Origin of the sequence: Mucilaginibacter endophyticus (genome assembly GCF_003351025.1) — a bacterium.
GTDB lineage: Bacteria > Bacteroidota > Bacteroidia > Sphingobacteriales > Sphingobacteriaceae > Mucilaginibacter > Mucilaginibacter endophyticus.
The window spans coordinates 173,015-230,685 of sequence record NZ_QPCG01000007.1; the positions used below are offsets into that span (position 1 = coordinate 173,015).

Genomic DNA, 57,671 nt, shown 5'->3' on the forward strand with positions numbered 1-57,671 from the left:
AAGAGGATAGGTATGGTGGTTAACCCCTCATCGCAGATTGGTGATAAGGCAAGCGTTGACAGCCTGAAAGCGCTTGGTGTAAACATTGTAAAGATCTTTGGCCCCGAGCATGGCTTCAGGGGGGATGCCAGCAACGGCGCAAAGGTTGATGACAGCGTTGATCCTAAAACCGGCATTCAGGTAGTATCGCTATACGGTAAAACCGGTAAACCCAGCCCAAAAGATTTAAGTGAAGTTGACCTGATGATCTATGACCTGCAGGATGTAGGTGCAAGGTATTATACGTACCTGGCAACCCTGCACCGCGTTATGGAAGCTTGTGCCGAAAACGATAAGGAACTGCTGATACTTGACAGGCCAAATCCCAACGGTTACATGGTTGATGGCCCGGTGCTTGACATGAAACTGAAATCGGGCATAGGGTTTCATCCGGTGCCAATCGCCCACGGGATGACGGTAGGTGAGTATGCGCAAATGATTAACGGCGAGGGCTGGCTTGCCAATGGTGTTAAATGCCGTTTGAAAATTATTACGGTAGCCAATTATAAGCATAGTATGCCTTATACGCTTCCGGTTCATCCCTCACCTAATTTAAATACCCAGCAATCTATCTTATTATATCCTTCGTTGTGCCTGTTTGAAGGTACAATCATCAGTCAGGGCAGGGGTACTTATTTTCCGTTTACGGTTTTAGGTAACCCTGATTTAAAGGGACAGTATGAGTTTTCATTTACTCCGGTAGGTATCAAAGGTATGAGCGAAACACCGTTGTTTGAAAACCAGGAATGTTTTGGCCTTGATCTCAGGAATTACGATACCCAAAAACTGGTCAAAAGCAAACAAATTAACCTGAGCTGGCTCATTGAAATGTATAAAGCCTATCCTTATAAAGACCGCTTTTTTGATTTTAAACAAAGTAAACAGATCGGAAACTTTGATAAGCTGGCTGGCACAACCGATCTGAAAGAACAGATCGTAGCCGGTAAAACCGAAGACGAGATCAGGAAAAGCTGGGAACCTAAACTAAACCAGTTTAAGAAAATGCGCAGGCAATACCTGCTCTATCCCTGATAATATTGAAACTTAACAAAAACTATATAAAAATCGCACCCCAAAGTTTTCAAATCAAACACTACTAAGACAAAACAATTCATGAAAAAAAAGCTACTTAACCTGCTTCTGGTTCTGTTGTTTTTTTGCGTGCAGGCCTTTGCCCAGCAAAAAACAATAATCGGAAAAGTAACTTCAGCGGATGACGGAAAACCGCTTCCGGGAGTTTCAATTAAAATTAAGGGAACACCCAACGGGGTAATTACCGATGGTAACGGATCATACTCTATTCAGGCCTCGGGCGGACAGGTGCTGGTATTCAGCTTTATTAGCTTTGCCACACAGGAAGTAACCGTAAAGGATGCGGCAACTATCAATGTTAAACTTGGAGCCGATACCAAATCGCTTAACGAGGTGGTGGTAGTAGGTTACGGTACACAAAAACGGGCCAACCTGACCGGTGCCGTTGCTACGGTAGATACCAAGGTTTTACAATCGCGCCCCATAACCGATGTGGCCCGTGGCCTGCAGGGCGTTGTGCCGGGCTTAACCATTACAACCGCTACCGGCGATTTGGGTACCGACCCCAAGATCAGGCTGCGTGGCCTGGTAGGTTCCATAAACACCGGCGCGGCAGGGGCGGCTCCGCTGATATTGGTAGACAACGTAGAGATCCCAAGTCTTCAATTAATTAATCCTGATGATATCGAATCTATATCGGTACTAAAGGATGCGGCATCATCATCCATTTATGGTGCCCGTGGTGCTTTCGGTGTTATTTTAGTTACTACAAAAACCGGTAAGCGGAACGGTACCAACAGGATCACTTACTCCAATAACTTCGCCTGGTCATCGCCTACAAAGCAGCTGGAATTGGCTTCGGCGGCGGATAACTCACAAGCTTCATTAACGGCGTTGCAACGTTTTAATCCTAACACCTCGTCATATAGCATTATTGGTTACTCTGTAGATCAGGCATCCATTCAGAAAATGCGCGACTGGGAAACCCAATATGGTAATCAGAATTTAAGCCCGGAAATGGTTCAGGGACGTGATTTTGATATCATTGGCGGTAAATTATACTTTTATCGCTCATGGGATGCCGGTAAAATGTACCTGAAAGATTGGACACCACAGCAATCGCACAATGTAGGTATCAGCGGCGGCAGCGAAAAGATCAATTACAACCTTGGGCTTGGCTATCTTGGGCAAACCGGTGTGTTAAAAGTAAACCCCGATCAATTTGACCGTTATAATTTTTCACTTGGGGTAGGTGCAAGTCCAACCAAATGGCTTGATGCACGTGCCAAAGTAATTTTGTCGAGCACAGATACTAAAACGCCGTTTATTTTTTCGGCAAGTCAGTATGGCCCGTACTATTACCTGTACCGCTGGCCGGCAAACTATCCGTATGGCACCTACAATGGCTTGCCTTTCAGGAGCGCCGTAACCGAGGTGCAGCAGGCCAAAAGAGACGACGATAAAAACAACCTGTCGAGGGTTTCAATTGGTGGTACGTTAAAGATTTTACCAGGCTTTACCGTTGATGCGGATTATACCTATACCGGCACCAACGAACACCTGCATCAAACTGGTGGTAATACCAATGCCTATGATTTCTGGTCGTTTAACGGTACGGCGTTAAACTATACAGGTTATCAAAGTGCCTCATACAACAAAGCCCGGTATTACTCTTACTGGAATACCGTAAACACCGGTAAATTATTCGGTACTTATAACAAAAGCATTGGCGATCATTCGTTCAAAGCAATTTTAGGTTCGGATATCGAGCTTAACCAGTATACAAGCCAGTCATCAGAAAGAAGAAATCTGCTCGATCCTAACTTTGGAGAGGTAAACCTTGCCACCGGCGATCAGTTTGCCACATCATCCGATGGGCATTACTCAACGCTTGGTTTTTTCGGGCGTATCAATTATGCTTATAAGGATAAATTCCTGTTTGAAGTTAACGGAAGAAAAGATGGTTCATCGCGTTTTCCGGTAAATCAGCTATACGGTTTCTTCCCTTCAGCATCGGCGGGCTACGTATTAAGCAAAGAAAACTACATGGATTGGAGTAAAGGTTTTCTTTCATTCCTGAAAGTGAGGGCATCATATGGTTCAATAGGTAGCCAGGTGATAGGCAGTAATAATTTCAGGTCGCTACTCACCGCCCAAAACTCTGGCTGGATATTACCGTCGGGCAATGCAACGACATTGACTACACCAACCGCGCTTTCGCCCAGCTTAACCTGGGAAACTATCCGCACCGCCGATCTGGGTTTGGATGCGCGTTTTTTGAACGATGAACTGGGCTTAACATTTGATGTTTATAACAGGACTACCAGCAACATGATCGGGCCAGGTGTAACGCTGCCGAGCTCATTCGGTGCCGCTTCTCCGGTACGTAATTATGGTGAGTTGCAGGGCAAAGGCTGGGAGTTGGCTATCGATTATAATCATACATTTAGCGGAGGCTTCCACTTCAGTGCTACCGCAACACTGTCAGATGCCCAGGAAACCATTACCAAATTTGCCAACACAACCCTTGCATTGCCTGCACCAATTGCCGGTTTAAATACATCATATTATAAAGGCATGAAGCTGGGTGAGATCTGGGGCTTTGAAACCGACAGGTTGTTTACCCAGAATGATTTTTCGGGTAAAGATGCTGCCGGGCATTATATCTACGCGCAGGGCATTCCGTCACAGAGCAAACTTGAAAGCGGCTCATTTTATTTTGGCCCCGGTGATGTTAAATACAAAGACCTAAACGGTGACGGTGTTATCTACTACGGCAGTAACACAGTTGACGATCATGGCGATAAAAAGATCATCGGTAACTCAACCCCACGCTATCAATACGGTTTAAGGTTATCGGCAGATTGGAAAGGTTTTGACCTGAATGTATATTTTCAGGGAGTAGGCAAACGCCAGCTATGGGCCAGCGGTCCGGTGGTGTTCCCGGGCTTCAGGGCAGCTGAGGGATGGTATTCGTACCAGATGAATTATTGGATACCAAGCAATCCTAACGCGTTCTATCCAACACCAACTGATTATGGTGCCGCCGTTGATAAGTGGGATTATCAGCCTCAAACCCGCTATTTGTTAAATATGGCTTACCTGCGCCTCAAAAATTTAAACCTGGGTTATTCATTTAATAAAGCCGTTACCAGGCGCTTAGGCATTGAAAGGTTACGCGTATTCTTCAGCGGTGAAAACATCCTAACCTTCGATCATTTGGGTAATATCCCAATCGATCCGGAAGTCGACTTTTCTCAAACCCAGATAGATAATGACCGCGCCGGTTTCGGTCGTGTTTATCCTTACAGAAAAACCTATTCAATGGGATTACAGGTAACATTTTAAAAATTCAGAAAGCAGATTATGAAAACGATAAAATATTTAATGTTAGGCTTGATCCTTGGTTCATTAGGATGCAAAAAGGCCGATGACTTTTTAACCAAACCACCGCTTGACCAATTTACCGATGATACCTATTGGACAAGCGAGGGCAATGTGCGTACGTTTGCTTTTGGCTTTTATCCAACCTATTTTGTTGGTTATGCCTCAGGTTTTGACCTTAGCTGGGGAGGATATTTCTCTGGCGAAAGCTTGAACGACGATTTCGCGCCAACAACGCCTACTACTTTTACCAAAAATGTACCTGCTACGGGTGGCGGATGGTCATTCTCAAATATCCGTAGGGCTAATTTGTTTATTAACCGTATCCAAACCGTTAAAATGCCCGATGAGGCCATTAAACACTGGACTGGTGTGGCCCGTTTTTTCCGCGCGCTGGAATATGCAAATAAAGTGAAGGCTTTTGGCGATTACCCGTGGTATGGTAAAGTATTGCTGGAGACAGACACAAAAGAACTTTATCGTCCGCGCGATCCGCGTACAACGGTAATGGACAGCGTACTGGCCGATTTTAATTACGCGGCAGCCAATGTGCGTACTATCGATGCGGGAACTGGTCCGCAGGGATTAATAGTGAACAGGTATGTGGTGCTGGCCTTTATGTCGCGTGTGTTTTTGTTTGAAGGCGCATGGGAAAAATACCAGGCCAATAATCAGGCAAAAGCGACTGAGTATTTTACAGCGGCAAAATGGGCTGCCAACGAGGTGATCACTAAAGGAGGCTATTCTGTTGGCCCGGATTACCGTAAATTGTTTAACTCACTTGATTTGACCGGTAACCCGGAGATTATCCTGTACAGGAAATATCAAACCGGTTTACTAACGCATAGTCTGGAAAGCTACGTAAATAAAGAGCCGCAAACAGGCGCTTCAAAAAACGCTTTAGATGCTTACCTGTGTAAAGATGGCTTACCTATTGGTGTATCGCCACTTTATAAAGGCGATAAAACTGTGAGTGATTTGATGACCGATAGGGATCCAAGGATCAGCGCTACGTTTGTGCCAACTGTGAGATTAAACGGGGTAGTATCTAACTATTCATCATCGGGCTATGCTGTATTGAAGTTTTTTAATGAAGATATTAAAGATCTTACCGATGGTAACAGCAATTTAAATGATACCCAGGCCCCGGTGATCCGTTATGGCGAAGTGCTAATAAACTATGCTGAAGCCTGTGCCGAATTGGGTACATTAACCCAGGCCGATCTGGATCTCTCTATCAATAAATTACGTAAACGCGCCGGTATTGGCATGCCTGCTTTACAGGTAATTGGCGATCAGCCTGCCGTGAATGGCGCTGTTTATGATGATCCAAAACGTGATCCAGCTGTACCGTCGTTGCTGTGGGAAGTACGCCGTGAACGCCGTATCGAACTAATGATGGAAGGGTTCAGGAATGATGACCTTAAGAAATGGAAAAAGTATGCCTATCTTGATACTCAGGGCAATCCTGATATTAACTTAGGTGCCTGGATAAAAAGGGCCGACTATCCTAAAACCTTATCTGTGGCTATCCAAAATAACGCCGACGAGGGCTATGTAGTTCCGGCTACCAAGGCCGAAACACAAAGGATTTTTAATGACCCGAAGGTTTATTTAAGTCCACTGCCATTAGATCAGATCAAGCTTTATAACGATCAGGGTGTTGATTTGAAACAAAACCCGGGTTGGCAATAAACATAATCTAAACTCAAGCCCTTCCTGCTTAACAGGGAGGGTTTTGTATAATTACTGAACCTATGAAATATCAAAAAATAGCTATCCTTTTACTGGCATTGTTGTTTGCAGCGGGCATTAGCCGGGCACAATCCTTCAAGTTTGCCCTGGTATCTGATACGCATGTTAATATTGGCAACCCAACCGCGGCCGAAGACCTGCGTAGGACCGTGAAGGATATCAATAACAATAATGATTTGAAATTCGTAGTCATTACCGGCGATATAACTGAATTTGGCGCCGATGATGAACTCAAACTGGCTAAACAAATTCTGGATAGCCTGAACAAAAAATGGTATATCATTCCCGGTAATCACGATGCCAACTGGTCGGAGAGCGGGAGTAATACTTTCCGTCGTGTTTTTGGTTCCGAAACTTTCGCGTTTAATTACGGTGGTTACCTTTTTGCAGGCACCAGCTCGGGCCCAAACATGCGCATGGGGCCAGGCCAGGTGCCAAGGGAAAATATTGTATGGCTCGACTCGATTTTAAACCATACCACCCGACAAACGCCGCTCATTTACCTGAACCATTATCCGCAGGATTCTGCACAGAATAATTGGTACACGGTAATCAACAAGCTCAAAACCAAAAATATCCAGATGGTATTGTGCGGGCACGGGCACAACAATCATACTTATACTTTTGATGGTATTCCCGGCGTAATGGGGCGATCAAATCTGAGGGCTAAGGACAGTGTTGGCGGTTATAATATTGTAACCATTGCTGACGGAAAGGCCACTTTTGAAGAACGTAAGCCCGGTATAGAAACCAAACCGCAATGGGCTTCGGTTGATCTGTTTGATCATCATTTTGAAAAAGATACCGCGCATTACTATCGCCCTTCATATGAAGTTAATAAGGGTACTAAAGTTAAAGTTTTGTGGACCTACCAGGATCAGAGTGACGTAGGGGCAGGGATGGCTATCGCCAACAATAACATCATCCTTACGGATACCAAAGGCCTGATATACGCCCTGAACAGAGCCACCGGAAAACGTGTTTGGGCATACGCTACCGGCGGCAAAATATACTCAACTCCATGTGTGTCCAATAATTACGTGGTGGCAGGTTCATCCGATAAATATATTTATTGCCTCAATGCAACTACCGGTAAATTGGTTTGGAAAAACGCTGCCGAAAAAGCTGTTATCGCGTCGCCGGTAATTAAAAATAATGTGGTCTACATCGGCGCTTCCGACGGTCATTTCCGGGCATTTAATTTAGTTACCGGTAAGTTGGTATGGGATTTTGACCAGGTAAAGGGTTTTGTTGTAACCAAGCCACTCATTTATCAGGATAAAATATACTTTGGCTGCTGGGCAAATGATTTTTATGCGCTTGATCTTGCAACCGGCAAACTGGTTTGGAAATGGAGCAATGGCTCATCAAACCGCATGTTTTCGCCGGCTGCGTGCTATCCGGTAGCTGCTAATAACCGGGTGTTTATTGTAGCGCCCGATCAGTACATGACTTCCTTAGATGCCGCCACCGGCAAAGTTTTGTGGCGCGAAAAAATGCGTGGCAAAAGGGTAAGGGAATCAATGGGGATTTCGGCAGATAGCGCTTTAGTTTACGTGAAAATTATGGATGGCCAGTTGCTTGGGATATCCACAAAAGCCGATAGCATGCAAATTGCCTGGACTGCCAGTTTACAATTGCCCTATGAGCTTTGCCCGTCGGCTATTGTAGAAGATGCAGGCGTGATTTACGTGCCAACACATTCGGGTATCGCTTATGCGGTAGATCGTAACAGCGGCGATGTATTGTGGAAATACAAAGTATCCAATTGTTTGGTGAACCCGATATTGCCGTATAAAAATACCGTATATGTAAGCACAACAGATGGGAAGGTTGACGCTTTGCAAGGTGCAAAATAGCCTGCTCTCATTTTATGAGTCTGTTAATCCTTAATATCCTCACCCGGTTATATTGTTGCAGTAAAACAGGGTAGAAGTTATAAAAGATGTTGCTTATGGTGATGAGCAAAAATTGAAAGTAGTTGCCCTTTATCAGGGTTATGACACTGGTAAGCAGAAAGAAAATAAAACATATAAGGTGATAGCGCTCATACATCATCACGGTTTTAAGATAACTTGCAGGCGTGGCGCTTTGACGAATAACACGGTATCGCGGATCGCTTGTTCGTGCCAGGCGGTTCGCAAAATCGCCATGCTGAACAAACTTGCGGATAAACCTGATACCGAAGCGCTCGTAAAATTTAGTGTTGCTGCTTAACTGTAAATGATTAGCTACTTTTTGAGGTAGAAAGACCGGGGTAATACTGATTATTAAAGCCAGGTAAAACCAGGTATATAAACCTGCAGAAACCCAATAATTCACCACCGCTGCAAAGCCGAGGATTGTCCAGAAGAAATTGATGAGTTGGTTCATGGGATCGCAAGCGTGTATCTAACTAATATCGGAGTTTGAAGCTTTAATGTAAAATTAAAGGTGCACCTGATGAATTGAGGCAAACGTTATTACGGAAATAAAAGAAATGCAAGAGTTTGCCTTTCTTGAAAGTGACGATAAGTATATACCCTTTGACCTTAATTCCCCGTATGGGATACCTGTTTGTAGAATACGAAAATAATAACCCTTTGTCTCGTAGAGGCTGCCCTGTCAAACTAAGCCTTTCCATCAGGGTAGCACCTACGGCGCAAAAGATAATAAAAATGTTTTGCTACAAATAGGTAGCACCTAACGGTGCATTTCTTTGGACAAAAATACTACCCTTTTGGCTTTAATTCCCCGTAGGGGATACCTGTTTGTAGAAAAAGAAAATTAGAATCCTTTGCCTCGTAGAGGCTACCCTCTCAAACTAGGCTTTTTCGTAAGGGTAGCACCTGCTGCGCAAAAAAGCATTTTAAATGCTTGCTATAAATAGATAGCACCTAACGGTTCATTTCTTTGGATAAACGGTGTATTCCTTTGGATGAAATGTAATTTTAAAAATCGAGTTTAATGATAACAACAAAGCCGCTTCTCTTCATGGAACGGCTTTGTTATTGTTTTATGCTATCGAATGAAAAAGCTATCGACCGCTTTCCGGACGATCTTTCCCGATTTTCTTTTTAGTCAGGTTTTGCATCATCGCTTCAGCTACTTCTGTAAAAACTATCAGCTTTTCTTCACTGATGCCGGTGTTTGCAAGCTCATTGATCTCCATAACTTTTTGTTCGATGTAAGGAATAATCTTTAACGCGTTTGGCGATAGCGAAATAAGATGTTGCCGCCTGTCGGCCGGATTGGTTTTCACCAAAACTATCTTGCTTTCCTCCATCGAAAAAATGATGTGGGCAACCCGCGATTTATCAATATGCAATAACTCAGCTAATTGATTTTGGGTGATCGGTTTTTGTTGTTTGGCCAACATGAGTAATACCTCAAAATGATGATTTGCATCGATTGATGACAGTTCACGGGAGAGGTTTCTGGTATACAGGTGATTGATCAGCCTTAAATTTTGCGATAGCAGTTCTGTGTTCTTCATGATTTGCTATTGATTGTTTTCTTTAATCGATGCCTTGTATTCATTATGTGCGGCATGAGCTTCAGCGATATCATATTCCAGCTCGGGGTCGATATTCTGCGCTTCTACCTTCCTGGCTTTTTCCATCAATTCTTCATGGTGGGCCTGTAAATACTCAAGCTGTTTTTTCCCGTAGGATAATCGCGTGAACAGTACAAAAAGCACCGGAACGATGAATATCGAAATAGTGGACGACGCTATCATCCCCCCCAAAACGGTTACGCCGATGGTATTGCGCGATTCGGCACCGGCACCTGTTGCCAGAACTAACGGCAGTACGCCAAGAATAAATGCCAGCGAGGTCATGATAATGGGCCGCAACCTGAGCCTTACAGCTTCGAGCGTTGATTTGATAAGCTCTTCGCCACGGTCAACCCTGATCTTGGCAAATTCCACTATGAGGATGGCATTTTTGGCTGATAGACCTATTAGCGTAATTAAGCCTATCTGCGCGTATACATTATTGGTGATAGTCGGCACAATGGTAAGTGCCAGAATAGCCCCAAAGGCACTGATAGGTACGGCCAGCATCACCGAAAAAGGTACCGACCAGCTTTCGTACAACGCTGCCAAAAACAGGAATACGAATATGATGGAGAAAAGGAAGATATAAACTGTGGTTGATCCGGCTTTCAGTTCCTCATAACTCAATCCCGAAAACTCATAGGTATAACCGCGTGGCAACGTTTTGGCGGCCAACTCTTTTAAAGCTTCAATAGCCTGTCCGCTGCTATAGCCCGGCGGAATAGAACCATCAACCTCGGCCGAGCGGAAGATATTAAAGTGGCTGATCAGCGGAGCAGCTACAATGGGCTTATAGCTAATCACGGCACTCAACGGAAGCATTTGACCCGCAGAATTTCGCACATAATATTTATTCATGTTGGATATCAGCGCACGGTAAGCGGTATCTGCCTGCACAACTACGTGATAGGTACGGTTATACAAGGTGAAGTTGTTGACAAACAGACTACCCATGTAAGCCTGCATGGTCGAGAAAACATCCGAGATATTGATGCCCAGCTTTTCGCATTTCTCCCTATCCACATTTAACTGATAACTTGGCGTATGTGCCGAGAAATAGCTGTAGGCACCTGCCGTTGCCGGGGTAGCTTTCGCCGCGGCCACAAACTTTTTAACCACTTTTTCAAAGGTGTAAATATCATCGGTGGAGTTACCCTGCTCAATCTGCATACTAAAACCGGCCGCCTGGCCAATACCCCTGATGGGTGGCGGCTGCGCAACAACTACGTTCGCGTTTTTGATCCCGGCTTTGGCTATCTTCTTTTTAATGACATCCATCAGTCCAGGTACACGGGTATCCGGCGTAGTACGGTCATCCCAGGGGGTGAGCATACAAAACATGGAACCATTGTTGGAGTTTGCGCCGCCATTAAGGATGTTGAAACCTGAAATAGCGGTGTAATGCATAATACCCGGTGTTGAAGCCACAATTTTCATGAGCTTGTTCATTACATTAACCGATTGGATGGTTGATGAAGCCTCCGGCAATTGGTAGGTAACATAAAGTCGTCCGCCATCCTCTGCAGGTACAAATCCTGATGGTTTTACTTTGAACAACAGGTAAGTGCCCGCACAAATACAAACCAGTAATACAACTATATACCTTGCTCCCTTAATGCTGCGATGTACACCGTTGGTGTATTTGAAAGTTAACTTTTCAAACGTCTGGTTAAAGCTCCTGAAAAACCTGTCGAGCCAGTTTGATTTATCGGTTACAGGCTTGGTGGGTTTTAATAATAGCGTACAAAGTGCAGGAGTTAAGGATAGGGCAATAAATGCGGAAAGCATTACTGATATGGCAATAGTAATAGCAAACTGCTGATATAAACGCCCAACAATACCGGGAATAAAGCCAACTGGTACAAACACCGATGCCAGAATCAACGCGATGGCGACTACCGGTGCCGAAATCTCCTTCATGGCATGATAGGTAGCTTCCTTAGGCGACATATGCTTTTCATCAATGTAATGCTGCACGGCTTCCACCACAATAATGGCATCGTCTACCACAATACCGATAGCCAGTACAAAACCAAACATGGTTAGCGTGTTTATGGTAAAGCCTAAAGGAATGAAGAAGATGAAGGTTGCTAAAATAGATACCGGGATGGCCAAAATGGGGATAATTGTCGACCGCCAGTTTTGGAGGAAAAGGAACACTACGATAGCCACTAAAATAAGTGCTTTGATGAGCGTACCTACCACTTCATCCATCGATACCTTGATAATGGTAACCGATTCAAATGGCACTACAAAATCAACATCTTTGGGGAATGATTTTTTTAATTTGGCTAAAGCGGCATAAACGTTCTCGGCAGTTTGCAGGGCATTACTTCCCGGTGATTGATAGATCTGGATGGTAGAAGCCCGGTTACCATCGACAAAGGCATTGCTGGAAAAAGTAAACTTGCCCAGCTCAACCCTTGCCACATCTTTGAGGTGTACCAACTGACTGGTGCCCGGAATGCTTTTTACTACTATGTTTTCATAGTCTTTCACCTTATTAAGCATGCCGTTAACCAAAATTCCGGTTTCAAAGGTTTGCGAAGCATCCTGCGGAGGTGCACCCACCGAGCCGGCCGCGACGTATACGTTTTGTGCATTCAGGGCGGCGGTTATTTCGGCAGGGGTTAAACCGTAGGATGCCATTTTATCCGGGTTCATCCAGATCCTCATACTGAAGTTATCGGTACGCGCGCTTACATCACCAACACCAGGAACACGCAGTATGGCATCCTGTATAAAGGTGCTCGTGTAGTTGTCCAGGAAGGTAATATTATGGCTATGTTTCGGCGAGTAAATAGCCACCAACATTAACTGATCGGGGTTACTGGCGCGTACCGTTAACCCCAATTTACTTACTACCGATGGCAATAGGGGGGCGGCAATGCCCACTCGGTTTTGAACGTTAAGCGCCGCAATATGTACGTTAGTGCCTATTTTGAAAGTCACCCTGATGCCCATGCTGCCACTATTGGTGCTGGTGCTGGTCATGTATTCCATGCCAGGTGTACCGTTTACCTGTTCCTCGATAGGGGTGGCAATATTTTGCTCCACCGTTTGGGCATCGGCACCGGTGTACGACCCGTTAACCGATACGCTTGGCGGCGATATGTTGGGGTACTGGTCAACCGCGAGGTTAAACAGGCATATCACCCCGGCAATCATCAGCACCAGCGATATCACTATGGCGGTTACGGGCCTTTTTATAAATGTATTTGAAATCATCCTTAATTAGCTTTATGTAATGCACGGGATTTTTCAATCTCATATTCCAACTCGGGGTCGATACTCTGAGCCTCTACTTTTTTAGCTTTTTCTTTCAGGTCTTCTTTATGGGCCTGCAGGTATTCCAGTTTTTCTTTGCCATAAGAGAAGCGGGTAATGAGCACAAACAATACAGGTACTATAAAAATTGCCAGTGTTGAAGCCGCAATCATACCGCCTAAAACCGTATAACCAATTGTGCGGCGGGCTACAGCACCCGCGCCGGTTGCCAGTACAAGTGGCAATACGCCCAATACAAACGCCAGAGAAGTCATGATGATAGGCCGTAAACGCAGGCTCACCGCCTCCAGTGTTGATTTGATGAGCTCTTCGCCCATGTCAACCCTAACCTTGGCAAACTCCACAATCAGGATGGCGTTTTTTGCCGCAAGCCCTATGAGTGTTATCAAACCTATTTGCGCGTATACGTTATTGGTTAAACTGGGTACCAGTACCAAAGCAAGGATGGCCCCCATGGCGCCAATAGGCACAGCTAAGAGTACTGAAAAGGGTACCGACCAACTTTCGTACAGCGCTGCCAGGAACAGGAACACAAAGGTGATAGAAAACAGGAAGATGTAAATGGTAGTTGAACCCGCCTTGATCTCTTCGTAACTCAATCCCGAAAATTCATAATCATAACCTTCAGGTAAAACGCGTTTAGCCAGTTCCTGCATGGCCTGGATAGCCTCGCCGCTACTATGACCTTCTGCCGCCGATCCATCAACCTCCGCGGTACGGAAGATATTGAAGTGGGAGATAAGCGGCGGCGCGTCAACCGGTTTATAGCTCATGAGCGTACCTAATGGTACCATTTCGCCACCCTGGTTACGCACGTAATACTTATCCATATTGGCCACCACTTTGCGGAACGCCGTATCGGCCTGTACCACTACGTGGAAAGTGCGGTTATAGGTAGTGAAATCGTTGATGTAGAGGCTACCCATATATGCCTGGATGGTGGTGAATACATCGGCTACGTTAACACCTAACTTTTCGCATTTTTCCCTGTCTACCGTTAAGCTATAGTTAGGTGTGTGCGAAGTATAGAAAGTGAAAGCCTTGGATATAACCGGATTTTTGTTAGCCTCGGTCACAAAATTGTCGACCACTTTTTGAAAGGCCTGCAAATTATCGGTAGTGCTACGTTGTTCTATCTGCAGACTGAAACCCACCGTTGTACCAATGCCCGGCAGTGGCGATGGTTGGATCACCTCCACATTTGCATCCTTTATCCCGGCCTCAGAAATTCTTCTTTGCAGTTCGCCAATAATGCCAGGCACCTGTTCGGTTTCTTTACCGCGTTCATCCCATGGGGCAAGCTGGCAATAAATGGTACCATTGTTAGAGTTGCTGGCATTGGTTACCACGTTCAATCCGGATAGTGCCGCGTAATGCGCCACGCCCGGTGTTGAACCAATAACTTTCATCAATTTGGACATTACCTCGACCGATCGTGCTGTAGATGAGGCAGGGGGCAACTGATAAGTCACGTACAAATTGCCATCGTCTTCAGAAGGGATAAAGCCTGATGGCTTGGCCTGGAATAAAAAGTAAGTACCTACGCAGATACAGATCAATATGATGATAACAAAACGCGAGGCTTTGATACTTTTTCGTACGCCCTCGGTATAGCTGGCGGTTACCCGCTCAAACCAGCTGTTGAATTTGAAGAAAAATTTGTTGATGCCTTTTGCTTCCCCATCAATATGGGTTGGTTTAAGCAGTAGGGTACACAAAGCCGGGGTTAATGATAGGGCGATAAAGGCCGATATCATTACCGATATAGCAATGGTGATGGCAAACTGCTGGTATAATCGGCCTACAATACCAGGGATAAAGCCTACCGGTACAAACACTGCCGCCAATATCAACGCAATGGCAATTACCGGAGCGGAAATATCTTTCATGGCCTGATAGGTAGCTTCCTTTGCCGACATACCATCATGATCGATATAGTGCTGTACCGCTTCAACCACAATAATGGCATCATCAACCACAATACCAATAGCCAGTACAAACCCAAACATGGTTAGCGTATTGATGGTAAAGCCCAGCGGTATAAAAAAGCAAAACGTACCGAAAATGGAAACGGGGATGGCCAGAACGGGGATCAATGTCGATCTCCAGTTTTGAAGGAACAGGAATACTACCACGGCCACCAATCCTAATGTTTTCAGTAAGGTGCCTACCACATCTTCCATCGAAACTTTTACCACTGTAACCGATTCAAACGGTACCCGGTACTCAACATCCGAGGGGAAGTTGGTTTTTAACTTAGCAAGGGCTGCGTATACTCCGTTAGCTGTTTCAAGCGCATTACTACCAGGGGCCTGGTAAATTTGAAGGTAGGAAGCTTTGTGCCCGTCTACAAACGAATTGCTGGAGAAGGTAAATTTACCCAATTCAACCCGCGCCACATCTTTAAGGTAAACCAGCTGGCCGGTTGCGGGTATGGTTTTTACAATGATCTTTTCAAATTCGGATACTTTGCTTAACCTGCCGTTTACCAGGATGCCCAGCTCATAGGTTTGACTGGAAGCCTGCGGCGGTACACCTGCGGTTCCAGCAGCTACCTGCACGTTTTGGGCGTTAAGGGCTGTAATAACGTCCTGAGGGGTTAGGCTGTAGGCCGCCATTTTATCCGGGTTCATCCAGATCCGCATACTGAAATCATCAGTAAAGCGGTTGATGCTACCCACACCCGGGACACGCAGAAGCGCGTCCTGGATAAATATGTTAGTATAGTTATCTAAAAATGTAATGTTATGTGTGCCTTTTGGGGCATAAATAGCCACCATCATGAGCATACTTGGGTTTACCGCGCGTACAGTAAGGCCAAGTCTGCTTACCACAGCAGGTAGCAACGGGGTAGCAATACTAACCCTGTTTTGAACATCAAGAGCGGCAACGTCAATGTCGGTACCCATTTTAAAGGTTACGTTCATGCTCATTTGCCCATTGTTGGTATTGTTGCTCTGCATGTATTCCATGCCGGGCGTTCCGTTCACCTGCTCTTCAATGGGCGTGGCTACAGTTTGTTCAACCGTTTGCGCGTCGGCGCCGGTAAATTGCCCGTTAACCTGTACAACAGGTGGCGTAATATCGGGGTACTGGTCTATCGGTAGCATGAGGATGCTTACGGTACCGGTAATGATCAGCACTATGGATATCACTATGGCTGTTACAGGCCTTTTTATAAATGTATTAGCGATCATAGGATGTCTTCATCTAAAAATTATCTGTGTTTTAGTGTTTGTACACTAACGCGAGCCTTTGCCTCCGGCAGATGGCCCAACTTTATTGGCAGTGGTTATTTTTGAACCGTCATGCAGTAGCTGCACCCCGTCCACAATTACCCGGTCGCCATTGTTGATACCACTTTTGATGATCATGTTAGCTCCAATGGTTTCGCCAACCTGTACCTTTTTCTGTAGTGCAACCAGTTTCTTTATTTTGTTTTTGACCGAATCGGCACCTGCTTTAGGATTGTTCATGAGGCTATCTTGTGCTGTGTACACAAAGTATTCGCCCATTTGCTCAACAACCGCTTTGCCCGGTACTACAATCTGCGGACCCGCCTCCTGGTTATGTACACGCACAACGCAGCTCATACCAACCCTTAACATCCCTTTCGGGTTCGGGAATACCAACCTTACGGTGATTGCACCGGTTTGCGAATTAACAGCACGGTCAATTACCGAGATCTTTCCGTTTATGGGATAAAGCGAGTTATCTGCCAATAAAATAGTAAATAGCGAATCGGTTGGCTCATGTTTGGCTTGCTGCAATCTTTCAAATTTGGGCAGCTGCTTTTCGTTGACCACAAAATCTACGGCCATCGGGTCATTGGTTGATATGGTGTTCAGCACAGTAGTTCCCGGAGTTACTACATTACCCAATTTAACCTGGCTCAAACCGATGGTGCCATCGAATGGAGCGTATACTTCGGCGTAATTCAAATTGGTTCTGGCTGTTTTCACTGCCTGGTTTGCCGATTGAACCTGGCTTTTAGCATTTTCAAGCGTGATTACCGCATGGTCATACAATTGCTTGGCTACCGCATTGTATTTATTCAGGTACTCGTAACGGTCGGCATCTTGCTGGGCCTGTAATAGGGTGCCCTCAGTAACTTTACGGTTGGCAACGGCTGCATCATAACTGTCCTGGTAAATTCGTTTGTCAATCTCGTACAGCTTTTGTCCTTTTTTAACCTGCGAGCCCTCTGTGAAAAATATACCGGTTACAGCACCCTGCACCTGGGGTAATAAAGTTACCTGGCTTAAGGCCGCTGTTGTTGAGGGGTATTGGTCATAATATAATACCGGTTTGGCCTTTACCTTGTACAGGTTTACCGGCACCTCGGTATTTTGTGGTGGTTGTTTCTTTTTGCAGGCTGCAAAAACTACAATACTTATAAAAATGGCATTTAAAAATACGCGCTTCATGGTTTGGTTTTTTGGCATTAATAAGTGATATCTCCCATTGCTTTTTCCAGGTCAATTTTGCTCGATAGCAGCTGGAAAAGTGAGTTAGTGTAATTGATTTCGGCAGTGATCAGGTTTGATTCGGCTGTGATCACGTTGAGGTAGGCTACTACGCCCTGTTTATATTGCAGGTTAACCACAAAGTATACACGTCGTGCCATGGCCACATTTTTTCGCTGAACGTTGAAGCCAAACAGGTTGCTTTTATAACCGGCCAGTCTAGAGGTATATTCTTTATACAACTGTGATTTAAGGTCAACCTCATCCCAATGCACTATCTGTTCCTGCAATTGCGATTTGTGAACATTGTGCAGTCGCGCAAAACCGGTAAATATGGGTATGCTCAATGACACGCCCACTATTGAACTTGGGTACGACCTTGAGAAAAGGTTGGAAAAATTATTGTTGGCATATTGCAGGCTGTAGTTAAAAAAGCCTGAAATAGTAGGCAGATAAGCGTACTTGTAATAACTGGTAAGTTGCGATTGCAGATCTTTCCGGGTTTGGATCTGCTTATATTCTATCCGCTTTTCGTATTCCAGTTGCCGGGTAGTGTCAATCTGGATATCGGCCATCATTTGAACGGTATCAATGCTTACGTTGAAATTCTTCTCGGGTTCGTAACCCATAAGTTGCTTCAACGCAGCATACTGCGGAATGATATTTTCATTAGCCTGTTTTAACTGGGCAACTGAGTTGTTAAGCGTAATGGTAGCCTGCAGGTAATCAGTTTCATCAACAATGCCACCTTTATATTGATGGTAGGCATCACGTAAATTTTTGCCAAGCCTCGCGGTATCTTCTTTCAGCACGTTAATTTGTTGCAGTGTGAGCAACACATTGTAAAAAGATTTACTTACAGCAGATACTAAAAATATTTTGGTGCTATCGGTAACTTGCTGTGCCTGTTTTACCAATAGGGGAGCGCTTTTTGCGGCGTATAATAACCCCGGACTTAAAATAGCCTGCGACACCGCCAGCTCCGGAATGAAAGTATTAGAGTAACTGCTGCGTACAGTACCGGTACCACTGCCGGTTGTTGTGCTCCCCGTGCTTGTACCCACACCGGTAGAGATATTGGAATTTGATTGCTGGATATAATGGATCAGATTGCCGTTGGCGTTTACCTGTGGCAACCAGGCAGCCAGGTTAATGGAGTTGGTTGTACGGGTAATATCCGTATTAATTAATGCCTTGTTTAAGGCAGGCTGATGTACCAGCGCATAATCAATGCATTGCTTCAGGGTTAGGTATTCGCCGCCGTTTTTACCATTGTCGGTAGCGTTAGGGATAACAGGAAAGCCTACCGTTGCGGTATCCGGAACGTTTTCAGGGGCAGGAGTTTGCTTCTTCTTTATGTTTTGCGCCGAGGCGGCTAATGATAAAGAAAGTAAGCCTGCAAATAAAAACGGCTTTAAGCCATAAATATTTATTGGTATGCGCGTCATGGCAAAACAGGTTGTTAGGACGAATGGCTTTTAAACCACTCTGATTAAGTTTTAAGATGAAGATGGAATTTGAATGATGCGGAATTTGATTGCCTTGCAAATGACAATGAAATCAGCATAACAGCTATTGTACCGTGATGCCTGTTAGCACCTGGTCAGCAAATTCAAAAAGATGTAAGAAAAACTCAGATCCTGAGCGTACGCAGGTTGAGATAAGAAGATGGGGTATGAGAATACACCGAAGCTAAAACGCTATCCGGTCTTCTGTTTATAGTAAACATCAAACTGCCGGTGAGCAGGAAAGCGAAAAACAGTACAAGCAACTTCGATGGAGCTTTAAGGTCTTTACGTCCTTCATCAACAGAATGGAAACTTCTTTGAAACTGAACCCTTGGCAAATTAGCGTTGGTGTTTTTATGCAGAAAATCGATGGTCGACGCTGAGTGAACACCGCTCGCGTAATTTTGCCGCGGGAGGTAAGCAAGGTGAACCCAACCCACAAACTGGTATATCACTAAAAGTGACAGTACTACATATTGCTTTATGGTTTGATTATACCTTTTCACAGCGTTGTTTAACTAAGGCAAAAATAGTTCATCATGCTAAAATGTTTTGTAATGATTTGGATACATGCTTTTTGAACCAAAGAATCGATTGTTTTTATGGTGTTTGGCAGCAAATAATCACAGTTAAATGACAAATACTACCGTTGTAGTTACCTACAATCTGAATAATTCACTGTTTAAGGTCCAAATCTCTATATCGTATGCAAATTATTCATCCGGATATGTATCTTAGCGTTTGGTAAAACGTTTTATTAAATGAAAAAAATATACTTATCTTCATTTTTAGGGTTGGCGTTATCTGTCGGGCTTTCTTTTTCGGCAGAAGCACAACTTAATCATCATGCTCCCGACCAACCTTATTATCACGCGGCTGCTCCTAAAATCAATGATCTGATTGATACACGCCTCGATGTAAAATTCGATTATCAAAAATCTTACTTAAACGGAAAGGAGTGGGTTACCCTGAAGCCACATTTTTATCCTACCGATTCCGTAAGGCTTGACGCTAAAGGGATGGATATCAAAACCATTGGTATTGTTGAAAATGGCAAAGTTGTTCCGCTTCGTTATCGTTATGAGGATAGTCTTTCCTTAGCTATTCAACTAAACAGGACCTACACCGAAAAAGAACATTATACCTTGTTTATTGATTACACCGCCAAGCCAAATGAATTGCATGATAAACCCGGTTTTAAACTGGATGGAAAAGGTTTGTATTTTGTAAACCCATTAGGTAAAGAGCCTGGAAAACCAACCCAGATCTGGACACAAGGTGAGGCTGAAAGTTCATCATGCTGGTTCCCGACCATTGATAAGCCCGATCAAAAAACAACCGAGCAGGTGAGCATGACGGTACCTGCAAAATATACCACGCTATCAAACGGTTTGCTAATCAGTCAAAAAAACAATGCTGATGGCACACGTACCGATACCTGGAAACAATCTTTACCGCATTGCCCGTATTTGTTTATGATGGCGATAGGCGATTTTAAGATCTATAAGGATAAATGGCGTAATAAAGAGGTTTCTTATTACCTGGAACCTGATTATGCGCCTTATGCTAAACAACTGTTTGGCCAAACTCCTGAAATGATTGAATTCTATTCAAAAGCTTTGGGCGTTGATTTTCCATGGGAAAAATATAGCCAGGTTGTTGTTCGCGATTATCCGCTGGGAGCCATGGAAAACAGCTCGGCTACTTTACATGGTGAGTATGTTCAGAAATCACCATGGGACCTGATCGATGATCCTAACGGTTCGGGCGGAACAACAATTGCACACGAGCTTTTCCACCAATGGTTTGGCGATCTGGTTACCTGCGAAAGCTGGAGCAATGAAACGCTTAACGAATCGTTCGCTGTGTTTGGCGAAAAATACTGGAACGAAAAGAAATATGGTAAAGATGATGGCGATGCTAAACGATATGATGAACTGCAGGCCTATCTGAATAACGCAACCGCATACAAGCAGCCGTTAACGCCATTTATATATACCGATAACGAAGGTATTAACGGGGCTAATATTTATGATAAAGGCGGTTTGGTGCTCATTATGCTGCGTAACTACCTCGGAGATGATGCCTTTTTTAAAGGCTTGGGACTTTACCTGAAAACCCGTGGCTTTAAAAATGGTGAAGTGCATGATCTTCGCCAGGCAATGGAAGAAATATCCGGGAAAGACCTGAACTGGTTCTTTAATCAATGGTATTATGGCGCCGGTCACCCGGTATTGGATATCACTTACCAATGGAACGAGGCCGATCATCAGCAAAAAGTATTCATCAGCCAAAAACAGGAAGGACAGATATTTCATGTTCCTGTAGCTGTTGATTTATACGCAGGCGGAAAAGTAACCAGGCAACAGGTTTGGCTCGCGCAAAAAAACGACACGTTAATATTTAAAAGCGCTGTAAAACCTGATTTAATTAACGTTGATGGTGATAAAGTGCTCCTTACTAAAAAGACCGATCATAAAAGCCTGACTGAGTTTGATTATCAATATCACCACGCGCCGCTTTATCTGGATAGGTTAGAGGCATTGAGCGCGGCTATTGGCAGTCAAACATCCACAGAAGGTAAGGATATTATTATCGCCGCTTTAAAAGATAAATATTATGGCATCCGGATAAAAGCTATCCGTGCGCTGAAGATGGACAGTACCGAGGTGGCAAACACAGCCTTGCCAATCCTTGCTGATTTAGCACAGCATGATATTAATTACCCTGTAAGGGCGGCTGCAATTGGCGTTTTGGAAAAGACCAAATCAAAAGATTATCTTGATATCTATAAAAAGTCGCTTTCAAGTCCATCTTATACGGTTAAAGGTGCTGCGCTTGCAGCTCTAAATAGCGTATCATCAGATGATGCTTTCCAAACCGCCAAAAGCCTGGAAGCTGATGGGAAAGGGAAATTAGGGCAGGCTATTGTTAACGTTTATGCCGCCAATGGTTCTGATAAAGAATGGGCTTACGTGATCAATGCTTTTGAAAAAGGATCGGTACAGCTAAAGTTTGATCTTGCACGTGGTCCGCTGCCGCAAATGATTGGTAAGCTGGATGATAAGCAATCGGTTTTGCAGGGCATCAATGCCATTAAGGGCATTGCTATAAGTTTCAAAAAGTATGGTATTGCACCAAAGCTTGTTGCGTCATTGCAACAAATTGAAGAAGCAAGGAAAAAACTTAACGATACTGCATCTGCAAGTGCCGCCGAGAATGCTATCAGCGAAATCAATCAGGCAAAAGGATAATGCCCAAATTGATTTGATATTAAAAGAGGGATTTCCAAAAGGGAATCCCTTTTTTAATGCGCATGCTGCATTTTTAAGATCAACGGATTCGGGTAATTGTCGCTTTGGTCTTCAGCTACATTGTCCAGGCATTTAAAATCTTTTTCAATAAGCAGGTACATTGAGCTGGTGTTATTTTCGTAACCAACCCGGTCGGTGCTTGTCCATTCAAGTGCCATGGTAACCGGCATGTACATGGTTATGGTATCATCGTCAAAATCTGCAGTTAAGGCGTTATTTGAAGAACGTTGCAGCGCATATTTAAATGTTCTGGCGCCAAATTGGGTAACTTCTTCCAGGTAGCCATTGGTGTCAAATCTTTCAACATCGGTTTTGGTGAGGCGGTAACGCAACGAGTTTCCTTTTATTCTGATCTTCATAATTGTTTAATTTTTTACGTTTACTACATCTCCTATAATAATAATGGCAGGGTAGGTGAGTTGATTATCTGCCGCGATAGCCTCAAGATCGCTTACTTTGCCTTTTGCTGATTTTTGTTGTGGCAATGAGGCATGTTGTATAATAGCCGCCGGTGTATCGCCTTTGCCTGCCTTTACATAGGCCGATGCTATTTCGGCCAGTTTTTTCATCCCCATATATATAACAACTGTGGCGTTGCTGTGCATGGCACAGGTAAGATCGGCAGATAGGTTGCCATCTTTTTTGGTGCCTGTAACCATCCAAACGCTTTCGCTTACCTGCCGGTGCGTGAGCGGAATGTCTTGTAATCCCGAAGCCTGCATGCTGGTTACGCCTGGTATATAATGTGTAGTAATGCCATGCTGCCGCGCATAAATGATCTCTTCAAACCCGCGACCGAATATAAAAGGGTCGCCTCCTTTTAATCTTACTACATTGCCCTTAGTAAAAGCATAGTGCTTTATTAGTTCATGAATGGTTTCTTGTGGTGTATAGTCGCCATAAGGTTGTTTGCCAACGTATACTTTTTCGCAATCGTCGCGGCTTATCGCGAGTAATTCCTTGTTAGCCAGGTTATCATATAAAATCACATTTGCTTGTTGTAAAACCTTAAAACCCTTCACTGTCATTAATTCTGGGTCGCCTGGACCTGCTCCGAGCACAAAAAGTTCAGGATTTTGTATTTTATTTTTCATTTTATTAAATTTTGTATCAAAAAATAGCTTTTAGAGTCTTTTTATTTTGCTGATTTTGATAAAAGTGCAAAATCTTTTTAAAAATTATGCTCTAAAAATGATTTAAATTATAATTATAGCAGCAATTTATGTAATTAAATGTCAATATTTATGATTTATGTGATAAAAAAGTAAAATTAAATTTCCATTTAATGTTTTTTTAGGTTATAATTGTGATATAAATGATGTCAAGGTCGCAGCTGGGTCATTTTTAGTTTGAAAATTGCTTTAACATTTAAAAAATTTCAATATGTCAAAACCAACGGTCGTAGTAGTTGGTAACGGCATGGTAGGTTACAAGTTTTGTGAGAAACTTTTGGCCCGATCAGCGCAGTTCCAAATAATTGTTTTTGGTGAAGAGCCTCGTCACGCTTATGACAGGGTGCATCTCAGCGAGTATTTTAACGGTAAAACAGCGGACGATCTGTCGCTTTCCACTTTGTCCTGGTATTCAGATAATGGTATCGCGCTGCATTTGGATGATCCTATCCAGGAAATTAATCGTTCCGAAAAAACTATTCATTCTTTAAAGGGTATTACGCTTAAATATGATTATCTGATTTTGGCAACCGGTTCATCGGCCTTTGTGCCTGATATTCCGGGTATCGAAAAGGAGGGAGTGTTTGTTTATCGTACCATTGAGGATCTGGAGCTTATAAAGGCTCATGCAGTAAACGCAAAATCAGGTGCGGTAATGGGTGGCGGCTTGCTGGGCTTGGAAGCCGCTAAGGCTTTAATAGATCTTGGTATCGCCGAAACGCACGTTATTGAGTTTGCGCCGCGATTGATGCCGAGGCAGATTGACTCTGCAGGGAGTAATATGCTGCAAATGAAATTGAGCCAGCTGGGTTTGCATATTCATTTAAATAAAAGCACTGCCGCTATTGCCGGTGAAAAAAAAATCCAGTCGTTGAAATTTAATGACGACAGTCAGTTGGCGGTGGATATGCTGGTGATTTCGGCGGGTATCCGTCCGCGCGACGAGTTGGCCAAATTGGCGGGGCTCCATGTCGGTACCCGTGGTGGTATTGTGGTGAACGAAAAAATGCAAACCAGCGATGAGTGTATCTATGCTATAGGTGAATGCGCTTTATATGAAGGGATGATCTATGGTTTGGTTGCGCCTGGCTATGAGATGGCTGATATCGTAGCGGCTCATTTAACTGAGGGCGAGAAAAGTTTTTATGGTTATGATATGAGCACCAAGCTGAAATTGATTGGTGTTGATGTGGCCAGTTTTGGCGATGCCTTTATAACCGAGCCCGACTGTCGTACTATTTTGTTTGAGGATACCCATAAGGGAATTTATAAACGTATTAATATCACTAACGATGGCAAGAATCTGTTAGGTGGTATCTTAATTGGCGATGCGGATGCTTATAATATGCTGCTGCAAACGGTTAATAATAAAATTGTATTGCCTCCTGATCCCGAAGATCTGATATTGGGCTCAAGAGGTGGTGAAGCTAATGCGGGAGCGGGCGTTATGAGTTTGCCGGACGATGCGCTGATTTGCTCGTGCGAGGCTGTTACTAAAGGCGCTATTTGCTCGGCTGTAAGTGATGGTGGTGTAACTGGTATTGATGGTATGAAAAAATGCACCAAGGCTGGTACCGGTTGCGGTGGTTGTGTGCCATTGGTGAAGGATCTGATTGCCGGTACCATGAAGGCTAACGGGCAATATGTTAAAAATGTTGTCTGCGAGCATTTTGATTACTCGCGCCAGGAGCTTTTTGATCTGGTGAAAATAAATGGGCTTAAAAACTACGATCTGGTGCTTGATCATTATGGCAAAGGTGATGGTTGTGAGGTTTGTAAGCCTGTTGTGGCCAGTATATTATCCAGCTTGTGGAATGATGTTATTGTAAAACAAGAAGTAATACAGGATAGTAATGATCGCTTTTTGGCTAATATCCAAAAAGGGGGCACTTATTCGGTTGTTCCGCGGATACCCGGCGGGGAAATTACGCCTGACAAACTGATTGTTATAGGTCAGGTTGCCAAAAAATATGGTTTGTATACTAAAATAACCGGTGGGCAGCGCATAGATCTGTTTGGCGCGCACCTGAGTGACCTGCCTTTAATTTGGGAAGAATTAATTGACGCCGGTTTTGAAAGCGGTCATGCTTATGGTAAGGCACTCCGTACTGTGAAGAGTTGCGTGGGCAGTACCTGGTGCAGGTTTGGCTTGCATGATAGCGTGACTTTTGCTATCGAGGTAGAGGATAGGTATAAAGGCATCCGGGCGCCGCATAAAATTAAAGGTGGTGTAAGTGGTTGTGTGCGCGAATGTGCCGAGGCGCAGTCAAAGGATTTTGGAATTATTGCAACTGAAAAAGGTTGGAATTTATACGTATGCGGTAATGGCGGATCTAAACCGCAGCATGCTCAGTTGTTGGCTACTGATATTGACAAAGAAACCGTAGTTAAATATCTCGATAGGTTTTTGATGTTTTACATTAAAACTGCCGATCAGTTAACCCGTACCGCAACCTGGCTTAATAAGCTTGATGGAGGTATGAGTTATCTTAAAAATGTAATAGTAAACGATAGTCTGGGTTTGGGTGAGCAGTTGGAGGAGGAAATGCAGGCCCTGGTAAATACTTATCACTGCGAGTGGAAGGAGGCTATTAATAATCCGGCTATGCGCAAACGTTTTGCTCATTTTATTAATGCTCCAGACGAAAAAGATCCTCATGCGCAATTTGAACCGATGCGTGAGCAGGTTCGTGCTAAGGAGTGGTAGTTTTTTAGTCTGAAATTAGATTGGTCATTATTTAAAAGAAAACACAATGGAAACTGCAATAGCAACACAATGGATCATGGCTTGTTATGTTGATGATGTGCCCGAAAATGGTGGCTCATGTATCAAGCATGGCGATGAGCAGATAGCGATATTTAATTTTGCACGCCGCAATGAGTGGTATGCTACTCAAAATCTTTGTCCGCATAAGCAGCAAATGGCTATCTCGCGCGGAATGATTGGTAGCGCAGGTGAAAACTGCGAGCCTAAGGTGGCGTGTCCTTTTCATAAAAAGACATTTTCACTGCTTACCGGCGAATGTTTAGGTGAAGAAGAGTTGGTTTTGAAGACCTATCCGGTAAAAATAGCCGACGGAAAGGTTTTTGTAGGGATCGATTAAGAATTATAGGAAGTAATTCGTATCGGGCGCTGTTGTCAAGTAGGGCAATAGCGCTTTTTTATGCGCGATATTTCGGAATTTAATTATTGCTTTTCCGATTTTGCTTGGTTTTGTTAATTCGATATAGAAGAAGTTGTGTGTTTTGAGGTGAAATGGGCGGGTTTTGAATGGTTTATTGTGTAATTGTTACACTTTGATTGATTTTTATGATGGTGTGTGCTTTGTTTTTGTTGTTTTTTAAATGTGTTAGCTTAGTTGTTGTTTGGTTTTGTGAGTTTGTTTGATTTTTTATTCTGTTTTAGAGGTTTTTTGGGTTTTGTTTTTATTGTTTATATGATTTAAGTTAGTTTTTTATTTGTTTTTGCTATTTAATGCTTGTTAAAAAATTGTTAAAAATGTATTTCTGTAGTTTTTATGTGTTTCAAAATTGAGTTTTTGTCAAAAAAATCAATTTATACTAACTTTTATCATAAAAATTAACTTTAAAAATTGATTATTTGTGCTTAATCATTAAATAAGTTATATTTATCATAATTAATTCAGTCAAAAAACAGAAAAAAGATAGTGCCTATGATGAAAATCAAAAAAACATAAAAAAGCCCTGCCGGGAGGTCGCATTCCCAGACAGGGTTAAACAGTTTTTAATCGCTTTAACAAATAAAAAACCATTTCAAATGTACAAAAATGTATGTAATCAATACACTATTGGGAAAATTCTATTAATTATATCATGTTTTGTTTCTTATAATGCCTCCGCGCAGCTGTCTTTAACCGGCCAGATCAAAACAAGAGGCGAATTACGTGATGGTTATGGAACTTTAGAACCGATAGGTAACAAAAACGCGGCCTTTGTATCACAACGAACGCGGCTCACCTTTAATTACAAAAGCAGCAAGCTTATTTTTCAAACCTCGGTACAGGATGTAAGGCTTTGGGGCCAGGATGCCTCAACAATTACTATTAATGATGGCAACAGGCTAAGTCTTCACGAGGCCTGGGCCGAATTGATCCTCTCTAACAAAAAGGACACTTCTTTTAAGAAATCACCTGTCGATTATTTTGCTATTAAAGCAGGTCGGCAGGAAATCAGCTATGACGATGAACGCCTGCTCGGCGCTACCGACTGGATCCAACAGGGGCGCAGGCATGATGCTATCGTATTAAAACTTCTTCAATCGGGCTGGCAGCTTGATCTGGGCGCTGCTTTTAATCAAAGCTCAGATGCTATCAATTATAACGGAACTTATTATACACCGGCAAATGTACCGGCTACCGTTAAAGATAGCAAAGGTAATTTAGCTAATACACCGGCCGGACTTATTCCACTGGTAAATGCAGCAGGTATTAGCGCTAAAAACGGTAACCTGTCATTTCTAAATCCACCCGGCACCAACGGGCAAAATCAAAACTATAAAGCACTTGAATATCTCTACTTTGCAAAAAAATTAAACAAGACTAAAATAAGCGGTCTTTTCCTGGCCGATCAGTTTGCCAAATACAAGCTCGATTCGGTTAAAAATGTATCCGGCGAGGACGTTGGTTACATCTACGGTCGCCGGTTTAATCAGCCTGGTGTTAATACCCGCTACACAACCGGTTTACTTGTTAACCCTGTTTTCGGCAGTAAGGATGAATGGGCGGCAACGGGTGGATTTTATTATCAGGGAGGTCATGACCGCGATGGTGCGGAGTTGAGCGCCTATACATTTACGACATCTTTATGCTATAAAGGCGTTAACCTCGCTTATACAGCCGGCTGGGATTATCTATCGGGTAATGATTCTTTTTCATCTTCAAAAACTGATCACCGGTTTGACCCGCTGTATGGTACCCCGCACAAGTTCTGGGGATATATGGATTATTTTTATGCCGTTAGCGGATCGCCTACAGGAGGTTTAAGTAATCCTTATCTTAAAATAAAATATCTTTCAGATAATAAGCGCTTTAGCACAGAACTGGCCAACCATTACTTCCTGTTGGCAAAGGATCAGAAAGCAACAGACGGGCAGCCTATTGATAAATATCTTGGTACCGAATTTGACCTTACCAACAGCTACAAGCTTAACAAATTTACCGTTGTTGATTTGGGTTTATCCTACATGGCGGCAACCCATAGTATGGAATATGCCAAAGGCTTAACGCCTGATGCTAACAAGCTGCACCCGTTTTGGGCATACCTGCAGCTTAACATTAAACCCGAGTTTTTGAATAAGTAATATAAACGCAGAAAGCTTAAGGCTCAAAGCCTAAAGCCCAAAAAGCTAAATAGATCAGAGTATAAACAAAAGCTTTCAGCCTGCGGGCTTTGAGCTTAAAGCTTAGAAAAAATGGAAAAACAACTTACTAAACTCAATATATTCTCGCTGAAAGGCATTCAAATGCGCACCTTTCACATTACGTGGCTTATGTTTTTTGTGTGCTTTTTTGGTTGGTTTGGCCTGGCGCCGTTAATGCCAACCATTCGCGCCGAACTACATTTAAGCAAAGGACAGGTTGGCAATACCATTATCGCGTCGGTAGCGGCAACCATCATTGCGCGCCTCATTATCGGTAAACTTTGTGATACCTGGGGGCCGCGAAAAACAGCTGTAAGGTTGTTGATCGTTGGTTCGTTACCGGTGTTCCTGGTGGGCCTGGCTCATGATTATACTTCATTTTTATTGTTCCGTTTGGCTATTGGGGTAATTGGTTCATCGTTTGTAATTACCCAGTTCCATACCTCAATGATGTTTGCGCCCAATATAAAAGGTACCGCCAACGCGGTAACCGGCGGTTGGGGCAACCTTGGCGGCGGGGTAACCAACATGGTGATGCCTTTAATATTTGCCGCAATAGTAGGAGCGGGCTATACCAAAGCCGAAGCATGGCGCTACGCCATGATAGTACCGGGAGTACTGATGCTGGCAATTGCTTTTTTATACTGGAAATTCACTAAAGATACCCCTAATGGTAACTATGATGAGATTGGCTATGCCAAAACCAATCCGTCAAAAACAGATTGGTCGATACTGGCCGACTGGCGCGTTTGGGCGCTGACTATGGCTTATGCTATGTGCTTTGGCATGGAGATCACTTTTGATAACGTGGCTTCATTACATTTTGTGGATACCTTTCACCTGTCGCAAAGCTCGGCTGGTTTTTGGGCTGGTATATTTGGTTTCATGAACCTTTTTGCAAGGGCATTGGGCGGCATTGTATCTGACAAAGTTGGCGGTAAATTCGGCATGCGTGGCAAAGGATTGTTGCTGGCAGGTGTTTTATTGCTGGAAGGTATGGGCCTCATTTTGTTTGCACAGTCCGGCAACCTTACCATGGCTATTATTTCTATGCTATCATTCGCGCTGTTCCTTAAAATGTCAAACGGTGCTACTTATGGTATCGTTCCGTTCATCAATAGTAAAAATGTGGGCATGGTAAGCGGTATTGTTGGCGCTGGTGGCAACCTTGGCGGGATGTTGTTTGGTTTCCTTTTTAAATCAGAACATATCACCTATGTACAGGCATTCACCTATATCGGTATTACGGTAATGATTGTTTCTGCCATTGTTTTGGTAACCCGTTTTCAAAAACAGGCTGTTACCGAACCTGCAAAAGATGCCGTATTAGCAGGAAGCGTAGCCTAAAGCCAAAGGCTGAAAGCTTTTTTGAATACTAATAAAGATAAAGAACGAAAAACAAAGCTTTAGGCCTCAAGCCTTCAGCTTTAAGCTAAAAATGAAGCGCTCACAACAAAATACATTTACAAGCACCTGCTGTTATTGCGGGGTTGGCTGCGGCGTGGTCATTAATAAAGAAAAAAATGGCAGTATAACGCTTGAGGGTGATAAAGACTATCCCGTTAATAAGGGGATGCTGTGCAGTAAGGGACTCAACCTGCATTATACTGCCAACGATAAATCAGACAGGTTGCTGTACCCTCAAATGCGTTACAACAAAAGCATGCCCCTGCAAAGAGTAAGCTGGGACGATGCATTGGAGCGTACGGCAGCTATTTTCAAAACCTTCATCGATAAGTACGGCCCTGACTCGGTAGCGTTTTACGCTTCGGGCCAATGCCTTACCGAGGAGTATTACGTTGTTAATAAGCTAATTAAGGGTTTTATCGGTAGCAATAATATCGATACTAATTCGCGCCTGTGTATGAGCAGCGCTGTAGCTGCTTATAAAATAGCCCTTGGCGAAGACACCGTGCCCGTTTGTTATGACGACATTGAACTGGCAGATTGCTTTTATGTAACCGGGGCCAACCCAGCCTGGTGCCATCCTATTTTATGGCGAAGGGTTGAGGCGCATAAAGCTGCCAATCCTGATGTGAAGATCATTGTGGTTGATCCGCGGGTAACCGATACCTGTAGCACTGCCGATCTGCACCTTCAATTGAACCCGGGTACCGATATCACCCTGAACCATGCTATTGGTAGGGTGTTGATTGAGAATGGCGACATTGATATTGAGTTCGTGAGCAATCATGCTGATGGCTTTGAGCAGTATAGTAAACTGGTATTTGAGCGCACCCTTGCCGAATCATCGGCTATTTGCGGGGTTAGTGAAAGCGATATCCGCCTTGCAGCCAAATATATTGCCGAATCAAAAGGCTTTATCACCATGTGGACAATGGGCTTAAACCAAAGTTCTGTTGGGGTAAATAAAAACCTGAGCCTCATAAACCTCAGCTTAATAACCGGCCATATTGGTAAACCGGGTTCCGGACCGCTTTCGTTAACCGGCCAGCCTAATGCTATGGGTGGGCGCGAGGTTGGTGGCCTTGCAAACCTTTTACCGGCGCATCGTAACCTGGCAAACCCGGTTCACCGGGCAGAGGTACAAAAGTTTTGGGGCGGAAAAGAGATAGCCGCCAAGCCGGGGCTAACGGCCACTGAAATGTTTGAGGCCCTGAATAATGGTAGCCTAAAAGCTATCTGGATCATGTGTACTAATCCGCTTACCAGTTTGCCGAATGTACGGCTGGCTGAGGAAGCCCTGAAAAAAGCAAAATTTGTGGTGGTTCAGGAGATCAGCAATAAACCCGAAACTTTGGCTTATGCCGATGTGATCCTTCCCGCCGCGGCCTGGGCCGAAAAGGAAGGGACGATGACCAATTCCGAAAGGCGTATCAGCTACCTCAATAAAATACTTGATCCACCGGGTGAAGCTATGCCGGATAGCGAGATCATTTGCCGTTTTGCCCGTAAAATGGGATATAAGGGCTTTGACTTTAAAAACGCTGCTGAAATTTATGCCGAGCACGCTAAACTTACCGCTAAAACCAATATTGATATCAGCGGACTTAGCTATGATATCATTAAACAGCAGCGCTCGGTACAATGGCCATATAAAAAACGCCAGGCAGCGCCCGGAACTTCCAGATTGTTTACTGATAAGCAGTTTTACACGGCTACGGGTAACGCGCAAATCAGCGCTGTGCCCGATAAGCATAGCAGCGAAATGCCTGATGATGATTATCCTTTCATTCTCACTACCGGCCGGATCCGCGATCAGTGGCATACCATGAGCAAAACCGGAAAGGTGAACAAGCTTAATCAACATATTAAGGAGTCTTTTGTTGAGATCAACCCTGCCGATGCTGCCGTTTTGGGTATCAGCGAAGGCGACGTTACTATTATTACGTCCCGTAGAGGCGAAGCAAGAGTTAAAGCGCGTCTTACCGAACAGATAAAGCAAGGCGTAATTTTTGTGCCGATGCATTGGGGCAAGATCCTCAATAACGACCTGCACCGCATTAACAATGTTACCAACGATGCCGTAGACCCGATATCGAAAGAGCCTGATTTTAAGTATTGCGCGGTAAAAGTTGAAAAGTATAAAAAGCCTTTCCAAAAAATTGTGGTAGTGGGCGCCGGGGCAGGTGCACATGGCTTTGTACGCTCGTACAGGGAGTTGAATAAGGATGACGAGATCATTATTTTCAGTAAAGAAGATCATCCCTTTTACAACCGCGTAATGCTGCCCGATTATATCAGTGGCGAACAACGTTGGGAGCAGCTGGTAAAAATGACCGATGAGGAAGAGCCTGAACTTAAAATAAGGTTGCTACGAGGCGTAAGCATCGAAAAAATAGATCGTGCCAATAAATATGTGCTGGACAGCCGGGGCATAAAAACATATTATGATGTACTGCTGCTGGCTACCGGCAGCCGAGCTGCAATCCCTAAAAATGTGCCATCGTTGCCGGGCATCTTCAGCATGCGCAGCCGTAACGATGCGGATAACTTTAAAAAACATGTACCTAAAAACGGGCACGTGGTAATAGTAGGCGGTGGTTTGTTAGGCCTGGAAATGGCCGCTTCCCTGCGTGAGATCGGTATCACCATAACTATTATTCAACGTACGTCAAGGTTTTTAAACCGGCAACTGGATGAGCTTGGCAGCAGGCTGTTGCACGAAGAAATGGTTGACCAGGGCTGCGATATTTTTTATGATGATGAAGTGCAGTTGTTTTATGGCCGCAGTAAGCTGACTGGTATCGGTTTAAAAAGCGGGCGAAAAATTGATTGCGATGCCATGATCCTGGCCATAGGCACAACGCCTAACCTGGAAATTGCCAGGGATTGCGGTCTTGAAATTAAGCGTGGCGTAATAGTGAACGAACGCTTGGTCACCAGCGACCCTAACATCTACGCCATTGGTGAAATAGCCGAATTTCAGGGTACTTTATACGGCATAACCGCAGCGGCGGAACAGCAGGCAGCCGTAGTTGCCGGATATATGAATGGCGACATTGCCAGTTACTATAAAGGCAGCTTGTTTATGAATATTATCAAAATTCATGGCTTTGATTTGTGCAGCATTGGTTTATCCGATTGCCCTAATGATAAAGATTATGAGGAGATTGTGTTTATAGATAAAGCCAAACGCTATTACAAGAAATGTATTATTCACCAGGATAGGCTGGTAGGTACCATTTTAATTGGTGATAAAGGCGAATTTCAGGAGTTTAGGGAGTTGATAGCCAACAAAACCGAACTAAGCGATAAGCGCCTTAAACTACTTCGCAGCGGCAAAACCGCCGAACCTGTTTTAGGTAAGCTGGTTTGCAGTTGTAATAACGTAGGGGCGGATAATATTCGTAATAAAATAGCAAGCGGGTGCACGCAACTGGCAGATGTTTGCAGCCAGACAGGAGCCGGAACCGGATGTGGATCATGCCGGCCTGAGGTTAAACGTTTGCTGGAAGAGGCACTTCAGCAGCAATTAGTAAAAGCTTGAACCAATGGAGAATAAGCAACTGATTAAGATAAACCTGCCGGGAGGCGTAGCCTCTGCCGGCGATTTTTATGAAATGCTCATCATAGCTCAAAATGCAGGTGCTACACAGGTGCGTTTTGGTAACCGGCAGCAGCTTTATTTTGAGCTTGACGAGGCACGCCTTGAAGATCTGGAGTTTGACATGTTAAGCGCCGGTATTGATCATGAAGTTAACCAGGACGCTTACCCCAATATTACCAGCTCTTATATCGCCGACGGGATCTTTAACCAGGAAAACTGGCTCAAAGAAGGCGTTTATAAAGATATTTTCGACCTGTTTGATTATCAGCCCGAGTTAAAAATAAACCTGGTTGACAGCAACCAAACTTTCGCCCCTTTTTTTACAGGCAACCTTAATTTCATTTACTCGCCGGTAAGTAATTACTGGTATTTGTATATCAGGTTTCCTAAAACCAATATCCTGTATTGCTGGCCTGTATTGATTTATTCGGACGATATTCCTGCCGTAGGAAAAGCTATACAACAGGTAATATTTGCTAATAAGGCACGCTTTTATGATCAGGCCGAGATCAATCCTGAAGAGCTTTATCAATTGGTTATTGCCAGTCACCAATTTGTTATACAGGAAATTGATCAGCCGCTGGTAATCCCTGAATTTCAATTACCCTATTACGAGGGTTTTAATAAGCAGGGTAACAAATACTGGCTGGGAATATACCGGCGTAATGAGCTTTTCGACATCGAATTTTTGAAGGAGATCTGTAACCTGTGCATGCAAACCAGGGTAGGGCAGTTGTACATCAGTCCATGGAAATCTTTACTGATAAAAAATATTGAGGCTAAACACCGGCCATTATGGGGCAACCTGCTTAACAAATACCGGGTAAATATCAGGCATGCCTCAAACGAGCTTAACTGGCAGGTTGAGGATCTTTGCAGCTCATGTCTTGAGCTTAAGCAGCAATTGGTAAGCGAGTTTGAAGAGGCTGATCTGCGAACTTACGGCCTTAGCTTTGCCATAAAGCGTTCGCCTAAATCGGGTATTTATGGTTCGGTTATGATCCGTTCGCGGATGCCCGATGAGTTTGAGATTGTACATACCCGCGATTTTAACCACAACACCCGCGAATTTGTGGTATATAAACAAAGCGTTCCAAAAGCAGATCTCAGTAAACACCTGATAGCGTTGTGCGATATGTTTTACGAACAGCAGTGCAATAACCGATTGCCTTTACAGGTAAGTAATAGTAATAATGAGGTTAAATCAACTAACCAGAAAACTGTTCATCAATGTAAAAGCTGCTTCACCATTTATGACGAATTGTATGGTGATTTGCTGAACGCAATAGAGCCAGGAATACCTTTTGAAAATTTATCTAACTACGAATGCCCGACTTGCGGCTCAGAAAAAGAGAATTTCGCCGAGGTTATGTGTGTTGTTGAATAGATATGCGAATAGTTTAAACACTTTCATTTTGCAACGTTTTTTAAAGCATAGAAAAGCGGTTCGCTAACATTGTAGCCAAATGGCCCAAAATCGAAATAGGCATTTCCAATCAACAAATCAAGCTTATTATCTCCGTTGATATCGCCGGCATCAAGGGTAACCGCACGCTCAAATTTGATATCGGGAGAAAGCGCGTAAGGGGTGAAATTTAAACCTCCTGTACCCTTTAGATATACAAAGCCCTCTTCTGGTTGCCGGGCATCAGTGAAAAGACTGACAGTTGCAATGTCTATATTACCATCGCCGTCAAAATCTCTTGCAATTGCCTTATAACATCCGTTTATAGGATAAAAATATTGCTGTTTGTAATTGCCTTTTCCATCATTTATAAAAATATATACACCGTGGTAGGGCTTTAATACCAAAGTGGCATTCCCATTATCGCCACAGGTATACACGATATCTTTATATCCATCGTGGTTTATATCAACCATCTCAAAATACGATGAACCATAAATAGCCGGGAACCTAAGCATTTCTTTTGCCTCAAATTTACCATTGCCTTTATTGGTAAAGTGAAAAATACCTTCTTCGCCCTGTGCAAAAAGTACGTATAGTCCGGGCAGTTTACCATCCTGATTATCTATATAGGCTTTAATGGCGCCGGGTAAGGTACTTATAACATGTTTGGTAAAGTTGCCGTTGCCTATGTTCTCCATCCAGCATAACTCGCCCGTTAGGCTCCCAAACTCACAAATAACATAGTCGGTTTTGTTGTCTCCATTAATATCAGCAGCCAAAATCTGTACAGGCCTGCCAAGTTTACTAAAAGTAGGCTCGGGGGCAAGCCGCATTTTACCTTCAGCCGAAATCGTTAGCTGGGTTATTGTACCCAGTTTATCGCTGTTTGCACCCAGATCTTTACCTATTGTACAAACCAAGGTGTTACCATGGTCAAAAAGGATGTCAACCACTGGCCCTGTTGTAGCAATTGAATCAATGATTTTTAGCTGTACCGATAACAGGTAGAGTTTTTTAGCCTGCCCGTTAGCAATAAATATGCGGGCTGGTTTAACACTGTTATCTATTTTTACGTAACTACCCAATACCTGTTTTCCTTCAAGCGATTGCTGCGGTTTTTCGACAGCGAAAAATGGCAGTTCTTTTTTTATAGGCAATGGCCTGTTTTGAGGAGGAAGCTTGATAGGGGCAGTGTTCATGTAATAATCTATAATGTCCTGCCATTGCTCATTATTTAAAACAGGAGCAGAGGGCACTACCAGGTCGTCGCCTTTTATTGATCCTACGTAAGATTCCCCGCGGTGATTTTTGATCCCCATGCGTAAGCCCATTTGCGGAAATACATTTTTCCATTTAAACCTGTTAAGCAGTGCGGGATCGGGTAGCATATGGCATGAAGTACAGTATTGTTGGGCTAATACCTTTCCGGCAGCAATGCTTTCCACAGTGGCTATCTGGAAATGCTCTCCCTCGTTGGCAGCTGTATTGTCTTCTTTATTTGCCTGTAAATACCAAAACAAACCAATAGTAATTGCTATCACCAAAACCACAATACTAACAATTACAGCTTTTGAAACTTTTGCAGGGCGGTGCTTATCGGGTCTATTAATCATGAATATTAAGATGCGTGATGAAGATACAACCAATAAACCAATTAGATAGGTTTGGTTATTTCTTTTAGCACTCCTGGTTATTTTTAGAATGTACTTTAAAAACATAACCCCAGGCGCAATGCCCGGGGTTACATCGGTTTAGGAGTTAATTAGTTTAGTATCCTGGATTTTGTACCAGCTTTTTATTCTTATCAATTTCTGTCTGCGGAATTGGCATCCAGTTTTGCCGCTCGAAGAAGGTATTGGTGAATATTTTAACCGGCGTATAGGATAATCCCGAGCCGGCGGCCTCTATCTTCATACCATATTCAGGCGAGGTAAGTACGCCGGTTGGCCCCGTAGTGATCAACCATCTGCGGATATCGAACCATCGCTTATCTTCAAACGCCAGCTCAATACGTCTTTCACGGCGAATGTACACACGCATTTCATCCTTGGTTAAGCCTGCTTTTACAGCCGGTAGTGCAGAACGGGCCCTCACTTTATTAACCGCGTCATAAACGGAAGCGTCCGGTCCGGCGGCTTCGTTTTGGGCTTCAGCATAGCTTAACAATACTTCGGCATACCGGAAGATGATGTAATTGGCAAAGCTCGGCGCCAGGTTGATACTGGTTTGCCCGGTAATACTTTCGTCAAGTGTTTTGCGGGCGTTATAACCGGTATTGGTGATATCGCTTGTAGAGCCAAGGTCAATCTGGTTACTGCCACCTATGCGCGACTTAAAGATATCACCCTGCCATGGTGCTCCATCGTACAAGATTGACTGATAAAAGCGCTGTTCACGATGTGTATAGGGATCTTGAGGGTTATAACCGGAAGCGGCATCGGTAATAGGTAAACCATTATCCATTGAGTAATCATCAACCAAGCCCTGAGTAGGCGCAAGGTTACCCCATGATTGCTGAACACCATTTACATACACCGGGCCAAGGTAACCTTCGCGGTGACTGCCTTTTGCAGGGCCCGTAGCATAACCGCGGGCAAAAATAGTTTCAACGTTCCAGTTATTCGCTGATAAAAACTGATCGGCATATGAGGTAGCTGTAGTGTTGAATAGGCTATAAGTACCCATATCCATTACCGATTTATTGGTAGCCGCAGCTTTGCTCCATTTGCCAGCATCATTGGCGGTATTCACCAGCGGACTGGCTGCAAAAAGCTCAACCCAGCCTTTCAGTGTTAATGCTGCTCCTTTGGTTGCACGGCCACTTTCGGCCGCTTTTGTTGGCAAAACCGCCGCTGCCGCATCGCAATCAGCTTCAATAAAGGCAACTGTTTCATCAATGCTGGAGCGTGCTGTAAAAATGTCGCTGCCATCCTGGTTGTTAAGCGGGGTTGTAATAATCGGAACGCCGCCATAAGCAGTAAACAGCAGCGAATAGAAATATGCCCTCATAAATGTAACTTCGGCAACACGTTGTTTGTACCAGTCGTCGGTGTATTTATCCTTGTTTGCTGCGGCCTGCTGCAGAAATATATTACATTTCCTGATTTTGCCATAGTTACCTTCCCAGTCCCACATGCCACCGGGGCCTGTTGGTACGTTACTTGGGCCTATGGAGCCTGCTCTTACCGTAGCCTGCCCGTTTTCCCAGGCGGCGCCGCAAAAGCTATTGTCGGCATATTGCTCGGTAAGCTGATAGTCGTTGTTGATATCCGGAATTTGATTATAAATATCATTCACAAAAAGATCAGCGTTGCTTTGCGAACCAAATGTAGCAACGTCGGTCAGAAACCCCTTGGGCGTTACATTTAATGAATCATCTTTCTTACATCCACTAATACTTACAACAAGTAAAGCAAGTAAAAAAAGTTCTCGGTATTTTATAAAAATCTGTTTCATCGCTTTCTTATTTTAGTTAAAATGTGGCATTTACACCTAATGAAAATACACGCTGCTGGTAGTAATTGGTGTTACTGCCACTGTTTTCCGGGTCGATGATCTCTTTTACATGCGGTAAAGAGTTAATCACGTTTTGCCCGGCAAGATATATCCTTATGGATTGGATCTTGTTTTTCAACAGTTTGTTTGACAACGTATAGCCAAGCTCAAAGCTTTTTAACCTGATGTACGAATCGTTCCTGATAAACCAGGAAGAAGCCTGTGTATTATTTGATGTTGGCGTACCCGTAACCCGTGGATATAAAGCATTCGGAGTAGACGGGGTCCAGTGGTCATCAAACACCAATTGCGAAGCAGAGCCAGAGGCGTTGAACGGAAACGCGAAGTAGTTGTTGATTTGGATACTACTGTTACCTGAACCCTGGAATAATACGTCCAGATCAAAGTTTTTAAACGTCAATCTTGGTTCCAAGCCCCAAATAATTTCCGGGGTATTAGGGTGACCGATCACTGTTTGATCATTGGCATCTATCTTGCCGTCCGGTTTGCCATCGGGTCCGCTCAAATCCGCATATTGGATATCGCCTGCCTTAACCGGGCCGAAAGACGGAACAGGTATGCCTGCTTTTAGTGATCCATCAGGGTTAAAATCGGTTGTTTTGAAGTATCCCAATGCTTCATATCCAAATTGGGTATTAATCGGGCGACCGGTTTGTCTTCTGTTGGGATTATTGGCAGTAGCACTGGTTTCATAAACCTGTAATAGCTTATTCCTTGCAAAAGTGAATGTACCGGTAACATCTAATCTTAAATCTTTAGAAAAACTGTGGCCACTTTGTAAGGTTAAATCAACACCGTGGTTGCTCATGATACCACCATTTACAAGCCCTGTACCTATACCATATTCGCCAGGTAATGTATTGCCAATGCTTACCAGCATATTAGCACGCTTCTCATAAAAATAATCGGCTTCAATGCTCAGTAAACCTTTCCATAAAGTTGCTTCAAAGCCTACGTCGGTTTTAGTCGCTTTTTCCCAGGTGATATTTGGGTTACCCTGTAGCGACTCATTGATGCCCTGGGTAGCGCTGCCATTAAGCACAGCTGAATTAGAATAAGGGTTATAAGGGCTCAGATATTGATAAGTCTGGATGGCATTACCAGTTCTTGGATAGGCACCCGATTTACCCCATGAAGCCCTAAGCTTTAAATTATCCAGCCAAAGCAGGTTGTCTTTAATGAATTTTTCTTCAGACAAGCGCCATCCGGCCGAGAAAGCCGGGAAAAAGCCATATCGGTGTCCCGGTGCAAACAAGTAACTTCCGTCATACCTGCCGGCAGCTTCAAGCAAATACTTTTTATCGTAAGAGTAGCCAACCCTGTAAACATAACCTATTTGTTTTTGCCCGTTTGAGTAGCCGAAGTTAGTGGCATCCGCGGCAGCCGGGCCACCATAATTTAGCTCATCAATATCAAGGTTATAGTTGTACTTGGTTGCTCCAAAAGTTTCGTATTTAACCCGGCGGCTTTCAAATACAGCTAAAGCGGTAACATCGCTCTTGCCAAATGAACCGGCGTATGATAGCAAGCCCTGAATGGTTAAAGAGTGGTTTTGGCTATAGTTTTCAGAGAACGTTGCCTTTGAGTTACCCTGGATCCCTTGTTTGTAGGTATAAGGGGTAGTAGTTACGTCAACGTTATAAAAAGGTATTGGTGTAGTATAAATACGTTGAACCGATGTGATATTGCCTGTAAACAGCGGATCCGGGCCGTTATCGTAGCTAATAACACCTTTTAAGCTTAAACCTTTAATCGGAAGCTTCTGATCAATTGTAAATTGCGAAAGGACGGCTGTATTTTCATTGAATTGATAGCCGCTGTGGTAAATTTCACCAATAAGCGATTGCCCGATATAACCCGACCATAATCCATTACTGTAGTAGATGGGGGTTGTTGGTGCCTGGCGCTGTGCCTGACCTATAATGGTGGCAGCACTTTGAGATGGGAAATGCTGATCCTCAACATAACTGTTTACCGATAACGACACAGTAGTGCTTTTGGTTGCATTTGCAGTTAAGTTTAACGAACCATTGTACTTGTTAAGATAAGTAGTACTCCACATACCATCCTGGTGTGTGTAACCTAAGGCTGCAAAATATTTGATATCCTCGGTACCACCGGCCAATGTTACGTTATGATAAGTAATAGGGCGGTTTTTCTGAATAATTTGCTGTAGCGGATGTCCATCTGGGTGCCCGTCAGGATCTGAATGGTCTTTGAATTTCTGGATATCCTCTGCTGTGTATGCAGGTGGCTGGCCATCGTTGGCGTTTGCCTCATTCCTTAATAAAGCGTAGTCATATGATCCAACAAAGGTTGGTACCTTGGTTGGGTTCTGGATACCATAATAGCCGTTATAGGTTAATGTTGGTTTGCCTGATTTACCCTTTTTTGTAGTAACCAGGATTACGCCGTTTGCACCGGCTACACCATAAGGGGCAACAGCTGCCGCGTCTTTCAGTACCGAAACATTCTCGATAGTATTCGGGTCAAGACGGCTGAAATCGCGCGGTACACCATCAACGATCAACAGGGGAGAACTACCACCGGTAGAACCAATACCCCTGATCTGGATGTTTGAACCGTCGTAACCCGGCTCGCCGCTTCCTTGAGTAATAATTAAACCAGAGGCACGACCAACCAAGCTGTTGGTTAAGTTAACTACGGGCTTTTTAGCAATTTCGGTGGTTTGTATGGTTGATACTGCCGCGGTAGAGGAAGTTTTCTTCTGGGTACCGTAACCTACCACAATAACCTCGTTAAGGTTTTTGGCAGATGCCTGCAGCCTGATGGTAACGGAGGTTTGGCCGTTAAGTTGAAATTCAGTTTGCTCATAGCCGATGTAAGAAACTATCAATGTAGCATTTGGATCGGCATTCAGGGTAAAGCTACCGTTAACGTCGGTAACGGCCCCTACAGTTGTTCCTTTTACTTTTACGGACGCGCCGATGATGGTTTCGCCGGTAGTTTTATCAACGATTTTTCCTTTAATAGGGGCCGGTTTATAAGCGGTGGCTGATGAGTTTAGCTTATTGCTGAAACGGGCGCGGTTTGACGCATAGGAACTTGTTTGAGCAATTATCAGCAGGATCAGGGGGAAGGTGACTGATCGGGATATTTTTCTTAAAAATATTTTAACAGGTAAAAAATACTGCATAATGAGAGTTGATTAAGAGTTGAGATTGGAGCATTTATTTAATGCATTGGGATCTTAGTCCGATTTTCTTTTTACTTTTTTTGTCTTGCCATATTTTTTTCGGTTAGGTTTATAATTGGTTAATTAACAGGATAGTAAGTGTTAAAACAACAGTTTAAATTTAGGGCGTAATAATATATCGCTATCAAAGAACAGGAGTTGCTTTTCCGTATTATTAAACCATAAATAAGCTCCCGCTCTGAGGCGTTTTCCTGGCTATATTATGGTTGATTTTATGGATCAACTTAAATGAAAATTGTACAAGCAGGTCGTAATAATAGTTGCGGTAGTCAAGCGCTTACCGCTAATTGGTGTCACAATTAACCGCTATTTTTTCAGAAAAAAAGGGGACAAAGCTGTAAAATAAAGGGGATAAAATACATAACATCGCCGTTTTTGAGGCGAAATCGCATTTTATGAAGATGGCGAGCATATAACACTTAAACATTCCGGGGTAAAAAAAGTGCCGGACGTTTATTATTCGCTGCGAGGGGTTAATTTTTTTGATATACCCTAACGTAGTCAACTTCATAACGTTTAGGGAATTTTGTTGCTGAAGGATCGCCACCATTGTCGCCGCCTATGGCAAGGTTCAGCAATATGTAATGCGGCTGCATAAAAGGATTAAACTGGCTTCCATCCTGATTAACCAGGTCTTTAAGCGCTACACGGTTAAGCAGGAAATCATCTACATATAAACTTATAGCTTCGGTATCCCAGTCCATCCGCCAGATATGAAATTTTTTGCTCCAGTTGGCTTTGAACGTATTCAACGCTTTGGTATTACTGTACCATTTGGCCTTATAAGGTGCCGAAGTACCGCAGGCAATGTTGGCCAGAAGCTTTTCGCGATAATACTCCATAATGTCAATTTCACCGTTAGATGGCCACGGCTTGCCTATACCCAGTGTCCAGAAAGCGGGCCATAAACCGGCATCAGTACTGATACGCCCGCGCATGATAAAGCGCCCATACTGAAAATTATGTAAGCCGCTGGTATTTATACTTGAGGATGTATAGTTTATAAATTCTCTTTTCTGTTTCCAGTTGGTACTGTTTGGAACGTAATCGGGATTGGGTTGGTGTACCTTTCTCGCTTCTATTATGAGTTTACCATTGCGGCAAAAGGCATTTTGTGACTGGTACCATTGATCTTCATTATTGCGCACAAAGCCGGTTTCAAATTTCCAGTTGGCAGGATCAGGCGCGCCGTTTGTATTAAACTCGTCTGCCCAAACCAGTTTATACCCACCGGTGGTATCCTGCTGGCATTTACCTGCAAAAGGACTGATCATTAACATTCCGGCGATAATTATCTTCTTGATCATCATAAATGCGCTTATTTAAATGGTTATAATCGGGGCGGCTTTCTTAAAACAAATTAAGTGATATTCGGGAATGCCGATGGGGGGCAAAACAATAAATTAAAGGGGCTTTATCCTTTTGGTTTACTTTAAGCTGATTTTTCAAATTCATTTAATCGGTACGAAACCCGGAAGTTTGCCCTGTGCTTCTTAACAAACTCTGATGGATTAACACCAAATTGTTTATTGAATTGCTGCCTGAAATATCTGATATCGCTGATGCCTACCTGTATCGCGGCTTCATTGATGTTACAATTGGTTTGAATAAGCAGTTCGGCAGCCTTTCGCAGCCGAACAAACCTGATAAAGTTGTTAATGGATTGCCCGGTAGCGCCTTTAATTCTTTTAAACAGTGTAGGATAACTGATACCGATGGCTTTGGCCAAAGCATAAACATCAAAGTTATCTTCGGTAAAGTTTTGCTCAATAACAGCTATACAATTATTAAGCAGGTCTTTATCTTCCCCGGAAATTTTAAGTCCGGCATTGTCCTTGGTAACCTCTTTATAAAAATACTGATGAAGCTTTATCTGGTTTCTGAGTACACTTTTAACCCGGGCAGTAAGCAATTCCTTATCAAAAGGTTTGCGTAAAAAATCCATTGCCCCTTGTTCAATGCTCTTAACCATAATATCTGGTGTGGTATCGCCGGTAAGCAAAATAACTGGGATATGTTTTATCGCGGCATCTTCCATGATCATTCTGCACAGTTCAAGGCCGTTTATGCCATTCATCACAATATCGCTTATAATTACATCCGGTATATGTTTTCTGATCAGCTCAAGACCAATAGCTCCATCTTTTGCCTCAATCACCGAATAGTCGGCCGAAAATATTTTCCTGATATAGGTTCTTATCTGTTCATTATCGTCGATAATTATAATGGTATGTTTTTCTTCCGCAAATAATTCAAGCTTTTGTAATTCATGAGTTTCTTCTGTAAGGTCCTTATTGTCATGATCAATAAGTTCATTCACAAATTCATAATCGGGATTAGCACCAACACCAATAGTTACCTCATCGGTATTGAAATGTTTTGCTCCCTTTTGAAGCATTAGGGTAAAGGTAGTGCCACCATCTTTGTTGTTTAAATAGCTTATTGCACCCTTATGGCTGTCAATAAATACTTTAACAAGGTACAAACCAATGCCAAACCCTTTTTTTGAACTGTTGCTGTCCTTTACCTGGTAAAACTTATCAAAAAGCTTATCACCGGTTTCGGCGTCAATACCAATCCCGCTATCGCTGATTTTAAAGTAGACCTGCGTTTCATCTTCCTCTACAAACACATTCACGTTACCATGATCGGGTGTGAATTTAAGCGCGTTTGAAATCAGGTTGAATAACGAGATCTCAATTTTTTCGATATCAGCAAATACCTCGATGCGCGGGTTTGTTGTTTCGAAAGTATAGTTCAACTTTTTAATTTTTGCCTGATGGGCAAAGCAGGAAAATACCTCTTCACATACCCTAACAAAATTTATCTCACTTATCGTCAGTTCCGCATTTTCGCTTTCAGTTTTTCTGAATAACAGCAAATGATCTACCAGTCCCAATAACCGGCGGGCGTTCTTGTATACTGTACCGAGCTCATCGGCACTGCCTTTGTTTTTATCCAACAGATCTTTAATTGGGTTGATGATCAATGTAAGCGGGGTACGGAACTCATGCGATACATTGGTGAAGAAAGCGAGTTTCTTTTCGTTAATTTCTTTTTCCTTTTCAACGTTCAAGTTGGCAAGGTTAATTTCAAATTTCAGTTTTGCCTGTTTTTCCCTGTATCTGAAGTAGATGTATATTAAGGCGAAAGCTATGATCATGTAAACGGCATATGCCCACCATGTTCTGTACCAGGGCGGGAATACAATTACTTTAATGCTTATTTGACCGGGCATCCAGTTTCCGCGGGTGTCGGTGGCTTTAATTCTGAGCGTATAATTGCCCTCATCTAAATGAGTGTAAGAAGCCGATTTAGTTTGGCCTACGTAATTCCATCGGTGATCCCAGCCCTCAAGGTAATAAGCGTATTCAATTTTATCGGGGAAGGAGTATTCAAGCGCAGTATAATGTACGGTTAAAGCTGCCTGCGCATAGTCCAGCTCAATGGTTTTAAGATCGGCCAGCGATTGGCTTTTCATTAGCCCGGAGCTATCAGCTTCCGAATTGTTGATCTTTAAACTGGTAATATGCAGGTCTGGCTTATGGTCTTCCACCTGTATACTATCCGGATCAAAAAGATTAAAACCATTGATACCACCAAACGCCATTTTTCCGGACTGCAACCGTATGGCGGCATTGTAATTAAACTGAAGGCTTTGAATACCGTCAGAAACGGTGTAATTCGTAAAAGTGTTTTTTGACGGAGAGTACCTGGTCAGGCCATTATAAGTACTGCACCAAAGATTTCCTTTTTTATCCGCCAGGATGTTCAAGGGAGAATTGCCTGGCATACCGTTAGCTTTGGTGTACCTTTGATATTTCATATTTGAAAGATCGTATTTAAGTAAACCGCCACCCTCTGTTCCAACCCACAGATGATTAGAATCATCGTCGGTTATAGCTCTGACTCCGTAGCCAATATCAAAAAAATGATGTTTTTTGGTAACGGTATCTAATTTAATGAGCCTGGTTAAATCACCTGCCCATACCGTGCCATGCCTGTCTTCAAATATGGAATGAACATTAACCAGGTTGCCATCGAATAGTTCAAATTCGTCTTTTTTTCTGTTGTATAGATATACGGAACCGCTGCGTGTACAGGTGGCCCACAAACGGTGTTTGGAATCTTCATAAAGCTTCCAAAGATTTTTATCGATAGTGCCGGATAAGGTATTATAACAGCTGTAATGTTTAAACTTACCGGTTGCTTTATTGAATTGGTCAATGCCGCCATTGTATGAACCAATCCATATTTTATTGTCGGAGGTTTTAAGTATGCTGGTAATAAAATCAGAACTTAAGCCCCCACCGGTGGAGGTATGGGTATAATTGGTGTATAGATTGTTTTTAGTATCCCAATAAGAAAGGCCACCGCCATCTGTACCTATCCATAAATTATGTTTTTCATCTTCACAAAATGATAGGATGAAATTGTTGATCACACTGTTGTTGTTAAATGGATCATTGCTGAAAAGCGGAAATGGTTTTTTTAAATTATCTATAATGCTAACCCCTCCGCGTAATGTAGCTATCCACTTTCTTGACTCCCGGTCGTGATAAACGGTGGTAACGGCCCCGCTGCGCAAGGATCCTGCCTTATTGCCACAAGTTATAAAGCTGAGTTTGCCCGTTTTAAAGTTAAAAATATTTATACCCCCGCCATCGGTGGTTATCCACAAATCACCCTTTTCGTCTATAGTTACGCTAAATATATTATCGTTTGTAAGTTTACCTGCACCGGGGTTAAACTTGCTTACAGCTTTGGTGTTTTGGTTAAAAATATACAGGCCGTTCTCGGTTCCGATCCAAACGTTGCTTGCTTTATCTGCAAGTAAGCAGGTGGCGGAGAGTAATTTATTATTAATTAAATTTAAGTGGCCTGATTGGGGATTGTAATAACAGAGCCCGTTATTTTTTGCAAATACCCACACCCCGGCAGTGCCTTGGCATAAGGCCTGTACATTATAATTGTAACTGGTATTAAGGACTACCTGACGATAAATTTTAAGGCTGTTATCATACTCCAAAAGCCCGTGCGCACTTGAACCGACATATACATTGCTATCCTTGTTGCTGGATATGTTGTTAATGCTAAATGCGATTTTTAACCGCTGTTTGCTATGGCTATCCAGGTAATATTCGGGGTGAAAATGGGCATCCTGGTAATCATAAAATGAAAGCCCCCGCTGGCTGCCTACCAATATTTTATCGGCTGTGCCATCTATAGCGGTTATGTGGTTGTAGGGCAGTGATTTATCGTCGCCCCATTCATTTCTGTATATTTTAAATACATCGCTATCGTACCGGTTCAGGCCGTCATAGGTGCCCATCCACATGAAACCATACCTATCCTGGTAAATACAGGTGACAGCGTTATTGGATAAACCGTTTTCGATGCCAAGATATCGTATTGGCCCGCCGGTAGCACCTAAGGCATTCAGGTAAGTAAAAAGGAATAATAAACTAAAATATATTCTCGGATTTAAAGCATTATTTATCCTGCTATACATTATCGGTTATTAAATTATTGGTTAATAGTTGGTAAGTAAAAATATCAAAATCATTGACAAAAGAAACCGGATTTTAATTATAAACGGGAATGTTACAAAAATGGGAACGGCTCGGTACGGTCGGATGCACTTAGTGCAGCTTTGTTTTTTGAATGATTTATTTTACCCCCTTAAATATAAGGCTTTGTCCCCCTGATATCTAATAGTATTATTGCATTTTTGATGGAGATACCAATTTAAGCCGACTGCACAAGTTTGCTTGTAAAGCCAAACCAATTAATATCACGCACAAAAATTATAAGTACCTATGTTGAAACGCCGTCACCTATTCCCGATGCTGAGTATCGCAGTGTTATTCAGCCTGCCCTTTCTGTTGGCCCTTAAAAGCGCGGATGCTCCGCCTAAAGTTAAATGGGAGCAGCTTTTTAACGGGAAAGATTTAAAGGATTGGACTATTAAGATCAGAAAACATAAACTGAATGAAAATTTCGGCAATACCTTCAGGATTGTAGATGGCAAAATACAGGTGAATTATGACCAGTATTCAAAATTTGATGAGCAATATGGGCATTTGTTCTATAAAAAGCCTTTTTCATATTATCTGATAGGCGTAGAGTATCGTTTTACGGGTGATCAGGTTAAGGACGGTCCTGGATGGGCCTATCGTAACAGTGGTGTCATGATACACGGTCAGGATCCGAAAACCATGGGCCTTGATCAGGATTTTCCTGTTTCAATTGAGGTTCAGCTGCTGGGTGGTAACGGGAAGGATAAAAGGCCAACAGCCAACGTTTGTACACCGGGCACCCAATATGTATTGGATAACTCTGTTGTTAAAAGTCATTGCCTGGATTCAAAATCAGCAACCTTTCATGGCGACCAGTGGGTTAGGGTGGAGGCTTTGGTATTGGGCGATTCGCTTGTTGTACATTATGTAAATGGCGATGAAGTGCTACGTTATCAGCGCCCGCAATTAGACCCGGTAGGTGGAGCAGAAGAAGGCGCCCTGTTAAAAAGCGGCACAATTTCTTTACAAAGCGAAAGTCATCCTGTAGAATTCAGAAAGGTGGAAATTGTTAATTTAGAAAAGTATGCGCATGACCCTCAAAAACTGGCGGGCGTGATACGGCAATTAACAGCTGAAAAACGTGTCCCTAAACAATAAAAAGAATCACCAATAATTTTACCTATAACCAAAGAAAGAAACAATGTTAAAGTTTTCCCTGACCCTGTTCTTATGTATGTCCTTTTTGCTGTCGTTCAAGTACTTTGCGAATACCGGCAATCATGAAGTAAAGCCTGCTAAACGTGGCGTTTCCGTTTCAAAACAAGCGAAAGATTTAAATCATACTAAAAGCGATTCGCTTCACTGGCCTGCTGGTTTTACCATCACCAGGTTTGCGGGACCGGATCTTACTCCAAGCCCGGCTTGTTTGGCTGTAGCAGCAACGGGCGAAGTTTTTGTTGGCGTTGATATGATCGGTTCGCTGGGTAAAGACCCGGGGAAAGGGCGCATAATTAAACTCATTGATAGCGATAACGATGGCAAATTAGATAAACATACTGATTTTGCTGATGTTGATGACCCCCGTGGTATACTCATCATGGGCGACCAGGTTTTTGTGCTCCATACGGTTTTCTCCAAAGAAACACTTAAAGCAACCGGAATGATCCTTGAAGTTTTTGAGGATAAAGATCATGACGGCATTGCCGATGGGCCTCCAAAGCCACTTCTTGAGCACTTGAGTAACGCACATATGCTGGTTGAGCGCGGAACAGACCACGCAACCAACGGTATCCGCATGGGAATTGACGGATGGATCTATATTGCTGTGGGTGATTTCGGTTTCCATGACGCAACAGACCGTGATGGTAAAAAACTTACTATGCTTGGCGGCGGTATTATCAGAGTGCGGCCCAATGGCAAAGAAATGGAGGTTTATACGCATGGTTTACGTAATATTTATGATGTAGCTATAGATCCATATATGAATGTATTTACCCGCGATAATACCAATGATGGCGGCGGCTGGAATATCCGTTTTTCGCATCAAATCCAATCCGGCGAATATGGATACCCCTTATTATTTCAGCATTTTACTGATGAGATTTTGCCGGCACTGGTTGATTTGGGCGGCGGTTCGGGAACGGGTTCATTATTTATGGACGAACCTACCTGGCCAGAAAAATATAACCACGTACCTATGACAGCTGATTGGGGACGCAGCGAGCTTTATATTAATAGGGTAACACCCGATGGCGCCAGCTTTAAACAAGCCGAAGAGCCGTTTATTGAATTACCGCAGATCACCGATCTGGATGTAGATGGCTCGGGGAGGCTTTACCTTTCGGCCTGGGATGGCGCGGGTTATTCGGGTAGTGCTTCAAAGGGCTATGTTATCAGGGCCATACCTAATGGCTGGACGTATAAAGCGTTCCCGCATATTAAAGCTATGTCGGTATCAGATCTGGCCAATCTGCTAAAATCAGAAAGCGCCGTGGCAAGGCTAAATGCATCACAGGAGCTTATTACGAGGCCGGCAGATGAAAGCAGCAAAGCTGCTTTCGCGATAGCATCAGATGCAGGTGCCGCTTTGTATGCCCGCGTAGCAGCTTTATTTACATACGCTCAAATTACCCGCGAAAGCGGCACAACCAACCTGGTACAACTTACGCATGATAATGCTTTAAGGGAATTTGCCCTGCGTGCCTTAACCGACAGGAAAGGCGGAATAGCTCAGGTTCCTATTGCACCATTTTTAAGCGGACTGAAAGATCCGTCGCCGCGTGTGCAGGCTGCGGCCATTATCGGCCTGGGCCGTTTGGGTCGTTTGGAGGCGGCTACTGAATTGCTTAAAACTCCGGTTCCGGCAAGTTTTGTAGCCCCGGCTAAAAATACAGAGGGGCCGCACGCTACACCTAATTCGCCTATAATACTACCGCATTTAGCTGTGCGGGCGCTTGTGAGTATGAACGCGGTTGACGCATGTGTTGGCGCGATAGGAACACCTAACTCAACACTGGCGTTGTGGGCACTGCGTTATATGTATGATAACAAAGCGGTAAACGGTTTAATTGCTGCTTACCCTAAAGTCAAAGATCCCAAAACAAAGAAACAGATACTGGTAACGTTGGCGCGCCTGTACAAGCAAGAAGCGCCGTACGATGCTTCATGGTGGTGGGGGACCCGTCCGGATTCGCATGGGCCTATTTATAAAGGTATCCAATGGGATGCTTCGCCACGCATAGAGAAATTCCTGACACTTGAACGAACCAAAGCCGGTGTAACAGGCAAACAGTTTTTTGCCGACCTGAACGAACGCCATCAAATGGGAATAACTGCTTTTGGTGGAGAAGAAAAACCTGCTGCGACAAAAGAGGTTAAGGTTGACCTGGCTAAGATCCGCAATAAAAAGGGGCAGATAGGTAGTTCATCTATAGAAGATATTATGCTGATGCTTAACCAGGTTAAAGGTAATCCCGCAATAGGAAAGGCTTTGTTTACCCGCCAGGGCTGCGTTGCCTGCCATAGCCTTAACCGCGGTGAAAAATTGAAAGGACCGTTTATGGGTCAAATAGGATCAATCATGAACCGCCAGCAAATAGCCGAATCCATATTGAAACCAAGCGCTTCCATATCGCAGGGCTTTGCCACCGTGATGATTACCGCAAAAGGCAATAAAAGCTATATGGGCTTTATTTCTGAAGAATCAGCCCAGAAAGTGGTGATGAGAAACATAGCGGGCGATGTATTCACAATCAAGGCAAGTGATATCCTTAGCCGCAAGGAATTGAAAACATCTATGATGCCAACCGGATTAGCCAGCGCTTTGTCTTATGAAGAATTTGCATCGCTTGTAACCTTCCTTTCTCAGCAAAAGAATTGATAGTTTATAATCTCGCTAAACAAAGAAGGCTGATTTTCCTGAGGAAATCAGCCTTCTTCACTTATAGCCGAAATGCTATTGATTTAAATAATATCTTCCTTACAAGGAATCAATAGGCGATTCAAAATGTCTTCAAAAGTGAATAGTTCATTAAGGTAATCCTTGGTTACCAATGGCTTGGATTCATTGAATAGCTGCTTATAATACCTGATGCCATCCTGTAACTGCGCCTTAAATTTATCCAGCTGTTTCTTTTTCTTATCGGTAAGGGTAGTTAAATGAGCCTTAATATCTGTCTGTAAATAATCAATATAAAGTTCAATCTCTTTAATGAACATATGCGGGCGTTTTACTTTATCAAGCAGGTCCAGCTTGCCGTAAATATGTTTTACCATTTCATCAAGCGTGTATAACCTGTTGAAGTAGGCCAGGTTAGGGCCGGGGCATACAGCTACTGCCGGTGTTTCTTTGGGTTTAAGAATATCGTATTTGATATAGGCCGATGTACATAGCCCTTCACAAAGGCAGATCTTTTCTGTAACCGAATCAACCTGTTGCTGTAACTCGTCCTCGGGCAGGTTAAGTGATTGCAGTTGTTTGATTTTTAAGTTCTGGTATTCTCTTGAAGCAGTGCAAATGGGCTGCTCGGTAAATTCGGTATTTGTAACCAGGTATTTCTTGGTGCAGGGGCTGCCGGGCCTGTTCATTTGCAGGCGTTCAAGTCTTAATTGTTCCATGCTGTTTGGCCTGAAATTGTTGAACAATATGCCCAGAGGCGAGGCTTCGCTTACATAAAAATCATCGGTAGTGGCGCCGGCAAGCTGCATAAGTGTTTGTTCATCAACATTGGTGGTTTCCGGAACCAGCAAAAAAGGGCTTCCCCAGCCGGTTGCATCCACCTGGTAGTACTCCCTCAGGAAATTATTTTCTTCGGCAGTGCCTATGCCGCCCTGTACACTCAGGCGTTGTGCCGGAACGATGCTTCCGTTTATTCCTTTTTGACTTAATGCTGCATGATATAAGCCAAAAAGTTCGGCAGTCATTTCGGCGCGTTTCTCTTTAAACTCTTCCAGTATTGGGCCCAGTAAAAAGCCTTCGGTGGCAAAGGCATGCCCGCCACAGTTTAATCCTGATTCTACCCTGAATTCCGACACCCATAGGCCTTTCTTCGCCAGAAATTTTGCCTGTATAAATGCCGAGCGGAAGTCACTCACCTTGAGGATAATCCGTTTGGCGAAATGTCCTTCATTATCCGGCAAAAACTCATTGAAGGTTTCCAGGTAGCTGTAAAGTCTGGGGTTCATCCCGGCAGATAAGATAATTGAAGAATGAAGCGAACTGTTAACAAAGCCACGTAAGGCGGCCAGCGCATCTGTATTTTCATCGCCCAGATAATTGCCATCGGCATCAAAATTCATCTTATCCACTTTCGACATGATATTTACGTCGATAGCGCCAATGATCATTTTTTTACGCAGGATGTTTTGAAAAATCTGCTTGCGTTCACCATCCGGGTATTCCAGCATCAACTCATAGCCTTGTTTAAGCTGTGATGAATCGGGTAAAAGTTCAAAGTAGCGGGTTATATCGGTGCCCGGTTCAAACGGCTCTTTTTGTAGTTTCTCAAACTGCCGGGTTACCAGTTCATGAACAAGGTTTAAGTAAGCGGTGATCCGTTTGGCCCTGGCGTCGGGAACCGATTTAGGGATAGGTGTAAATATTTGATTGCTATCTAATGTATGATACTCGCGCATTCTTTCAATCAGTTCGTCATCAACTATCGAAATAACCGACGATATGCCGTAACGTGCAACCTTTAATGGGGTATCAACAGAATATCCTAATCCTAATACAGGGATATGAAATGTATGGCTCATGCAGATTTTTGTTTTGATGGAACATTAGTTCCGGTGCCAAAACTATGCAGGGTTCAATGCTCAAAAACTGACGGGTATCACTTTTTAGGCAATTGCTCATCATTATTTATACGGCGTTTATGGAGCAGTTTTGAGCCCGAAAGCATATCAAGCATGACAGGAAACCCTACTATTGAAAAAATAAGCTGTTACCATTGCGGTGATGATTGTTTAACCGAAGCTTATACCTTGGATGATAAGCATTTTTGCTGCCACGGCTGTAAAAGCGTTTATCAGCTGCTATCAGAAAGCCAGCTTTGCAATTATTATACTTACAATGACCATCCCGGCGCTACACGTGCCCGTACTGACAGGCGTTTTGATTACCTGTCAGAACCGGCTATAGTAAGTCAGCTTATTGATTATACCGATGACCAGGTTACTATGGTCACGTTTTATATACCGCATATTCATTGCAGTTCGTGTTTATGGCTGTTGGAAAAGCTCCATAAAATTAATCCTGCTATACACTATTGCCGCGTAGATTTTTTGAAGAAACAGCTTAATATCCGCTTTGATCATTACCGCATAAGCCTGCAGCAACTGGTTGAGCTGTTATATGATATAGGGTATGAACCATTGATCAGCTTGCAGGATGTTATTAAAGAACAAAGTGCCGCTACTAAAGATCAGCTGGTACAAAAAATAGCCGTGGCAGGATTTTGCTTTGGTAATGTAATGTTGCTGAGTTTCCCCGAATACTTTGGCATTTCGACGTATGAACATTCGTTCAGGCAGTTTTTTGGCTGGCTAAATGTGTTATTCGGTTTGCCGGTTGTTTTTTACAGCGGCCGTGAATACTTTGTTTCTGCCTGGCAAAACCTGCGTCGTAAATCGTTAAATATTGATTTTCCGCTGGCGCTGGGAATTGCCGTACTTTTTATCCGCACTTTTTTTGAAGTTGCCACCCATATCGGGGCGGGCTTTGCCGATACGCTTTGCGGACTTGTGTTCTTTTTGCTGGTAGGTAAGTTTGTGCAAAAGAAAACCTATCATCATATATCCTTTGAACGCGATTATCGTTCATTTTTTCCTGTAGCTGTAAACACTGTTGTTGATGAAAAAGAAAAGCCTGTTCCGCTTGCTGATCTGCAGACCGGGCACCGGATATTGATCCGCAATAATGAGATCATCCCGGCTGATGCCATTTTACTGAAAGGGCACGCGCTCATCGATTTTAGCTTTGTTACCGGCGAAGCCGTACCGATAAACAAAACCTGGGGCGAGATTATTTACGCGGGCGGTCGCCAAACAGGAGAAGCTATTGAACTTGAAGTTATAAAACCCGTATCGCAAAGCTACCTTACCCAACTCTGGAACAACGAAGCTTTTAACCGTAAACAGGATAACCGTATGCAAACCTTTAACCAAAAGGTGAGCAAGTATTTTACTGTTGTTTTATTGGTTATAGCTATTGCTTCCTTGTTGTTTTGGTTGCCAACAGATCTAAACCGGGGAATTGCCGCTTTCACAGCAGTGCTTATTGTGGCCTGCCCGTGCGCGCTGGCATTGAGTACGCCGTTCACCATGTCGGCAGCGCTAAGCATTTTCGACCGGAACCTTTTCTATTTAAAAAATACTGCTGTTGTTGAACAGCTGGCGGCTATTGATACCATTGTTATGGATAAAACGGGTACCATAACTACAAGTGATAATGATAATATCCAGTTAAATGCCCAGTTAAGTGACGAAGAACGCGAATTGGTTTACAACGTTTGTATGCACTCCAATCACCCGCTTAGCAGGATGATATGCCGGTACCTGGGAAACCATAAACGGCTGCCGGTAACCAACCTTTCGGAAGCTGCAGGCCGGGGTATTACCGCCTCTGTTAATGGGTATCAGGTACGTATTGGCAGTGAACAGCATGTTTCAGGATATAGCAGGAATACATTGGCAGGTACAAAGGTTCATGTTGCTATAGATGGTAACTATAAAGGATACTTTGCCTTTGCACATCAATATCGCGAGGGCTTGAAAAACATTAATAGCCTCGAAACTGATTATGAATTATACCTCTTGTCGGGCGATCAGGATCATGAGCGTTTTGAATTGATCCGTTTTTTTAAAACTACCGATAAGTTGTTTTTTAACCAGTCGCCCCAGGATAAGCTTGACTTTATAGGCAAGCTGCAGGAGAATGGTGCTAAAGTAATGATGATAGGCGACGGGCTGAATGACGCGGGTGCCCTTAAACAAAGTGACCTTGGTATTGCTGTTACGGATAACGTAAACAACTTTTCGCCCGGAAGCGATGCCATTATGGATGGCAAGTCATTTGGCAAGCTTCCGGCATTTTTGAAGTTTTCAAAAGATACGGTCAGGATTATTCACGCATCATTCCTGATCTCCCTTACCTATAATTTTATTGGTTTAAGCTACGCCATTACCGGCAAGCTTTCGCCACTGTTTGCGGCAATCCTGATGCCTGTAAGTACGATAACCATTATTTCTTTCACCAGTCTGGCTACGCATTTCGCAGCCAAAAAAAGGAAACTATCATGAGCGTTATATATTTTCTGATAGGGTGCAGCGTGGTGCTGGCGCTCATTTTTCTGACTGCTTTTTTCTGGGCACAAAGAACCGGACAAAACGAAGATTTGTACACTCCATCTGTGCGTATCCTGTTGGACGATTCGGAGGATGCCGATGATAAATAGTCAAATATGCAGGATTTAAAATCTTGCTGCATATTGACTCACCCGGTCTACGCTTCGCTGGACCACCCTCTCTCCGGCTGCTCCGCAAAGAGGGAAAAGAGAATAAAAAATATAATCCCCTCTTTGCGGAGCAGAGAGGGGTGGCGAGCGTAGCGATGCCGGGGTGAGTAACCGATACCGAAAAGTGATATCTGTCATCTTTTACGCCAATCTCCATCATTCTGCCGCTTACGCCAAGGCAATAGTTTTACACCATAATAAAAACACTTTATGCAGCCCGAAAAATTTTACTATGACAACAAGATCGTGCGGAATTTTGGCATAGCCACCGTGATCTGGGGAATAATTGGGATGACCGTGGGCCTCATCGTTGCTATACAGCTGTATAGTCCGGGGATGAACATGGGCAACCAGTATACCACTTTTGGCCGTATCCGGCCGCTCCACACCAATGCTGTAATATTTGCCTTTGTGGGTAATGCCATTTTTATGGGGGTTTATTATTCACTGCAACGTTTGCTTAAGGCCAGGATGTTCAGCGATTTACTGAGCAATATCCATTTCTGGGGCTGGCAGCTTATTATCGTTTCGGCCGTTATTACATTGCCGCTTGGGTTGACCACATCTCATGAATATGCCGAGCTTGAATGGCCGATTGATATTGCCATTACGGTGATTTGGGTGGTATTTGGGATTAATATGTTTGGCACCATATTTAAACGCCGGGAAAGGCATTTGTATGTAGCTATCTGGTTTTACATAGCCACCTTTGTTACCATTGCGGTACTGCATATCGTAAACTCATTTGAGCTGCCGGTATCTGCTTTTAAAAGCTATATGGTTTATGCCGGTGTGCAGGATGCCCTTGTGCAGTGGTGGTATGGCCACAATGCGGTAGCATTTTTCCTTACTACGCCTTATTTGGGTATGATGTACTACTTTTTGCCTAAAATGGCTAACAGGCCAATTTACTCATACAAACTTAGTATCCTGCACTTTTGGGCGCTGATATTCATTTACATCTGGGCCGGGCCTCACCACTTGTTGTATACCACGTTACCAGGCTGGGCACAATCTTTAGGTATAGCATTTTCCATTATGCTGATAGCACCAAGCTGGGGAGGTATGATCAATGGTTTGCTTACGCTGCGCGGCGCCTGGGATAAAGTTCGTGATGATGTTATCCTTAAGTTTATGGTGGTTGGGCTTACCGCTTATGGTATGGCAACTTTTGAAGGCCCCATGCTTTCACTAAAACAAGTTAACGCCATTGGTCACTTTACCGATTGGATTATTGCCCACGTGCACGTCGGCGCTTTAGGCTGGAACGGTTTCTTAACCTTCGCTATACTTTACTGGTTGATACCCCGCATTTACAAAACTCAGCTCTATTCCAAAAAAATGGCTTCGTTTCATTTTTGGATAGGCACTTTGGGCATCTTATTTTATGCGGTGCCGATGTATTGGGCTGGCTTTACGCAAGGCTTAATGCTTAAAGAATTTACACCCGAAGGTATCCTGAAATATCCAAACTTCCTGGAAAGCACCTTGCGCATTATCCCAATGCACATAATGCGCTCTGTAGGCGGCGGATTTTATTTGCTTGGTGTAATTGTAATGGCGTATAACCTTGTACGCACAGCAACGCAGGGCAAGCTGGTGGCTAAC

General features: G+C 43.5%; 31 protein-coding genes (2 of these 31 running past the window's edge). 16 read left to right on the top strand and 15 right to left on the bottom strand.

The window, feature by feature from the left end; translation table 11 throughout:
- The 4 genes from DUL71_RS25345 to DUL71_RS25360 all read left to right on the top strand — a co-directional run.
- A protein-coding gene (locus DUL71_RS25345; protein ID WP_114940663.1) for an exo-beta-N-acetylmuramidase NamZ family protein crosses the window boundary here: on the top strand, positions 1 to 1,071 show its 3' portion. Its footprint begins 159 nt before the window's first position; 1,071 of the gene's 1,230 nt are visible here — the last part of the coding sequence; its start codon lies off the left edge, out of view; its stop codon occupies positions 1,069 to 1,071.
- A gap of 81 nt (positions 1,072 to 1,152) precedes the next feature.
- The gene (locus tag DUL71_RS25350; protein WP_114940664.1) at positions 1,153 to 4,419 is read left to right on the top strand and encodes a SusC/RagA family TonB-linked outer membrane protein; all 3,267 of its coding nucleotides are present in this window, start codon (positions 1,153 to 1,155) and stop codon (positions 4,417 to 4,419) included.
- 18 nt (positions 4,420 to 4,437) lie between these two features.
- Positions 4,438 to 6,150 carry a RagB/SusD family nutrient uptake outer membrane protein gene (locus DUL71_RS25355; protein ID WP_114940665.1) on the top strand — a complete coding sequence of 571 codons (1,713 nt, stop codon included), beginning with the start codon at positions 4,438 to 4,440 and terminating at the stop codon, positions 6,148 to 6,150.
- A gap of 62 nt (positions 6,151 to 6,212) precedes the next feature.
- Complete coding sequence (locus DUL71_RS25360; RefSeq protein WP_114940666.1) at positions 6,213 to 8,069, top strand: outer membrane protein assembly factor BamB family protein; 1,857 nt, start codon at positions 6,213 to 6,215, stop codon at positions 8,067 to 8,069.
- Between the two features lie 7 nt (positions 8,070 to 8,076).
- On the opposite strand, the gene DUL71_RS25365 is transcribed toward DUL71_RS25360, so the two are convergent.
- From DUL71_RS25365 to DUL71_RS25395, 7 genes are all read right to left on the bottom strand, one after another.
- Positions 8,077 to 8,583 (bottom strand): glycosyl-4,4'-diaponeurosporenoate acyltransferase CrtO family protein, encoded by a 507-nt coding sequence (locus DUL71_RS25365; protein ID WP_114940667.1) that lies wholly within the window; start codon positions 8,581 to 8,583, stop codon positions 8,077 to 8,079.
- A 643-nt stretch (positions 8,584 to 9,226) separates the two neighbouring features.
- Entirely contained in the window at positions 9,227 to 9,685 is a 459-nt protein-coding gene (locus DUL71_RS25370; RefSeq protein ID WP_114940668.1) for a MarR family winged helix-turn-helix transcriptional regulator, read from the bottom strand.
- Positions 9,686 to 9,691: 6 nt separating this feature from the next.
- Positions 9,692 to 12,976, bottom strand: a complete 3,285-nt coding sequence (locus DUL71_RS25375) for an efflux RND transporter permease subunit (RefSeq protein WP_114940669.1) — start codon at positions 12,974 to 12,976, stop codon at positions 9,692 to 9,694.
- Between the two features lie 2 nt (positions 12,977 to 12,978).
- A complete protein-coding gene (locus tag DUL71_RS25380) occupies positions 12,979 to 16,233 on the bottom strand; it encodes an efflux RND transporter permease subunit (RefSeq protein WP_114940670.1) in 3,255 nt (1,084 codons plus the stop codon).
- A gap of 45 nt (positions 16,234 to 16,278) precedes the next feature.
- Positions 16,279 to 17,463: an efflux RND transporter periplasmic adaptor subunit gene (locus DUL71_RS25385; RefSeq protein WP_161964506.1), complete on the bottom strand. Its 1,185-nt coding sequence runs from the start codon at positions 17,461 to 17,463 to the stop codon at positions 16,279 to 16,281.
- Between the two features lie 17 nt (positions 17,464 to 17,480).
- A complete protein-coding gene (locus DUL71_RS25390) occupies positions 17,481 to 18,950 on the bottom strand; it encodes a TolC family protein (protein WP_114940672.1) in 1,470 nt (489 codons plus the stop codon).
- 185 nt (positions 18,951 to 19,135) lie between these two features.
- Positions 19,136 to 19,516, bottom strand: a complete 381-nt coding sequence (locus DUL71_RS25395) for a hypothetical protein (protein WP_114940673.1) — start codon at positions 19,514 to 19,516, stop codon at positions 19,136 to 19,138.
- A 255-nt stretch (positions 19,517 to 19,771) separates the two neighbouring features.
- Here DUL71_RS25395 and DUL71_RS25400 point away from each other — a divergent pair, with 255 nt between their 5' ends.
- Entirely contained in the window at positions 19,772 to 22,264 is a 2,493-nt protein-coding gene (locus tag DUL71_RS25400; protein ID WP_114940674.1) for a M1 family metallopeptidase, read from the top strand.
- 53 nt (positions 22,265 to 22,317) lie between these two features.
- On the opposite strand, the gene DUL71_RS25405 is transcribed toward DUL71_RS25400, so the two are convergent.
- Both DUL71_RS25405 and cobA read right to left on the bottom strand, forming a co-directional pair.
- Complete coding sequence (locus DUL71_RS25405; RefSeq protein ID WP_114940675.1) at positions 22,318 to 22,683, bottom strand: DUF7009 family protein; 366 nt, start codon at positions 22,681 to 22,683, stop codon at positions 22,318 to 22,320.
- A 6-nt stretch (positions 22,684 to 22,689) separates the two neighbouring features.
- Positions 22,690 to 23,418: a uroporphyrinogen-III C-methyltransferase gene (cobA, locus tag DUL71_RS25410; RefSeq protein WP_114940676.1), complete on the bottom strand. Its 729-nt coding sequence runs from the start codon at positions 23,416 to 23,418 to the stop codon at positions 22,690 to 22,692.
- A gap of 289 nt (positions 23,419 to 23,707) precedes the next feature.
- On the opposite strand from cobA, the gene nirB reads away from it, so the two are divergent.
- From nirB to DUL71_RS25440, 6 genes are all read left to right on the top strand, one after another.
- Positions 23,708 to 26,203 carry a nitrite reductase large subunit NirB gene (gene nirB, locus DUL71_RS25415; RefSeq protein WP_114940677.1) on the top strand — a complete coding sequence of 832 codons (2,496 nt, stop codon included), beginning with the start codon at positions 23,708 to 23,710 and terminating at the stop codon, positions 26,201 to 26,203.
- 46 nt (positions 26,204 to 26,249) lie between these two features.
- Complete coding sequence (gene nirD, locus DUL71_RS25420; protein WP_114940678.1) at positions 26,250 to 26,600, top strand: nitrite reductase small subunit NirD; 351 nt, start codon at positions 26,250 to 26,252, stop codon at positions 26,598 to 26,600.
- A 674-nt stretch (positions 26,601 to 27,274) separates the two neighbouring features.
- Positions 27,275 to 28,816, top strand: a complete 1,542-nt coding sequence (locus DUL71_RS25425; RefSeq protein WP_114940679.1) for an alginate export family protein — start codon at positions 27,275 to 27,277, stop codon at positions 28,814 to 28,816.
- A 111-nt stretch (positions 28,817 to 28,927) separates the two neighbouring features.
- Complete coding sequence (locus DUL71_RS25430) at positions 28,928 to 30,223, top strand: MFS transporter (protein ID WP_114940680.1); 1,296 nt, start codon at positions 28,928 to 28,930, stop codon at positions 30,221 to 30,223.
- Positions 30,224 to 30,314: 91 nt separating this feature from the next.
- The gene (locus tag DUL71_RS25435; RefSeq protein ID WP_114940681.1) at positions 30,315 to 33,827 is read left to right on the top strand and encodes a nitrate reductase; all 3,513 of its coding nucleotides are present in this window, start codon (positions 30,315 to 30,317) and stop codon (positions 33,825 to 33,827) included.
- Positions 33,828 to 33,831: 4 nt separating this feature from the next.
- Positions 33,832 to 35,274, top strand: a complete 1,443-nt coding sequence (locus DUL71_RS25440; RefSeq protein ID WP_114940682.1) for a rubredoxin — start codon at positions 33,832 to 33,834, stop codon at positions 35,272 to 35,274.
- A 23-nt stretch (positions 35,275 to 35,297) separates the two neighbouring features.
- Here the strand turns inward: DUL71_RS25440 and DUL71_RS25445 are convergent, their stop codons facing one another.
- The 5 genes from DUL71_RS25445 to DUL71_RS25465 form a co-directional block, all read right to left on the bottom strand.
- Complete coding sequence (locus DUL71_RS25445; protein ID WP_161964507.1) at positions 35,298 to 36,908, bottom strand: FG-GAP repeat domain-containing protein; 1,611 nt, start codon at positions 36,906 to 36,908, stop codon at positions 35,298 to 35,300.
- A 154-nt stretch (positions 36,909 to 37,062) separates the two neighbouring features.
- Positions 37,063 to 38,751, bottom strand: coding sequence for a RagB/SusD family nutrient uptake outer membrane protein (locus DUL71_RS25450; protein WP_114940684.1), 1,689 nt, complete (start codon positions 38,749 to 38,751; stop codon positions 37,063 to 37,065).
- Between the two features lie 16 nt (positions 38,752 to 38,767).
- Positions 38,768 to 41,968 (bottom strand): SusC/RagA family TonB-linked outer membrane protein, encoded by a 3,201-nt coding sequence (locus DUL71_RS25455; protein WP_114940685.1) that lies wholly within the window; start codon positions 41,966 to 41,968, stop codon positions 38,768 to 38,770.
- Positions 41,969 to 42,501: 533 nt separating this feature from the next.
- Positions 42,502 to 43,338: a glycoside hydrolase family 16 protein gene (locus tag DUL71_RS25460; protein WP_114940686.1), complete on the bottom strand. Its 837-nt coding sequence runs from the start codon at positions 43,336 to 43,338 to the stop codon at positions 42,502 to 42,504.
- 122 nt (positions 43,339 to 43,460) lie between these two features.
- On the bottom strand, positions 43,461 to 47,540 hold the full coding sequence (locus tag DUL71_RS25465) for a hybrid sensor histidine kinase/response regulator transcription factor (protein WP_114940687.1): 4,080 nt from the start codon (positions 47,538 to 47,540) through the stop codon (positions 43,461 to 43,463).
- A 307-nt stretch (positions 47,541 to 47,847) separates the two neighbouring features.
- Here DUL71_RS25465 and DUL71_RS25470 point away from each other — a divergent pair, with 307 nt between their 5' ends.
- Together DUL71_RS25470 and DUL71_RS25475 are read left to right on the top strand one after the other, a co-directional pair.
- Positions 47,848 to 48,705 (top strand): 3-keto-disaccharide hydrolase, encoded by an 858-nt coding sequence (locus tag DUL71_RS25470; protein ID WP_244228832.1) that lies wholly within the window; start codon positions 47,848 to 47,850, stop codon positions 48,703 to 48,705.
- A 43-nt stretch (positions 48,706 to 48,748) separates the two neighbouring features.
- Positions 48,749 to 51,427 carry a DUF7133 domain-containing protein gene (locus tag DUL71_RS25475; RefSeq protein ID WP_114940688.1) on the top strand — a complete coding sequence of 893 codons (2,679 nt, stop codon included), beginning with the start codon at positions 48,749 to 48,751 and terminating at the stop codon, positions 51,425 to 51,427.
- A gap of 83 nt (positions 51,428 to 51,510) precedes the next feature.
- Here the strand turns inward: DUL71_RS25475 and DUL71_RS25480 are convergent, their stop codons facing one another.
- Positions 51,511 to 53,304, bottom strand: a complete 1,794-nt coding sequence (locus DUL71_RS25480) for a hypothetical protein (protein ID WP_114940689.1) — start codon at positions 53,302 to 53,304, stop codon at positions 51,511 to 51,513.
- Between the two features lie 153 nt (positions 53,305 to 53,457).
- On the opposite strand from DUL71_RS25480, the gene DUL71_RS25485 reads away from it, so the two are divergent.
- The 3 genes from DUL71_RS25485 to ccoN form a co-directional block, all read left to right on the top strand.
- Complete coding sequence (locus DUL71_RS25485; RefSeq protein WP_114940690.1) at positions 53,458 to 55,848, top strand: heavy metal translocating P-type ATPase; 2,391 nt, start codon at positions 53,458 to 53,460, stop codon at positions 55,846 to 55,848.
- On the top strand, positions 55,845 to 56,003 hold the full coding sequence (ccoS, locus tag DUL71_RS25490) for a cbb3-type cytochrome oxidase assembly protein CcoS (protein ID WP_114940691.1): 159 nt from the start codon (positions 55,845 to 55,847) through the stop codon (positions 56,001 to 56,003). Before DUL71_RS25485 ends, ccoS begins: the two co-directional genes overlap by 4 nt.
- 270 nt (positions 56,004 to 56,273) lie before the next feature.
- Positions 56,274 to 57,671: the 5' portion of a cytochrome-c oxidase, cbb3-type subunit I gene (gene ccoN / locus DUL71_RS25495; protein WP_114940692.1), read on the top strand. 729 nt of this gene lie beyond the right edge of the window; only the first 1,398 of its 2,127 coding nucleotides appear in the window; its start codon is at positions 56,274 to 56,276; its stop codon lies off the right edge, out of view.

What these genes read in the sequence shown, in the direction of transcription:
- DUL71_RS25405 (WP_114940675.1), bottom strand. Translation starts at nt 22,683, where the DNA reads ATGAAGATCAGAATAAAAGGAAACTCGTTGCGTTACCGCCTCACCAAA.
- DUL71_RS25430 (WP_114940680.1), top strand. Translation starts at nt 28,928, where the DNA reads ATGGAAAAACAACTTACTAAACTCAATATATTCTCGCTGAAAGGCATT.
- DUL71_RS25350 (WP_114940664.1), top strand. Translation starts at nt 1,153, where the DNA reads ATGAAAAAAAAGCTACTTAACCTGCTTCTGGTTCTGTTGTTTTTTTGC.
- DUL71_RS25475 (WP_114940688.1), top strand. Translation starts at nt 48,749, where the DNA reads ATGTTAAAGTTTTCCCTGACCCTGTTCTTATGTATGTCCTTTTTGCTG.
- DUL71_RS25440 (WP_114940682.1), top strand. Translation starts at nt 33,832, where the DNA reads ATGGAGAATAAGCAACTGATTAAGATAAACCTGCCGGGAGGCGTAGCC.
- DUL71_RS25375 (WP_114940669.1), bottom strand. Translation starts at nt 12,976, where the DNA reads ATGATTTCAAATACATTTATAAAAAGGCCCGTAACCGCCATAGTGATA.
- DUL71_RS25390 (WP_114940672.1), bottom strand. Translation starts at nt 18,950, where the DNA reads ATGACGCGCATACCAATAAATATTTATGGCTTAAAGCCGTTTTTATTT.
- DUL71_RS25470 (WP_244228832.1), top strand. Translation starts at nt 47,848, where the DNA reads ATGTTGAAACGCCGTCACCTATTCCCGATGCTGAGTATCGCAGTGTTA.
- DUL71_RS25365 (WP_114940667.1), bottom strand. Translation starts at nt 8,583, where the DNA reads ATGAACCAACTCATCAATTTCTTCTGGACAATCCTCGGCTTTGCAGCG.
- ccoS (WP_114940691.1), top strand. Translation starts at nt 55,845, where the DNA reads ATGAGCGTTATATATTTTCTGATAGGGTGCAGCGTGGTGCTGGCGCTC.
- DUL71_RS25400 (WP_114940674.1), top strand. Translation starts at nt 19,772, where the DNA reads ATGAAAAAAATATACTTATCTTCATTTTTAGGGTTGGCGTTATCTGTC.
- DUL71_RS25445 (WP_161964507.1), bottom strand. Translation starts at nt 36,908, where the DNA reads ATGATTAATAGACCCGATAAGCACCGCCCTGCAAAAGTTTCAAAAGCT.
- DUL71_RS25450 (WP_114940684.1), bottom strand. Translation starts at nt 38,751, where the DNA reads ATGAAACAGATTTTTATAAAATACCGAGAACTTTTTTTACTTGCTTTA.
- DUL71_RS25460 (WP_114940686.1), bottom strand. Translation starts at nt 43,338, where the DNA reads ATGATGATCAAGAAGATAATTATCGCCGGAATGTTAATGATCAGTCCT.
- DUL71_RS25465 (WP_114940687.1), bottom strand. Translation starts at nt 47,540, where the DNA reads ATGTATAGCAGGATAAATAATGCTTTAAATCCGAGAATATATTTTAGT.
- nirB (WP_114940677.1), top strand. Translation starts at nt 23,708, where the DNA reads ATGTCAAAACCAACGGTCGTAGTAGTTGGTAACGGCATGGTAGGTTAC.
- DUL71_RS25360 (WP_114940666.1), top strand. Translation starts at nt 6,213, where the DNA reads ATGAAATATCAAAAAATAGCTATCCTTTTACTGGCATTGTTGTTTGCA.
- DUL71_RS25380 (WP_114940670.1), bottom strand. Translation starts at nt 16,233, where the DNA reads ATGATCGCTAATACATTTATAAAAAGGCCTGTAACAGCCATAGTGATA.
- DUL71_RS25425 (WP_114940679.1), top strand. Translation starts at nt 27,275, where the DNA reads ATGTACAAAAATGTATGTAATCAATACACTATTGGGAAAATTCTATTA.
- DUL71_RS25435 (WP_114940681.1), top strand. Translation starts at nt 30,315, where the DNA reads ATGAAGCGCTCACAACAAAATACATTTACAAGCACCTGCTGTTATTGC.
- DUL71_RS25485 (WP_114940690.1), top strand. Translation starts at nt 53,458, where the DNA reads ATGACAGGAAACCCTACTATTGAAAAAATAAGCTGTTACCATTGCGGT.
- nirD (WP_114940678.1), top strand. Translation starts at nt 26,250, where the DNA reads ATGGAAACTGCAATAGCAACACAATGGATCATGGCTTGTTATGTTGAT.
- DUL71_RS25480 (WP_114940689.1), bottom strand. Translation starts at nt 53,304, where the DNA reads ATGAGCCATACATTTCATATCCCTGTATTAGGATTAGGATATTCTGTT.
- DUL71_RS25355 (WP_114940665.1), top strand. Translation starts at nt 4,438, where the DNA reads ATGAAAACGATAAAATATTTAATGTTAGGCTTGATCCTTGGTTCATTA.
- DUL71_RS25385 (WP_161964506.1), bottom strand. Translation starts at nt 17,463, where the DNA reads ATGAAGCGCGTATTTTTAAATGCCATTTTTATAAGTATTGTAGTTTTT.
- cobA (WP_114940676.1), bottom strand. Translation starts at nt 23,418, where the DNA reads ATGAAAAATAAAATACAAAATCCTGAACTTTTTGTGCTCGGAGCAGGT.
- DUL71_RS25455 (WP_114940685.1), bottom strand. Translation starts at nt 41,968, where the DNA reads ATGCAGTATTTTTTACCTGTTAAAATATTTTTAAGAAAAATATCCCGA.
- DUL71_RS25370 (WP_114940668.1), bottom strand. Translation starts at nt 9,685, where the DNA reads ATGAAGAACACAGAACTGCTATCGCAAAATTTAAGGCTGATCAATCAC.